Raw genomic sequence first — 57,671 nt, forward strand, 5'->3', positions numbered from 1 at the left:
ACCGTCGTTGGCAATGGTGATTTCCTTGGTGTACTGCTCTGGCGTCGAGTGGCCGGGGATGATGGCGTTGTTCAGGCCGTCCATGCCCATGCTGATGGCACCGCTGCGTTTGACATTGGCTTTGTCCACCAGCAATACCCGCAAGTCGCGGTTGGCTTCCTTGGCCTTGATCGCCGCCATGGGGCCTGCGGTGCCGCCACCAATCACGACGATGTCGTATTCCAATTCCAGTGTTTTTCGGCTCACGGACGGCTTCCTCGTTCACGGTCGATGCGCAGGCGATACTGAAAGGCATCACCCCGGTAATACAGGTGTTCAAAGTCCACGGGCAGCCCCTCGCTGGTATGGGTCAAGCGTTCGATGCGCATGATCGGCGAGCCGGGTTCGACGCTGAGTGCCTGGGCCAGGTCGCTGTCTGCCAGCACCGCGTCGATGGCCACGTCGGCGTGGCCCAGTTGCAGGCCGCAGTCGTTTTCCAGGATCAGAAAGATATCGCGAGTCACCAGATCGGCGTTTTCCAGGCGTTCGCCCAAGGCTTGCTTGATGTAGGTGATTTCCAGTGATACCGGCTCGCGATTGATCAGCCGTACGCGCTTGATCTGCGTGACGGTTGTGCCCTCCTCCACCCCCAGGCGCTCGGCCACCTGCTTGTCAGCAGGCACAAAGCGAAAACTGCGCAAACGGTTGATCACCTCGTAACCGCGCTCGGTCATGGATTCGGCCAAGCCTTGCAAGGTGCTGACATTTTGATAGGCCTTGGGCTTGGCAACGAACGTGCCCTTGCCGTGGATCTTGTAGATCAAGCCTTCCTTCTGCAGGTCGCCCAAGGCCTGGCGCACAGTGATCCGGCTGACCTTGAAGCGTGTGCCCAACTCGCTTTCCGACGGCATCTGCGTATTGGGTGAGTATTCCCCGTCAAGGATGCGCCCCCGCAGCAGGTCGCGCAGTTGTGCATGTAGCGGGATGCTGGACAGCGGGAATAAGGTGGAGATGGAACCGCTCATCAGGCTCACTTGTCATAACGAGTTATGACATGATCATAGTGAGTATAAGAATTAAAATTAAAATACCGTTTGAGCATAAGCTTAAAGCCAGAAGGCCTGGTTTCTGCCGCTGCCGAGGCACGAGGCTGCGACAAGGGCCGCAGGACCTTCGGCAATTTCAAGGCCCAGGCGACTGCTGCGCAGCCGATCGCAGGCTGTGCCAGCGGCTACAGGTGCTGGTCCACGTCAGGCAGACAGGCTACAAGTCAAACCGGTCTATCGCCCGCCGCCGCTCATTATCATCGCGCACGTCATAACTGGCCGTGGTCTGGATGTTGGTGTGGTGCGCCAGTTTCTGGGCGATGGACAGGTCGTGCTCTTCAATCACCCGCGTAATAAACGAACGCCGGAAATCATGGGGCATGATCTTTACTCCCACTTGCTGCCCGCGCTGGCGAGCGATGTAGTAAATCGCATGCTTGGTGATACGTTCCCGAGTGACGTGGCTGCCCCGGCGAATACGGTTGAACAGAAAACTGTCGTCCTCTTCTCCCTCTTTGAGCTGCTCGCGACGAAATGCCAACCAGGCCTGCAGCTTGGCCAAGGCCCAGGCTGGTGCGTACTTGATCAGTTCCTTGTTGCCCTTGCCGATCACCCGCAGGCTGCGCTCCTCGAAATTGACCTGAGCCAGGTCGAGGTTGACCGATTCCGACTTGCGCATGCCCGACCCGTACAAGATTGCGATGACCGCCGCATCGCGCAGGCCCTGTGGGCGTGGGTCGGCGGCGCAGACATCGAGCAACTCGCGAATCAGCGAGCGCCGCAGGTTGCGGCCCGGGCTCAAGCGCGTGCCGGACGTGGCCTTGACCGAGCGCATTTTCAACAGGTGGTCCTGGCTGATCAGGCTCATGCGCCAGGCTTCGTTCATCACCCCGCGCACCGCGTTGACGTACAGCGACGAGGTATTGGGCGCATAACCGTCTTCTCGCAGCACGGCCACCAAGGCCATTACCTGCTCGGGCTGCAGCAAGTGCCAGGGGATGTCTTCCAGGTTGACCTCTTCAAAGCCCAGGCGGTCGGCGGCGTCTTGCAGCACGTAGCGCATGGTCAATTGGCTTGATGAGGCCAGGCGCGCGAGATAGAGCGTCAGGGGGTTGCGGGAAATCTCAGTCAAAATATATTAGCCTTTGGATTAAATACCTTTGCTAAGAACATGTTTAGTATAAGTATTTATTGGTTTGGCGAGCGCCCAGTCTAACGCAGCCCCGCGTCTCCTACCAAACCATGGGCTTTTTGCTCGCCCAGGCAGGGTTTGGGCCTGCTGTGGGCCCAGTGGGAACTATTGTCCTCATGGTCAGGAGAGTGACTCGGCGGCAATCTGTTTAATCGACTCGATAAATGACTTACGTATGAAGGTTAGATAACGAAGAGGTTATCGTTTGTCGGCCTCCTAACTGTTTTATCTGAACACTCGCTGTCTACCCATCAAATAAACGGTTTTTTCATCCGGCTTTCATATTCGTTCTACAATTTTGCGCTTAATCTTGGGCCCACAGCTTGAACACACACCGCGTTTTCAGACTAACCTGTTGATTATGCTTTACCTTTGACCACTCTAGTGTTTACTCCAAGGCTCCGACGCCGGGCTCGATTGCCAGCCACCGGGGTTGTCAATGAATGGCAAGACAGCAGTTCTTTTTTATTCAGGCGCCTGCACTTTCAATCATTGACTGTTGTCGTCTTTATGCTCCAAGTTGCTCTAACCTGAGGTCATGAATCTTTGAAACCCTACCCTATTCATTGTGTGTCGATCGTTATCCCGGTCTACAACGAAGAACAGAGCCTGCCTGAACTGCTGCGTCGCACTACGGCGGCGTGCAAGCAGTTGGCGTATGAATACGAAATCATCCTGGTGGATGACGGCAGTCGCGACAGCTCGGCGCAGCTACTGGAAGAGGCTGCAGCCGAACCCGGTAGCCAAGTGGTGGCGGTAATCCTCAACCGTAACTACGGCCAGCACGCTGCAATCATGGCCGGCTTTGAACAATGCCGGGGCGACGTGGTGATTACCCTCGACGCTGACCTGCAAAACCCACCGGAAGAAATCCCACGCCTGGTCGAGCAGGCCGCCCTGGGTTACGACGTGGTCGCCACCGTACGTAACAACCGTCAGGACTCGGCTTTTCGCCGTTGGCCTTCGCGCCTGATCAACCTGGCCGTGCAGCGCTCCACCGGCGTGGCCATGAGCGACTATGGCTGCATGCTGCGTGCCTACAGGCGCACCATCGTCGACGCGATGCTGGCTTGCCGCGAACGCAGTACCTTTATTCCGATCCTGGCCAACAGCTTTGCCCGTCACACGACGGAAATCCCAGTGCATCACGCCGAGCGTGAACACGGTGAGTCGAAATACAGCGCGATGCGCCTGATCAGCCTGATGTTCGACCTGCTGACCTGCATGACCACCACACCCCTGCGCCTGTTGAGCATTGTCGGTTTCAGCCTTGCGGCGCTGGGCATGCTCTTCGCCTTTGCGCTGGTGATCATGCGCCTGGCCTTCGGCGCAGACTGGGCGGGCGATGGGATGTTCGTGTTGTTCGCCGTGCTGTTCGTCTTCACTGGCGGTCAGTTCATCGGCATGGGCCTTTTGGGTGAATACCTGGGCCGCATGTACAGCGACGTACGCGCACGGCCACGCTTTTTTATTGAAAAGGTGCTACGCAACCAGCCAGTCCCGCCTGTACCACCGGCTGTGGTGGTTGACGGCCTGGTTTCTTCTCGCGCTTCCACTTCCCCTTCCGATCAGGTTTCGTCATGAATCCAAAAGCTGTTGTCTTCGCCTACCACGATATTGGCTGTGCAGGCATTGAAGCCCTGCTCAATGCGGGTTACGACATTGCTGGCGTATTCACCCATGCCGATGACCCCAAGGAAAACAACTTCTATGCATCCGTCGCGCAACTGTGCGCCCGCAACGGTATCCCAGTGCATGCGCCGGAAGACGCCAACCACCCGCTGTGGGTCGAGCGCATCGCCAAGCTCAAGCCTGAGTACATTTTCTCCTTCTACTACCGTAACCTGCTGAGCGAAGCCCTGTTGGCGACCGCCAGCAAAGGCGCGTTCAACCTGCACGGGTCCTTGCTGCCCAAATACCGTGGCCGCGCACCGGCCAACTGGGTACTGGTCAAGGGCGAGACCGAAACCGGCGTGACCCTGCACCGCATGGTCAAGCGTGCCGATGCCGGCGCGATCCTGGCCCAGCAAAAAGTCAGTATCGAGCGCACCGACACCGGCTTGACCCTGCACGCCAAACTGCGCGAAGCCGCCAGTCGTCTGCTGGGCGACGCGCTGCCGCAATTGGCCCAGGGCACATTGACGGAAGTCATCCAGGACGAAAGCCAAGCCACCTGTTTCGGTCGCCGCACGGCCGCCGACGGCAAACTGGAGTGGAAAAAGCCAGCTGAAGAACTGTTCAACCTGATTCGCGCCGTGACCCAGCCTTACCCGGGAGCGTTCTGCGCCGTGGGCGAGCACAAGCTGATTGTCTGGAGCGCCGAAATCGTCAAGGGCAATGAAGGCCTGGCGCCTGGCCGCGTGATCAGCGCTGACCCGCTGCGCATCGCTTGCGGTGAAGACTCCCTGGTGATCACTTTCGGTCAACGCAACGATAACGGCTTGTACCTGGCCGGGCCGGCCTTGGCTGGCGAGTTGGGGTTGGTGGACGGCTCCGTCCTGCGTGGCGCCGAGTCGGGCCGCAAGCCACGCCGTACCCGCGTATTGATCCTGGGTGTGAACGGCTTCATCGGCAATCACCTGTCCGAGCGCCTGCTGCGTGACGAGCGTTATGAAGTTTACGGCCTGGATATTGGCTCCGACGCCATCGAGCGCCTGCGCAGCCACCCCAACTTCCACTACGTGGAAGGTGACATCAGCATTCACTCCGAGTGGATCGAGTACCACATCAAGAAGTGCGACGTGGTCCTGCCGCTGGTGGCCATCGCCACGCCGATCGAATACACCCGCAACCCACTGCGTGTGTTCGAGCTGGACTTCGAAGAAAACCTGAAGCTGGTTCGCTACTGCGTCAAGTACAACAAACGCGTGATCTTTCCCTCGACCTCCGAAGTCTATGGCATGTGCCAGGACCAGAACTTCGACGAAGACACCTCCAACCTTGTGGTCGGCCCGATCAACAAACAACGCTGGATCTACTCGGTCTCCAAGCAATTGCTGGACCGGGTGATCTGGGCCTACGGCGACAAGGGCCTGAATTTCACCCTGTTCCGTCCGTTCAACTGGATGGGCCCACGCCTGGACCGCCTGGATTCAGCGCGTATCGGCAGCTCCCGCGCCATTACCCAGTTGATCCTCAACCTGGTGGAAGGCACGCCCATCCGCCTGTTCGACGGTGGCGAGCAGAAACGCTGCTTCACCGACATCGCCGACGGCATCGAAGCCCTGGCGCGAATCATCGACAACGTGAATGACGCCTGCAACGGCCAAATCATCAACATCGGCAACCCGGACAACGAAGCCAGTATCCGCCAGTTGGGCGAAGAGCTGCTGCGCCAGTTCGAGGCCCACCCACTGCGTGACAACTTCCCTCCGTTCGCGGGTTTTCGCGAGGTGGAAAGCAAAACGTTCTACGGCACCGGCTACCAGGACGTGGAGCACCGCAAGCCGAGTATTGCCAACGCCAAGCGTCTGTTGAACTGGGAACCCACCGTGCAAATGCGCGAAACCATCGCTAACACCCTGGATTTCTTCTTGCGCGAAGCCATGCTCGAAATCGCGGAGCACTCTCCAGAAGAATCATGCTGATGCAGGCGGGTTTGCGCATTGACGTCGACACCTACCGTGGCACCCGTGACGGGGTGCCACGCTTGTTGGAGCTGCTCGATGAAGCGGGGGTCAAGGCGACGTTTTTCTTCAGCGTCGGGCCGGACAATATGGGCCGTCACCTGTGGCGCCTGATGCGCCCGCAATTTCTGTGGAAGATGCTGCGCTCCAATGCTGTTGGCCTGTATGGCTGGGATATTTTGCTGGCCGGCACTGCCTGGCCGGGCAAACCCATTGGGCGTGACCTGGGGCACCTGATGCGCCAGGCCAAGGCCGCCGGCCATGAAGTGGGCCTGCACGCCTGGGATCACCATGGCTGGCAGGCCAATACCGGGCGCTGGAGCGATGCCCGGTTGATCGAGCAGATTCGCCGGGGTATCGACACCTTGAGCGACATTCTCGGCGCGCCCGTGGACTGCTCCGCCGCCGCTGGTTGGCGCGCCGATGAGCGCGTGGTGCAAGCCAAGCAAGGTTTCAACTTGCGTTACAACAGTGATTGCCGTGGTAGCAGCCTGTTCCGGCCAATCCTGGCCGATGGCAGCGCGGGCACTCCACAAATTCCGGTGGACCTGCCAACCTTCGACGAAGTCGTCGGGCCAGTGGTGGCCGCCAAGGACTTCAATGCCTTCATTCTTGAGCGGTTCACCGAATCGAAATTGAACGTCTATACGATCCACGCAGAAGTAGAAGGGATACTGATGGCCAATGAGTTTCGTCAATTGCTGGCCCTGGCTGGGCAGCGCGGTATCGGCTTTCAGCCGTTGGGTAACCTGTTGCCCGCCGACCTCGACACCCTGCCCCGCCAACATCTGGTGCGCGGTGTGTTGAGTGGCCGTGAAGGCTGGTTGGGAGTACAGCAGGCATGATCCGCCGTTGGGCCTTGCCCTTGCTTCTGTTGGCCTTTGCTGTGTTCTATCTGCTGCCGCTGGCCACTCACGGCCTGTGGATTCCGGACGAAGCCCGCTATGCACAAATCAGCCAGGAAATGCTGCTGACCGGCAAGTGGGCGTCACCACACTTCATGGGTTTCCGTTATTTCGAAAAACCTGTGGCCGGCTACTGGGTGATCGCACTGAGCCAGGCGATTTTTGGCCAGAACCTGTTTGGCGTACGGTTTGCGTCGGCCTTGAGCACCGGCTTGAGCATTGTGCTGGTGTACTTCGTGGCCCGAAAATTGTGGAACGAGCCACGCAAGAGCCTGATCAGCGCCGTGCTGTACATGAGCTTTGTCAGCGTGGCGGCCCTTGGTGGCTACGCCAACCTGGATCCGCAATTCACCTTCTGGGTCAACCTGATGGGCGCGGCCTTATGGTTCTGTGTCGACAGCACCACGCGCCGTGGCCGGTTGTGGTCTTGGGCCTTGTTGGGTGTCGCTTGCAGCATGGGGTTCATGACCAAGGGGTTCCTCGCCTGGTTGCTGCCGGTGCTGATCATCCTGCCCTATATGATCTGGCAAAAACGCTTTCGCGAACTGCTGACCTATGGCCTCGGGGCCGCGGTGCTGGCGATTGCCGTGAGCCTGCCCTGGGCCTTGGCGGTGCATGCCCAGGAGCCGGACTACTGGAACTTCTTTTTCTGGCATGAGCATATCCAGCGCTTTGCCGGCGCCAAGGCCCAGCACACAGAACCCTTCTGGTATTACCTGCCATTGCTGGTCGCGTTCTCACTGCCGTGGATAGCCCTGCTGCCTTCTACCTTGAAACAGGCATGGCTGGAAAAACGTGCACAGGAAACCGCGTTCCTGCTGCTGTGGCTGCTGATGCCCCTGGCATTTTTCAGCCTGGCCAAGGGCAAGCTGCCGTCCTACATCATGCCGTGCTTGTTGCCCCTGGCATTGCTGATGGGCAATACCCTGGCCGACAAGCTGGCCCAGGCCCGTGGTCGGGTGTTGCGCATCAACGGTTGGCTGAACCTGGTCCTTGGCGTGCTGGCACTGTTGGCCCTGACCTGGTTCCAACTGAAGAAGCCGGTGTACGAGCACGGTGAGGAACTGTCGAGCCTGCTGCTGATGTTCCTGTTCCTGTTTGGCTGGATTGTTGTCAACCTGCTGCAAGCTACGCGCCCGTTGCAGTTGTGGGCCGCGCCGGCCCTGGGCAGTTGGTTGCTGGTGGCGTTGGCCCCGGCCGCACTGCCCCACTCGGTGGTTTATAACAAGACTCCGGATCAGTTCATCATTGATCACATCCAGGAACTGAAGCCGGCCAAGCAATTGCTGAGCAATGACCTGGGCGCCGCATCGGCCCTGTCCTGGCGCCTGGCACACCCGCAAATCACGCTGTACAACTCCATCGGCGAAGTAAAATACGGGCTTGCCTATCCGGATGCTGCCTTGCGCAAAGTGAACCTCAATAAAGTTCAGCAATGGATGGCCGATGCCCGCAAGAAAGGACCGGTGGGTGTTGTCATGCGGGTCAAGGGCGACAATGAGGAGCACGAACTGGACTTGCTGCCCAAGGACGGCAAGCGCTACAAGCAAGGCAATATCGTGATCCTGATTTTCCCCCAGCGTGCGCCATGATCTCTTTGCTGATGTTATTGATGGCTTGTCTCTTGACCTGCCTGGGCCAAGTGTTCCAGAAGTTCACCGTTGAACGCTGGCGCGACCAGCCCGACGGTTGGGCGTCCAAGCTGCGCTCGCCGTGGCTGTGGTCGGCATTGGCCTGCCTGGGCCTGGGCTTGCTGGTCTGGTTGCTGGTGTTGCAACGCCTGGAAGTCAGCGTTGCCTACCCCATGCTCAGCCTGAACTTTGTGTTGGTGACCCTGGTGGCGCGCTTCGTCTTTCATGAACCGATTGACGCTCGGCACTGGCTGGGCGTAGCCCTGGTGGTTGCCGGTGTCGTGCTGCTGGGGCGCCAGGTATGAGCCGGGCTCGCGGTTTTGTCTTGGCCCTGGGCAGCGTAGTGCTGGTCAGCAGCGCCCAGTTGGGTATGCGCTGGGGCATGACCCGCTTGCCCCTGCCCAACGAATGGCTGAATGCCCTCGATGGCGGCACCATCGAGCTTGGCGCGCTGGGCGTAGTGATCCTGGCGATCATCGCCTATACCCTGTCGATGCTGTGCTGGCTGGGAGCCCTGCGGGACCTGCCCCTGGGCCGTGCCTATTCGCTGCTAAGCATCAGCTATGGGCTGGTGTACCTGTTGGCGGCCAGCCTGCCGGTGTTCAACGAACATTTTTCAGTTTCCAGAACAGCGGGTGTGGCGTTGGTCATCCTCGGTGTCCTGACTATCAACTCGCGTCGTGCCAGCACCACAAGTCCCAGGAATGCCCCATGAAAATCAGTGTATTTGGTAGTGGTTATGTCGGCTTGGTACAAGCCTCCGTGCTGGCCGAAGTTGGCCACGATGTCATCTGCATGGACATTGACGAGAAGAAGATTCAACTGCTGCAGCAAGGCCATGTGAGCATTTTCGAGCCAGGGCTGGCGACGATGGTCAAGGAGCACCTTGAGAGTGGACGCCTGCGTTTCACCCATGAGCAAAAACTGGCGGTCGAGCACGGCGAAGTGCTGTTCATTGCCGTGGGCACGCCTTCGGACGAAGACGGCTCGGCAGACCTGAAGTACGTGCTCTCAGTAGGCGATGCCGTGGCCCGCTATCGAGTGGAACCGGTGATCCTGGTGGAAAAATCCACCGTCCCCGTGGGCACCGGCGACACACTGCGCGCCCATATCGAGAACGCCCTGCACCTGGCCGGGCGCAACCTGGAATTCGATATCGTCTCCAACCCGGAGTTTCTCAAGGAAGGCTCGGCGGTTGCTGACTGCCGGCGCCCGGACCGCATCATCATCGGCTGCGAGCGCGAAGAAGTCCGCAAGGTGATGCGCGACTTGTACGCCCCGTTCAACCGCAACCATGACCGCATCATCTTCATGGACCTGCGCAGCGCTGAACTGACCAAATACGCCGCCAACTGCATGCTGGCCACCAAAATCAGCTTTATCAACCAGATTGCCGAGCTGGCCGAGCACCTGGGCGCGGACATTGACGCCGTACGCCTGGGGATCGGCGCCGATTCGCGCATCGGTTATCACTTTATCTATCCTGGTTGCGGCTACGGCGGCTCGTGCTTTCCCAAGGACATGCGCGCGCTGATCCACAGTGCCAGGCAAGCCAACTGCTCCAGCGACCTTCTGGAAGCGGTGGAAGCCATCAACCAGCGCCAGAAAAGCAAACTGTTCGAACGGATTTCTGCTTTCTTCAAGGGCGAATTGCGGGGCAAGACCTTCGCCTTGTGGGGCCTGGCGTTCAAGCCCAATACCGATGACATGCGCGATGCCCCAAGCCGGGTCCTGATGGAGGCGCTTTGGGCGGCGGGCGCCAATGTACGCGCCTTTGATCCAGAAGCCATGCAGGAAACCCAACGCCTATACGGCGATGACCCGCACCTGATGCTGATGGGCACGCCGGAATCAACCCTGGGTGGCTCCGATGCCCTGATCGTCTGTACCGAGTGGCAGCAATTCAAGGCCCCGGATTTTGACCTGATCCACCAGCGCCTCAAGACACCGGTGATCTTCGATGGGCGCAACCTGTACGACAGCGAGCATCTGGCACGCAAAGGCTTCCAGTATTTTCCGATGGGGCGTGGCGACTCCTGCAACCTGCCCCTGTCCCAACAGCAATGGGCGTCGGCGAAGCAAGCATGATTCCATACGGGTCGGTATCGCTGGGTGGCTTGAACACAGAAGACTCCTACGCACCTATCCGTAACGCCCGGTATGCACCCCCCTTCCTGCATTCGGCCCCCACTTGTAAACTCATCTTTCACATCATCTAGTTAATTAACACCTGCCGTTTGGCTGATGAAGTACCGGCAAGTAGAGGATTGCTCCGTGTCCGATGATCAGTTACCTGACCCCGCCCACCTTCGTTATATCCCGGTCTCCATTCCGGACCTGTACCGGCTGATGGAGCTGCGTGATGCCTTGGTGGCGCTCAAGGGGCCCTTGGCCAACGACCCCGGATGGCGAGCAAGCGCACATAGGTTGCTGTTCAATGCCGACACCGATGATCGGGTGCTGGGAAAGATCAACCAACCGCTCTCCGGAATCGCTTGACTACAAAATTATTGCATTTAACCTGCATTAATATGCATTTGCGGTGACCCTGTCAGGTCGGCACACTGCGCCGGTTCCTCCCCCAAATGCAGGAACTTTCGAAGGGCTTTCCGGGAAACCAGGCGAGCCCTTCTTTTTGGCCCTTCTTTTACCCTTTGGATCGTCTTTCAATGCTTGCTCGCTGGTTGCCCGCTGCCATCAATACCCGTCCCACCGAATGGAGTCGTGCTGCCCTTGGCATGGCCTTGGGCACCGCGTTCAGTGTCTGGGCCTGTGCCCAGGTATTTGGCATGGACGTTGCCCTGCACCTGATCGGCCCCCTTGGAGCCTCGGCAGTTCTGCTGTTTGCCGTGTCATCGGGCGCACTTGCCCAACCCTGGTCGATCATAGGCAGCTATCTGTGTGCCGGTGTGGTTGCATTGCTGGTGGCCCGCGTACTGGGCCGCACGCTGGAAAGTGCCTGCCTTGCGGCCGCAATAACGGTGATCCTGATCTGCTGGTTGCGCTGCCTGCATCCACCTGCTGGGGGGTTGGCCATGAGCCTGGTACTGGCCGACCCTGCCTCCATTGCCCTCGGCTGGCATGAGTTGGCTGCCGTCATGCTGGGTGCTGCAGCGTTGCTGGCCTTTGCCCTCGCTTACAACAACGCGACGCGTACCCGCTACCCCAAGGGTGTGGTCGTGGCGCCAGCCCCGGCATTCATGCCTACAGCCATCGAGAACCCGGCAATTACGGTTGAGGATTTGCAATTGGCCCTGGCCGAGCGAGAGCAATTCCTGGACGTCACAACCCAAGAGCTGGAAGAGTTGATTCAAGCCAGCGAGCGGCATGCGCGCCGGCGTGTCATCGGAGCCGTTTTCAAACGCTGAGGGGTGTACCGCAGTTCTGCAAAAATGCAAAAACGACCTGCATGATTCCGACTTGTACTAGGCAAATTTGCACTGGTACGATCGCGAGATGGTTCGTCCGCGAACATCTTGATAAAGAACAATAAAAGCAGGGAGTTAAAGATGACTGCTCAGGTTCCATCCGAGGTCGCCCAGCGCCCTGGGATTCAGCAGGACGACGTCCTGGCCGAAGTCCGTAACCACATTGGTCACCTGACCCTCAATCGTCCCGCTGGCCTGAACGCCATCACCCTGGACATGGTCCGCACTCTCGCGAGGCATTTGCAGGCTTGGGCCGATGATCCGAAGGTGTATGCCATTGTGTTGCGTGGTGCCGGTGAAAAAGCCTTTTGCGCCGGCGGCGATATTCGCTCGCTGTATGACAGCTACCAAAACGGCGACTGCCTGCACGAAGACTTCTTTGTCGAGGAGTACGCCCTCGACTTGGCCATTCATCATTACCGCAAACCCATACTGGCGTTGATGGACGGCTTTGTCCTCGGTGGCGGCATGGGCCTGGTACAAGGCGCGGACCTACGAGTGGTCACCGAACGTAGTCGCCTGGCGATGCCTGAGGTAGCCATCGGGTACTTTCCTGATGTGGGCGGCAGCTATTTCCTGTCGCGCATTCCTGGCGAACTGGGGATTTACCTGGGGGTGACCGGGGTGCAGATTCGCGCCGCCGACGCGTTGTACTGCGGGTTGGCGGACTGGTACCTGGACAGTGCCAGGCTCGCTGAGTTGGAGCGCCAACTCGACCAACTGGCATGGCAGGGCTCGCCTCTCAAGGACCTGGAGGACGCGCTGGCCACGCTTTGCGTACAGCAACTGCCCGAGCCACCCCTGGCCGCCTTGCGTCCGGCCATCGAGCATTTTTTTGCCCAGCCTGACGTCCCGAGCATTGTTGAACAACTGCAAGCAGTCACCGTCGGCGACAGCCATGAATGGGCAATAAGTACCGCCAAACTGATGCAGACCCGCTCGCCCCTGGCCATGGCTGTCACCCTGGAAATGCTGCGACGCGGGCGTCATCTCGCCCTGGAAGACTGTTTTGCCCTTGAACTACATCTGGACCGCCAGTGGTTCGACCGCGGCGACTTGATCGAAGGCGTACGCGCCCTGCTGATTGACAAGGACAAGGCCCCTCGCTGGAACCCTCCTTCCCTGCAGGCGCTGGACGCCGCGCACGTCAAAAGCTTCTTCGCTGACTTCAGCCAGAACAGGAACTAAGCCATGCAAGATATTGAATTAACTGAAGAACAAGTCATGATCCGCGACATGGCCCGCGACTTTGCCCGTGGCGAAATCGCCCCCCATGCCCAGGCCTGGGAAAAAGCCGGCTGGATCGATGATGCCCTGGTAGCGAAGATGGGTGAGTTGGGCCTGCTGGGTATGGTAGTCCCGGAAGAATGGGGCGGCACTTACGTCGATTACGTGGCATATGCCCTGGCCGTGGAAGAAATTTCCGCCGGTGATGGCGCCACTGGCGCCCTGATGAGTATCCATAATTCAGTAGGTTGCGGGCCAATCCTCAACTACGGCACACCCGAACAGAAACAAACCTGGCTGGCCGACCTGGCCAGCGGCCAGTCCATCGGCTGCTTCTGTCTGACCGAACCCCAGGCCGGCTCCGAAGCGCATAACCTGCGCACCCGCGCCGAACTCAAGGACGGCCAATGGGTGATCAATGGCGCCAAGCAGTTTGTCAGCAATGGCAAGCGGGCCAAACTGGCCATTGTGTTTGCCGTCACCGACCCGGAGCTGGGCAAGAAAGGCCTTTCGGCGTTTCTCGTACCCACCGATACCCCAGGCTTCGTGGTGGACCGCACGGAACACAAGATGGGCATCCGCGCCTCGGACACCTGTGCCGTCACCCTCAATCAATGCACAGTGCCTGAAGCCAACCTGCTGGGCGAACGTGGCAAAGGCCTGGCCATCGCCCTGTCCAACCTCGAAGGCGGCCGCATTGGTATTGCCGCTCAAGCCCTGGGCATCGCCCGCGCCGCGTTTGAAGCGGCACTGGCCTACGCGCGCGACCGCGTCCAGTTCGACAAGGCCATCATTGAGCATCAGAGCGTGGCCAATTTATTGGCCAACATGCAAACCCGCCTGAACGCTGCGCGCCTGCTGATCCTGCATGCCGCACGGCTGCGAAGTGCCGGAAAACCCTGCCTCTCGGAAGCCTCCCAGGCCAAGCTGTTTGCCTCGGAGATGGCCGAAAAAGTCTGCTCTTCAGCGATGCAGATTCATGGTGGGTATGGCTACCTGGAAGACTACCCAGTAGAGCGTTATTACCGGGATGCACGAATTACCCAAATCTATGAAGGCACCAGTGAAATCCAGCGGCTGGTGATCGCTAGAGAGTTGAAGAACTATCAGTTATAAGTGATTAAATTTGAAGGATAAATAACCAATAAATTTTTCGCGATCCTCACCGTGTTTCGAGCTTTCGTATAATTTCGAAACATAGCCAGCGAACCGGGTTATTAAAAGCGGGGAGAATGCGAGCCGTTACCTCGAACGTGTAGCCGCTGCCGAGGCGCGAGGCTGCGATGCGGGCCGCAGGACCGCCCACGGGGTCGCATCCCCATCGCACCTCATGCCGCCGAGCAATGTATAGATACCTGCCCCTGATGAGATAATCGATGAAAAACACTTTGCGCCTGACCCTGCTGTCGGCCCTGTTCATGACCACCTTGGCCCAGGCTGCCGAGTTGATCCCGATCGATGTACACCGCGACGCCAATTGTGGCTGCTGCAAGAAATGGATCGCGCACCTGGAAAGTAACGGTTTCAAGGTCAATGACCATGTTGAAGCCAATATGAGCGAGGTCAAGCAACGGCTGGGCGTCGCGCCACACCTGGCCTCCTGTCATACCGCGGTGATCGACGGCAAGTTCGTCGAAGGGCATGTCCCTGCCGAGCAGGTGCTGGCCCTTCGCAAGCGTGACGATCTGCTGGGCGTCGCTGCACCGGGCATGCCCATGGGCTCGCCGGGCATGGAAATGGACGGCATGAGCGACGCCTATCAAGTCATTGGCTTGACCCGTGAAGGCCAAGACGTGGTAGTTGCCGACTACCCGGCCCATTGATTGATGCTGGTGGGTTACCTGGGTCTGTTCCTGGCCGCTTTCGGCGCCGCGACGCTCCTGCCCTTGCAATCCGAAGCCGTGCTGGTAGGGCTGCTGCTCAGCGGCCACTACAACCTGTGGTTGCTAATTGTTATCGCAACCTTCGGTAACGTGCTCGGCTCGGTGGTGAACTGGCTGCTGGGGCGCTCGATCGAGCACTTCAAGGACCGCCGCTGGTTTCCGGTCAGCACCGCCCAATTGGCGAAAGCCAGTACTCATTACCAACGGTGGGGCCATTGGACGCTGTTGCTCAGTTGGGTGCCCATCATCGGCGACCCCTTGACCCTGGTGGCCGGCGTGATGCGTGAGCCGTTGTGGCGGTTTTTGCTGGTGGTGACGATTGCCAAGGGCATGCGCTACAGCGTATTGGCAGGTTTTACGGTGGGTACGGGCATGCTGGGATAATGCGTTAATCTGCGCTTAATCCCCTCGACACAGCATCCGCAGACTGTTCCTGGAGCTTTCTCATGCATCTATCCCGCTCGTTATGCATCGCCAGTGCGCTGGCCGCTGTCGCACTGCCCGCCTTTGCCGTGACCAAAGCCCCCACCTACGGCCCCGAACTGCAAGGTTTCAAATACCCCTACCCGGTCCAGCACTTCAGCTTCCAATCCCAAGGCAAAGCCCTGCAAATGGGTTACATGGACGTAGCGGCCAAGGGCAAACCCAACGGCCGCAGCATCGTACTGATGCATGGCAAGAATTTCTGTGGCGCCACCTGGGAAGCCTCGATCAAGTCGTTGAGTGATGCCGGCTACCGCGTCATCACCCCTGATCAGATAGGCTTTTGCACATCCAGCAAACCTGATCACTACCAGTACAGCTTCCAGCAATTGGCGATCAACACCCACCAACTGCTGGAAACACTCGGTATTCAAAAGGCCACGGTTCTCGGCCATTCCACCGGCGGCATGCTCGCCACACGCTACGCCCTGCTCTACCCGCAACAGACTGAACAGTTGGTGATGGTCAATCCCATCGGGCTGGAAGACTGGAAAGCCCTCGGCGTACCTTATCGCACCGTGGACCAGTGGTATGAGCGCGAGTTGAAGATGTCTGCCGAGGGTGCGCGCAAGTACCAACAGAGCACCTACTACGGTGGCCGGTGGAAACCCGAGTACGATCGCTGGATCGATATGTTGGTGGGCATGAACAAAGGGCCTGGGCAGAAACAAGTGGCATGGAACTCGGCGTTGATTTACGACATGATCTTCACCCAACCGGTGTACTACGAGTTCAAGGACCTGCAAGTACCGACGCTATTGATGATTGGTACGGCGGACACCACAGCTATCGGCAGCGATATCGCGTCGCCAGCAGTGAAGGCGAAGGTCGGCCACTACGAGGTGCTGGGTAAGCAAGTGTCCAGGCAGATCCCCCATTCCACGCTTGTGGAGTTCCCTGGCCTGGGCCATGCACCACAGATGGAAGAACCGGCACAGTTTCACAAGGCATTGCTGCAAGGGCTCAGCGCCCTTTAGGCCCACATTTGAGGTTTGCTTGAATGTCATTACGGATCGCAGTCATCGATGATTGGCAAAAAGTAGCCCGCGACGTAGTGGATTGGTCGGCGCTTGAAACCGTCGGCCAGGTCAGTTTCCTGCATGACTACCCGACCGAAACCGGCACCATGGTCGAGCGTTTACAGGCCTTCGAGGTGATTTGCCTGATGCGCGAACGCACCACCTTCAGCAAGGCGCTGCTCCAGGGCTTGCCCAACCTCAAACTGTTGGTCACAGGCGGCATGCGCAATGCCGCCATCGATATTCCCGCAGCCAAGGCCCTGGGCATCCAGGTCTGTGGCACCGACAGCTATAAACAGGCGGCGCCGGAACTGACTTGGGCGTTGATCATGGCCTCTACCCGCAACCTGCTGGCCGAAGCCAACGCATTGCGCGCCGGGCAGTGGCAACAAGGCCTGGGCGGCGATCTGCAGGGCAAGACCCTGGGCATTCTCGGCCTGGGCAGCATTGGCCAGCGTGTTGCCCGGTTTGGCCAGGTGTTCGGCATGCACATAATCGCCTGGAGCGAGAACCTTACTCCGGAACGCGCTGCCGAATCGGGCGTAACCTGGGTCAGCAAGCGCGAACTGTTCGAGCAGGCCGATGTTCTGTCGATTCATCTGGTACTCAGCGACCGCAGCCGCGGGCTGGTAGATGCCGAGGCTCTGAGCTGGATGAAGCCTGCGGCGCGGCTGGTCAATACCGCGCGCGGCCCCCTCGTTGATGAAGCCGCGTTGATCGATGCCCTGGCCAGTGGCCGATTGGCGGGTGCGGCGCTGGATGTCTTTGACCAGGAACCCTTGCCGCTCGATCATCCCTTTCGCCTGCTGCCCAATGTGCTGGCGACCCCGCATGTGGGTTACGTCAGCGAGCAGAACTACCGGCAGTTCTATAGCCAGATGATCGAAAATATTCAGGCCTGGGCTACCGGCTCGCCCATGCGCCTGTTGGGTTAAGGCCAACTAAAATGCACCTTAAGCAACAAATCACTTCAAATTAATAATTTATCTTATTGTTATTTAACAACTTTAACTCTTAACAACTTACTTTAACCACGATGTTGCTCCTGTTCGACATCAATGCACCATTATCAAGCACCTTGGATTCAATCCTTCGGCATTGCACAAAAATCGCTCAATACCCGCTTTGCATTAGCCCCTCGAATGCGGTATCAGCGAAAACCCTGCGTCACAGGAATATTTTTTGTCCTGCAAAAAAAAACCGCACGCCTTACAGGCTATGGGGTCTGGCCTAGGCTGATGACCGACGGGTCACGTTCAAAACAAAAACCCCGCAAAAAATCGAAACTTTCGAACTCTGCCGTAGGTCAGGTTTAAGGTAAGGCGAGCGCAGCCGGTTCATATTGAATGCCCGTCTATCCACTCAATTCATGACTCCAGCACATCTGGCATGAGGCTTGCCAGTCCTGTGTAGCGCTTGTGCGCCTGGCCGCAGGATGCGGTCAACCTTCGTTAATGGTACTAAGCCATTAGCTGACCAACAAAAAAATGGGAGAGAACTATGATCAGTGCCGCTGCAGATACTCAGGAAGAGCATTTCAGTCAGCCGGTTGGCGAGCCAACTTCATTGACGGACCTTCCCAAAACGGTGCGGCCGGTCAGGTCTAACCCTAACCGCAAAAAAGTGCTGTTTGTGACGTCGGAATTGGCTGACCTGGTGAAAACCGGTGGCCTGGGCGACGTCTCCGCCGCCCTGCCCCGGGCCATGGCCCAATTGCACGATGTGCGGGTGTTGATCCCCGGTTACCCCCAGGTGCTGGACAGTGACAACCCCATTCATATCATCGGTGAACTGGGCGGGCATGCTGCCTTGCCGCCGTGCAAGATCGGGCGCATGGACCTCAAGGATGGCCTGGTCATCTACGTGCTGATTTGCCCTGAACTCTACGAGCGCGAAGGCACCCCCTACGGCGCCAACAACGGTCGTGACTGGCCGGACAATCATATCCGCTTCGCCCGCCTGGGCCTGGCCGCCGCCGATATTGCCGCCAACCTGGCGCAAATCCACTGGTGCCCGGACCTGGTGCATGCCCACGACTGGCCAGCAGGCCTGGCACCGGCCTATATGCACTGGCGTGGCTCACGCACTCCCACGCTGTTCACCATTCATAACCTGGCTTACCAGGGAGTGGCCAGCCTGGCCTCGTGCCCGGAACTGGGTATCCCCGAACATGCCCTGCAACAGGAAGGCATGGAGTTCTATGGCAAATTGTCGTTCTTGAAGGCCGGCATGGCCTACTCCAGCCACATCACCACGGTCAGCGCCACCTACGCCCGGGAAATCACCACCCCGGAATTCGGCTGCGGCCTGGACGGTTTCCTCTCCAGCAAAACCCAGCAAGGTTTGCTCAGCGGCATTCCCAACGGCATTGACGAAAGCTGGGAGTCGTCCACCGACCCGCACCTGACTCACCCGTTCAACATCGGTGATTGGGAAGGCAAGGCGCTCAACGCGGCCCATGTGCGTAACCTGTTCGGCTTGCACGACTCCACCGGCCCACTGTTCGCCGTGGTTTCGCGCCTGGTCTACCAGAAAGGCCTGGACCTGACCGAAGCGGTGACCAATTTTATCGTTGAGTCCGGCGGTCAAATCGCAATTATCGGCCGTGGTGAACCGGAGGAAGAACAGGCCATGCGTGCCCTGGCCTTGCGCTTTCCGGGCCATGTAGGCGTGCGCATCGGCTTCAATGAAACCGACGCTCGTCGCATGTTTGCCGGCAGCGACTTCCTGTTGATGCCATCACGCTATGAGCCCTGCGGCCTGAGCCAGATGTACGCCCAGCGCTTCGGTTCCTTGCCGGTGGCCCGCAACACCGGTGGCCTGGCAGATACTATCGAGGACGGCGTCACCGGCTTTCTGTTCGATGAGTCCACCATTGAGAGCTACGAGGCGGCCTTGCGCCGCGCATTCAAAGTCTTTGCCTTCCCCGGTTTGCTCAACGCCATGCGCTGCCGAGCCATGGCAGCACCGTTCAACTGGTGCCAGGCGGTAGAGCCCTACGCCGAGCTTTATGAACAACTGGTGGCGAAAGCGCTGGGAAAGTCGGTGAAATAACCAAGAGGTCTTCATAGATGCCGTCAAGGAATCTGGAAACCTGGTCCCACGGCGCAATCATGCTGGACGCGCAACACACCCGTTTTGCCTTGTGGGCGCCAGATGCGCTTTATGTAAACCTTGAGTTTGAAGAAGGCAAGTCAATAGCCATGCCGGCTCAACCAGATGGCTGGTTCGTGGCGCAATTGCACTGCCTGGCGGGAACTCGCTACCGCTACAACATCGACGGTGAACTGCAAGTGCCCGACCCGGCTTCCCGGGCCCAGGCCACGGATGTTCATGGGTTCAGCGTGGTGCTCGACCCCTTGCTTTACCACTGGCGTCACGACGCCTGGCACGGGCGGCCATGGCACGAGGCGGTGATTTATGAGCTGCATGTCGGCGCCCTGGGAGGCTACGCGGCAGTCGAGCAGCAACTGCCGCGCCTGGCCGAGCTGGGCATCACTGCGATCGAATTGATGCCTATCGGGCAATTTCCCGGTGAGCGTAACTGGGGTTACGACGGAGTCCTGCCCTACGCTGCGCATTCGTCCTACGGCTCTCCCGAGCAGTTGAAACAACTGATCGACAGCGCCCATGAATACGGCCTGGCGGTGATACTTGATGTGGTCTACAACCACTTCGGCCCCGACGGCAACTACCTCGGCCACTATGCCAGGCACTTCTTTCGCGAAGACACCCACACGCCTTGGGGCGCCGGCATCGACTTCCGTCGCAGCGAAGTACGCGACTTCTTTATCGACAACGCGCTGATGTGGCTGCTGGATTACCGTTTTGATGGCTTGCGCCTGGATGCCGTCCACGCCATCAACGATCCCGGGTTCCTCCAGGAACTGGCCCGTCGGGTGCGTCAACAGGTGGGTCCGGAACGCCACATCTGGCTGGTACTGGAAAACGAATTCAACCAGGCCAGCTTGCTTGAGCAAGGGTTCGATGCCCAGTGGAACGATGACGGGCACAACGCCCTGCACGTACTGCTGACCGGCGAAACCGACGCCTACTACGCCGACTTTGCCAACGACCCGACCGGCAAACTGGCTCGCTGCCTGAGCGAAGGCTTCATCTACCAGGGCCATGCCAACCGCCACGGCAGCCAGCGCGGCGAGCCCAGCGGGCATTTGTCGCCAAGCACCTTTGTGCTGTTCCTGCAAAATCATGACCAGATCGGCAACCGTGCCCTCGGGGAACGCCTGCACCAGCTCTGCTCGCCTGAAGCGTTAAGGGCTGCCACGACGTTGCTGTTGATGTCGCCGATGATCCCATTGATGTTCATGGGCGACGAAGTCAACGCCGAGGAACCCTTCCTGTTCTTTACCGACCACCACGGTGAGCTCGCCGAGGCGGTGCGCGAGGGTCGGCGCAACGAGTTTGCCGAGTTTGCCGCCTTTACCGACCCCGAACAGCGCGAGCACATCCCCGACCCCAATGCCCTGACAACGTTTCGCCGTTCGGTGCCACGGCTGGCCGAGTGCAGCACTGCGCAACTCTATCGGCATCTGCTGAGCCTGCGGCACCAGCATATCGTGCCGCACCTGCCCGGCAGCGAAGCCCTGGGAGCACGGGTGCTGGGGGAAGGCGCGGTATCTGCCCGTTGGCGCCTGGGCAACGGCAACCTGCTGCAAATCGACCTTAACCTGAGCCCGGTCACCCTTGAGTGCCTGGCGGCGGAGCACACCGTGTTCGCCACCCACGCCGTTACAGACCAGCAGTTGGCACCTTTCAGCGCCCGCGTCAGCCTGGGCCCCTTTTCCTCTACTGGAGAGCACCCTTGAGCGAAGCCCAATTGGAAATTCTCGCCAGCCGAGCGGGCCTGGCCGTCGATTGGATCGACGCCAATGGCCGCCCCCAACGCGTCAAGGTCGATGCCCTGCGCGCGGTCCTCAAAGGCCTGGGCCATCCGGCCGACAGCGACGAAGCCATCGAGACCAGCCTGCAAGACCTCGAGCGGGTACAGCAAGACAAGCACCTGCCACCGCTGATGACCGTCGACCACGGCAAAGGGTTGGACCTCGCACGATTCTTCGCCCCCGGCACGCCGTGCCAGGTGCATCTGGAAGACGGCAGTACCCTGGACCTCCACCTGGACCACAATGCGACGCTGCCCGGATCGCTTGCGGTCGGTTACCAGCGCGTCCAGATTGCCGGCCAACACTTCACCCTGGCAGTTGCGCCCCTCCATTGCTACCGCGTCGACGAAGCGGTGGGCAGTCGCCCTGCCCGGGCCTGGGGCCTGAGCGCCCAGCTCTACGCCCTGCGCCGCCCGGGCGACGGCGGGTTTGGCGATACCCAGGCCCTGGAACAATTGGCTCGCGCGGCTGCCGAGCGCGGTGCGGATGCCCTGGCAATCAGCCCGATGCATGCGATGTTCAGCGCCGATACCCAGCGCTACAGCCCCTATTCACCCTCCAGCCGCCTGTTCCTCAACAGCCTCTACGCCTCCCCCGGTTGCATCCTCGGTGAACGCGTGGTGCGCAGCGCCATTGAGGCCTGCGGCCTGGCTAATGAGCGCCAGGCGTTGGAGCAACAGGGCCTGGTCGACTGGCCCACCGCAGCCAACGCCAAGCAACGCTTGCTGCGGGCACTGTACGAGGATTTTCGCCAGGGCAATCACCCACAACATGCCGACTTCCTGAGCTTCCGCCAGGCCGGCGGCGAAGCCCTGGAAAACCACTGCCGTTTTGAAGCGCTGCAGAGCGAACGCGCCGCCAATGGCGAAAGCCTTGACTGGCGGCACTGGCCCCTGGAATGGCGCGATCCGCGCAGTCCGGCATTGGCGCGGTTTGCCGAAGACAACGTGCAACAGATCGGTTTCTTCGCGTTCAGCCAATGGTTGATTGCGCGCTGCCTGGAACGGGCCCAACAAGCCGCCCGGGGCAGCGGTATGGGTATCGGCCTGATTGCCGACCTGGCGGTGGGCGCCGATGGCGGCGGCAGCCAGGCCTGGAGTCGCCAGGATGAATTGCTCGCTGACCTCACCGTGGGTGCCCCGCCGGACATCCTCAACCGCGCCGGCCAGGGCTGGGGCATTTCCGCATTTTCACCCGAAGGCCTGCAGCGCAATGGTTTCCGGGCATTTATCGAAATGCTACGGGCCAACTTCGCCCATGCTGGCGGATTGCGCATCGATCATGTCATGGGCTTACAGCGGTTATGGGTGATTCCCATAGGTGCTTCTCCCCAGGAAGGTGCCTACCTGTATTACCCGGTGGACGACCTATTACGGTTGTTGGCCCTGGAGTCGAGCCGCCACCAGGCTGTGGTGTTGGGCGAAGACCTGGGCACCGTTCCTGATGGCCTGCGGGAAAAGCTCATCGCTCGCTCGATCCTTGGCATGCGTGTGCTGTTGTTCGAACAGGAGCACGGCCACTTCAAGCCGATCCTCGATTGGCCGGATAACGCCCTGGCCACTACCAGTACCCATGATTTACCGACGCTCAATGGCTGGTGGCACAGCCGTGACATCGACTGGAACCTGCAGTTGGGGCTGATTGACGGGCCCACCGTGGAGCAATGGAGTGAGCATCGGTTGCGGGAGCGTCAGGCACTGCGCCAGGCCTTGAGCCAGGACTCACAGAATTTCCGAGAAGAAATACGTAACGACACCGATCACGTCCTCGATGCCAGCATCCGTTACCTGGGTCATACCCGTGCGCCACTGGTGTTGCTACCCCTGGAAGACGCCCTAGGCGTCGAAGAGCAAGCCAACCTTCCCGGTACCACCGACACCCATCCCAATTGGCGACGTCGCTTGCCGGGAGACGTCAGCGCCTTGCTCGACGACGAAAACGCCGCCCGACGCCTCGAACTGTTGGCCGTTGCGCGCATTCAAGCCCATGAGCGTGACCGATGAGTGCCCCGATCCTGAGGGCTACCCAGCGACTGCAATTTCATGAAGGCTTCACCCTGGACGATGCGGTACCCCTGGTGCCTTATTTTGCCCAGTTGGGTATCAGCCACCTGTATGCCTCACCGTTGCTCAGCGCCCGTGCCGGCTCGATGCACGGCTATGATGTGGTCGATCCCACCACGGTCAACCCGCAGCTGGGCGGTGAAGCCGCCCTGCGCAGGTTAGTGGCCGCCTTGCGTAAGCACGATATGGGATTGATCCTCGACATCGTCTCCAACCACATGGCCGTCGGCGGTGCCGATAATCCTTGGTGGCTGGACTTGTTGGAGTGGGGACGCTTGAGTCCCTACAGCGAGTTTTTCGACATTCAGTGGCATTCGCCGGACCCATTGCTCAAGGGCCAGTTGCTGATGCCGTTCTTGGACCGTGACTATGGCCAAGCGCTCCAGGCTGGCAATATCCCTCTGCGCTTCGACCCACGCCAGGGCAGTTTTTTCATCGAGCATTATGAACACCGCTTCCCTATCAACCCCGGCGACTACGGCGACATCCTGCGCCTGTATGAACCGCTCAAGGTCCTGGCCGACGATTTCAGCAGCCTCGCCTATCAGCCAAGTGCTTACCCCCTGGCCGCCGTGCTGAAGCAACAACTGGCCGAGCGGGCGTGGGATCCCGCTACCCTCGCCGCCATCGAACACTGCCTCAGCCTGTACGATTCCTGCCAACCAGAAGGTTTTGAACGCCTGCACCGCTTGCTGGAGCAACAAAGCTATCGCCTGGCCAGTTGGCGCACGGCGGCTGATGACATCAACTGGCGGCGCTTCTTCGACGTCAACGAGCTGGGCGGTCTGCGGGTGGAGCGTAGCGCGGTGTTCGAGGCCACCCACGGCAAGATTTTCCAATTGATCAGCGAGGGCCTGGTGGACGGCCTGCGTATTGACCATATCGACGGCCTCGCCGACCCTCGGGGCTACTGTCGCAAGCTACGACGCCGAGTAGATGCGCTGTCACTCGGGCGACACCTGCCAATTTTCGTGGAAAAGATCCTCGGTGAAGGCGAAACCCTGCGCGAAGACTGGCGCGTGGACGGCACCACCGGCTACGAATTCATGAATCAGGTTTCGTTATTGCAACACAATCCCGAAGGTTTCGAGCCCCTGGCCGAGCTGTGGGCCCTTCACACCGAGCGTCCGACGGCCTTTGTCGAAGAGGCCTGGCTGGCACGCCAGCAGATCCTCAACGGCTCCCTGGCCGGTGATTTTGAAAATGTCGCCCAGGCCCTGTTACAAGTGGCCCGTGACGATGTGATGAGCCGCGACCTGACCCTGGGTGCGATTCGCCGGGCCTTACAGGAACTGATAGTGCACTTCCCGGTGTACCGCACTTATATCAGCGCCCGGGGCCGTAGTGAGCGGGACGACGTATTCTTCCAGCAGGCCCTGGCGGGTGCCCGCAGCACCCTGGGCGAAGCTGACTGGCCGGTGCTCGATTATCTGGAACAATGGCTCGGCGGCCAACCCTGGCGCAGCCTGCCGCCGGGGCGCGGACGCAAGATCCTCAAGCACGCCTGCGTGCGCTTCCAGCAACTGACGTCCCCGGCGGCGGCCAAGGCTGTGGAAGACACCGCGTTCTATCGTTCGGCAGTCTTGCTCTCGCGCAACGATGTGGGCTTCAGCACAGAGCAATTCAGCGCACCGGTGAGCGATTTTCATGCTGCCAACCAGCAGCGCTTGCAGGCTTTTCCCGACAACTTGCTGAGTACCGCCACCCATGATCACAAGCGTGGCGAAGACACGCGCGCGCGCCTGGCGGTGCTCAGCGAGCGTGCCGACTGGTACATCCACCAAGTGGAACACTGGCGCACCCTGGCCCAGCACTTGCGCAGTGATGCCAGCACCCCTTCGGCGGGCGATGAACTGATCCTTTATCAAGTGCTGCTGGGCAGTTGGCCCCTGAACCTGCACAGCGATGACCCCCAGGCATTGGCCGACTATCACCAGAGGGTGTGGCAATGGCAACAAAAGGCCTTGCGCGAAGCCAAGCTGCACAGCAGTTGGAGTGCGCCCAACGATCTGTATGAGCACGGTGTGCAAGCGTTCCTTTCACGGCTGTTGCTCGATGATCAAGGCCGGCCCCTGCGCACAGCCCTTGGCACTGCGGCCCAGGTTATTGCTCCGGCCGGCGCACTCAATAGCCTGGCGCAAACCTTGCTACGCATGACCGTACCGGGGGTACCCGACCTATACCAGGGCGATGAGTTCTGGGACTTCAGCCTGGTGGACCCGGACAACCGCCGCCCGGTGGACTTTCATGTCCGGCAACAGGCGCTGCAATCACCCACCGACATCGCCGAACTGCTGCTGCACTGGCGTGACGGGCGCATCAAGCAGGCATTCATCGCCCAAGTGCTTGGTCTGCGCAAAGCCTACCCACAAGTGTTTCGCCTGGGCTGCTACGAACCGTTGGAAGTGGTGGGTGAGCACGCCGGGCAGGTGCTCGCCTTCTGCCGCGAATATCAGGGTATGCGCTTGTTGGCGGTAGTACCGCGTTGCTCCCATCACCTGCTTGATGACGGTGTGCAGCCCCTGGTCAACGCACAGGTCTGGGGCGACACCCGGATCAAACTACCGTTCGCCGCGCCAACCCAAAACTGGAAGGGACTTTTCCAAACGAGCGCAGTCACACCCAGCAAGGAGCTGAAGATCAGCACTGCCCTGGGAGATTTGCCGGTCAATGTCTTTATCAACCCTGATCATCAAGAAAGCTGAAATTTTCTATGAGGAGCCATGCGATGAGTACCGAAGACAAACGCGTTCGCGAATTCGCGTATCAGATCTGGGAGTCCGAAGGCAAACCCGAAGGCCAGGAAGCCCGCCATTGGGAAATGGCGCGCAAATTGGCCGAGGCCGAAGCGCTGACGCCAGGCAAACCGAAGGCGAAGGCGACCGCTAAACCGAAAACCGCGCCTAAACCCGCGTCAAAAGCCAAGCCGGCCGCCGAGAAAAAGCCCAGGGCACCACGCAAGCCATCCAGCTAACCATGGACGTCCTGGTGGAAAACCCCGTTATCGCAGGCAAGCCCGCGCCCACAAGAGGATGTGCACCCATCACCTGACGCTTAGTCAGCACGGCCGCGTTCGGTCTGAAAAACTATTGCAGGAGCAACGATTCAATGAGCAAACCCGACAAAGCCCAACCGACGCCCGACCACGAGCCGTCGCGGATTCGTGAAGGTTTGCCCTTCCCCCTCGGCGCAACCTGGGATGGTCTGGGGGTCAACTTTGCGCTCTTCTCGGCCAATGCCACCAAAGTTGAGCTGTGCCTGTTCGACGATACCGGCGAAGTCGAACTGGAACGCATTGAACTGCCCGAATACACCGACGAGACCTTCCATGGCTACCTGCCTGACGCCCACCCCGGGCTGATCTACGGCTATCGCGTGTACGGTGCGTATGACCCGGCCAACGGCCACCGTTTCAACCACCATAAATTGCTGATCGACCCCTACGCCAAGCAGTTAGTGGGCGAGCTCAAGTGGTCCGAAGCCCTGTTCGGCTATACCATCGGCCACCCCGATGCCGACCTCAGTTTCGACGAGCGCGACAGCGCGCCTTTCGTGCCCAAGTGCAAAGTGATCGATCCGGCCCACACCTGGGGTAATGACCAGCCGGTGCGGGTGCCCTGGGATCGCACGATCATTTACGAAACCCACCTGCGTGGCATCACCATGCGCCATCCATCGGTACCGCAAGCGGTGCGCGGCACTTGTGCCGGGCTGATGGTCGACGATGTGCTGGTACATATCCGCCAATTGGGGGTGTCGTCGGTGGAGTTACTGCCGGTCCACGCCTTCGTCAACGACCAGCACCTGCTGCAAAAAGGCATGACCAATTATTGGGGCTACAACAGCATCGCCTTCTTCGCCCCCGACCCACGCTACCTGGCCAGCGGCAAGATCGCCGAGTTCAAGGAGATGGTCGCGCACCTGCATGAAGCCAAGCTGGAAGTGATCCTCGACGTGGTCTACAACCACACCGCCGAAGGCAACGAACAAGGTCCGACCCTATCCATGCGCGGCATCGACAACGCTTCGTACTATCGACTGATGCCCGATGACAAGCGCTTCTACATCAACGACTCCGGCACCGGCAATACCTTGGACCTGAGCCATCCTTGCGTGCTGCAAATGGTCACCGACTCCCTGCGCTACTGGGCGACGGAAATGCACGTCGATGGTTTCCGCTTCGACCTGGCGACCATTCTCGGCCGTTACCACGACGGTTTCGACGAACGCCACAGCTTCCTTGTTGCCTGCCGTCAGGACCCTGTGCTGCGCCAGGTGAAAATGATTGCCGAGCCCTGGGACATCGGCCCGGGGGGCTATCAAGTAGGCAACTTCCCGCCCGGCTGGGTTGAGTGGAACGACCGCTTCCGCGATACCGTGCGCGCCTTCTGGAAAGGCGATGATGGCCAACTGGCGGATTTTGCCGGGCGCATGACCGCCTCGGGTGAGATGTTCAACCAGCGCGGACGGCGGCCCTATAGCTCGGTGAACTTCATCACTGCCCACGACGGTTTCACGCTCCACGACCTGGTGTCCTACAACGACAAGCACAATGAAGCCAATGACGAGAGCAACCAGGACGGCAGCAATAACAATCTGTCGTGGAACCACGGTGTCGAAGGCCCTACCGACGACCCGCAGATCAACGCTTTGCGCCTGCGACAGATGCGCAACTTCTTCGCCACACTGCTACTGGCCCAGGGCACGCCGATGCTGGTGGCCGGTGATGAGTTCGCTCGTACCCAGCATGGCAATAACAATGCCTATTGCCAGGACAGTGACATCGGCTGGGTCAATTGGGACCTGGACGACGACGGCAAGGCCCTGCTCAAGTTCGTCAAGCGTCTGATCAAGCTGCGCCTGACCTACCCGATCCTGCGTCGCGGGCGTTTCCTGGTGGGTGACTACAACGAAGACATCGGCGTGAAAGACGTTACCTGGCTGGCCCCCGACGCCAGTGAAATGACCACCGAGCAATGGCAGGATAGCAATGGACGCTGCCTGGGAATGTTGATGGATGGCCGTGCCCAGGAAACCGGCATCCGCCGTCCCGGGGCTGATGCCACCTTGTTGCTGGTGGTCAACGCCCATCACGACACGGTCAATTTCTGCCTGCCCTCCGTCCCCGAAGGTGGCTTCTGGACCTGCATGGTCGACACCAACCAACCGGCCGTGCGGGGCCAGGAGCGTTTCGATTTCGAGCACGAATATGCGGTGACCGGGCGCTCATTGCTGTTGTTTGAGTTGCAGTATGAGGATGAGGTGTGAGATGGCACTGCACGGATTTCTTCAAGGCTATCGCAGCTACCCGGATGTCCTCGCCCTGGGCCAGGCATTGAGAGAGTTGGTAGACGCAGGCCTGGATCAATTGCCGCTGCCCGGCAAGGGCCAAACCCTGGAGCGATTCAGCCGCCTGGCGCAGGTGGCAGGCCATGACCTGAGGTTATGCAAGTTATTTGAGGGGCATGCCGATGCCTTGGCAATTATCGCTGAACTCGATAGCCCGCGGCCCCCTGTGGGCAGCACCTGGGGCATGTGGGCCGCAGAGCCGCCAACGGCCCGGGTTCGGCTGCGGCGTGACGGTAAGCGTCTGCTGCTCAATGGCCGTAAGGCCTGGTGTTCCGGCGCGGCAGTAGTGAGCCATGGCTTGTTGACCGCCTGGGATGAAGAGGATCGCCAGCAATTGGTGGCGGTGGACATGCAGCATCCTGGCATCACCGTCACCGCCGAAGGATGGTGTGCCGTGGGCATGGCGGCCACCGCCAGTGTTGAAGTGCAGTTCGACGAAGCGCTCGGGGTTGCCATCGGCGGGCCTGGGGACTACCTGGCTCGCCCGGGCTTCTGGCAGGGTGGGATTGGCATCGCCGCGTGCTGGTACGGTGCCGCACAGCGCCTGGCTGAAACCCTGCGTGAACATTGCGCACGCCACGCGCAACCCCATGCCCTCGCCCACTTGGGCAGCGTTGACAGTGCCTTGCACAGCGCTGCCTGCGTATTGCGCGACTGTGCCGCACACATCGACCGGCAGCCCAAGGTTGATACCCAGCTGTTGGCCCAGCAGGCGCGGGCCTGTACCGAAGACACCGCAAATCAAGTGATGGCTCATGTCGGGCGCGCTCTGGGGGCGGGTCCCTACTGCAAGGACCCGCACTTCGCCCAACTCATGGCCGACTTGCCGGTGTACCTGCGACAAAGCCATGCCGAGCGCGACTTGGCCACCCTTGGCCAACTCATTGCAGACCAACCATCAGGAAGGTGGCAACTATGAAAACCAACCCTATTGTCGGCCAGGGTACACCGCTGCACGTGTGGCAGAGCTCATCACGCCTGGCCGAATTGCCCTGGGTCAATATTGCCGAGCTAGTGCCCGAAGGCAGTCGCGCCGTGATCATCGCGCCACACCCAGATGATGAAGTACTTGGCTGTGGCGGCCTGTTGCAAGGCCTGGCGGCACTCGGGCGGCCGTTGCAGCTGATTTCCGTGACTGATGGTAGCGCCAGTCACCCCGGCTCGCGCCGCTGGCCGGTACAACGACTGAGCGTGGTCCGTCCCCAGGAATCGGCTCAGGCCCTGCATCGCCTGGGCCTGCCGTTGCACAGCCTGAAATGGTTGCGCGCCGGCTTCACCGACAGCCAGGTGGCGGTCCGGGAAGAGGCATTACGCGAGTTTATCCAGCGCCACCTCAAACCCACTGATGTGGTCTTCACCACCTGGCGCGAAGACGGTCACAGCGATCATGAAGCTGTCGGCCGTGCCAGTGCCGTCGCCGCCAGCAACATCGGTGCAACATTGCTTGAGTTGCCGGTATGGACCTGGCATTGGGCAACCCCAGAGGACAGCCAGATACCTTGGCAGCGCGCCCGCAAAATCCCCCTGGGCCCCGAGGCCGTGGCGCGTAAACGGCATGCCATCCACGCCTTTGCCAGCCAACTGGAGGGCGACCCGCAGATCGGCCTGCCACCGGTGTTGGCGCCCTTTGTGCTGGAACGTTTGCTGCAACCGTTCGAGGTGGTATTCGTATGAGTGTTATGACCCCATACTTCGACCGACTGTTTGCCGAAAACGACGATCCCTGGGCGTTTCGCCAGCGCTGGTACGAACGCCGCAAACGCTCGCTGACCCTGGCGGTACTACCCCAGCCACACTACCGCTCGATTTTTGAACCCGGTTGCGCCAACGGCGAACTGAGCGCCGGGTTGGCGCTGCGCTGTGACCATCTGGTGTGCTGTGATACCTCGGCGGCTGCGGTGGTTCTGGCCCAGGCGCGGCTCAAGGATTTTGCCCATGCCGAGGTCAGGCATAGTCGGTTGCCGCAGCAATGGCCAACGCAATCGTTCGAGTTGATTGTGCTCAGTGAACTTTGCTACTACCTGGATCATGACGACCTGTGCGTACTGATTGATTGCGCCCTCGCCTCCTTACCCCCTGATGGGCAAGTCCTCGCGTGCCACTGGCGCCCCGACATAGAAGGCTGCCCGCAGACGGGCCAACAGGTGCACGAACGTTTACATGAGCGGCTAAAAATGCCGCGTCTGGTCCATCACCACGAAAGTGATTTGCTGCTCGACCTGTGGTGCCATGACGACACCTCGATTGCTTCTCGGGAGGGCCTGCGATGATTGGCATTCTGATACCGGTGCACAACGAAGAAGCGCTGCTGGAGGAATGCCTGAAGGCGGCCATGGTCGCGGCCAGTCATCCGGGATTGTTGGGTGAGGAAGTGCAGACGCTGCTGGTGCTCGACAGTTGCAGCGATGGCAGTGCCGCCATCGCCCGGGCGTTTGCTGTGCACATCCTGGAAGTTCAGGCGCGCAATGTCGGCCATGTGCGCGGTGTCGGTGCCCGGTATTTACTCAATAGCGGTGCGCGCTGGATTTCCTGCACGGACGCCGATAGCCGTGTTGCCCCGGACTGGTTGGTTGCACAACTGGCCCTTGGGGTGGACGCCGTGTGCGGTACTGTGACGCTGGATACCTGGAACGAAGGTTTCGACCCCGCCGCGCAAATCCGCTATCACCAGGCCTACGAGGCGCGGGATGGTCATCGACACATTCATGGGGCCAACCTGGGGATCAGCGCTGCTGCCTATGTGCGCGCCGGCGGATTCGAACCCCTGGCCTGTCACGAGGATGTGCAACTGGTGCTTCAGTTGGAACGCTGCGGTGCTTCCATCGCCTGGAGCCATCGTCCTCAGGTGATCACCAGTGCACGCCTGGATTGTCGAGCCAAGGGCGGTTTTGGTGACTACCTGAGGAGTTTGGTGCAGGTCTCGTAAAAATAGCGCTCTTGGAGGCGGTAAATGAGACGAATCGTTGACTATGATCAATACTCTGGGTGCGGCAATCCATGGTTGGAGCGTCGGCACTGCGTGAGCGCCCCTTCATGATTCACCCGAACAAGGTGCTCGTGCGACCCATCACAGTCGTCCCGTAAGCGGGTTACGACCAGGTATTACACAGACAAGGACGTATTATTGATGAAGCCCGCCCCCTCGATTGCAGGCCGCCGTGGCCCCGCGCAAATCTGGAACAGCGCCCCGCAACTGGCTCAAGTTCCTGCTATCAATCCCGCCACCCTGGTACCCGCTGGTGCACGCGTGGTGGTAATCGCTCCGCACCCTGGCGATGAAGTATTGGCCTGTGGCGGCTTGCTGCAGTTGCTGAGTACTCTGGATTATCCCTTGCAACTGATCTCCGTGACCGACGGCAGCGCCAGCCATCCCGGCTCCAACGTCTGGCCCGCCAAGCGCCTGAGCGTGGTTCGCCCCCAGGAAAGCGTCGAGGCCCTGCGACGCCTGGGCGTGCCCTTGCACAGCCTGAAGTGGATACGCGGCGGTTTTACCGATAACGCCCTCGCGGCACAGGAGCAACAACTGAGCCAGTTCATTGCCCGCTACCTGCAACCCGGGGACGTGGTATTCACCACCTGGCGCTCCGACGGTAACGACGATCACGCCGCCGTCGGCCGCGCCGCCGCCAAGGCCTGCCTGCTGGTGGGCGCCCGGTTGTACGAATTGCCGGTCTGGGCCTGGCACTGGCCCGCTCGTGAAGCCATCAGCCTCCCTTGGCAACGGGCACGCAAGATTCGCCTCGACACCTGGAGCGTCGCTCGCAAGCTCCATGCGGCCCACGCCTATGCCAGCCAGTTGGTGGGTGATCCGCAAATCGGCTTGGCGCCAATGCTCGCGCAGGTACTGCTGGAGCGCATGCGCGAGCCCTACGAAATCGTGCTTTTGTAGGCGCCTATACACGCCTGTAGCCGCGGACCTTCAGCAATTTCAAGGCCCAGACGACTGCTGCGCAGCCGATCGCAGGCTGCGCCAGCGGCTACAGGAAATCGGTGGTCGGTGATCGACGGTCCCGTGTAGCCGCTGCCGAGGCACGAGGCTGCGACAAGGGCCGAAGGACCTTCAACGGTTTCAAGGTCCTTCAACCTTGTGGTCGCAGAATCAGCACCCCCAGCGGCGGCAGGTTCAGCGACAGTGACACCGGCTGCCCATGCCGTGGTTCATCCTCGGTAACCACCCCGCCACCATTGCCATAGTTGGAGCCGGCATAGGTATCGGCATCGCTGTTGATCAGCTCGGCCCAATGCCCGGCCAGCGGCACGCCGACCTTGTAGGCCTCGCGTGGAACTGGCGTGAAATTGGCCACTACCAGTACCGGCCTGCCCTCCTTGCTCCAGCGCAACCAGGCGTAGACGCTGTTGACTGCATCATCACCAATCAACCACTGAAAGCCCTGAGGGGCATCGTCCTGATCATGCAGCGCCGGCTCTTCGCGGTACAGGCGGTTGAGGTCGCCCACCAACTTTTGCACGCCACGGTGTTCCGGGTATTGCAGCAAGTACCAGTCCAATTGCTGATCGTGGTTCCACTCGCGCCACTGGCCAAATTCGCAGCCCATGAACAGTAGTTTCTTGCCAGGATGCATCCACATAAAGCTCAGGTAAGCCCGCAGGTTGGCAAACTTCTGCCAGCGGTCGCCGGGCATCTTGTCGATCAGCGAGTGCTTGCCGTGAACCACTTCATCGTGGGAAATCGGCAGGATAAAACGCTCTGACCACGCGTAGACCAGGCCAAAGCTCAGCTCGTTATGGTGGTGGGCGCGGTATACCGGGTCTTGCTGGATGTAGTGCAGCGAGTCGTGCATCCAGCCCATGTTCCACTTGTAGTTGAACCCCAGGCCGCCCTGTTGGGTACTTTGGCTGACCCCCGGCCACGCCGTGGACTCCTCGGCAATCACCAGCGCCCCGGGAGCCTCCAGGGCTACCACATCGTTGAGATGACGCAGGAAATCAATGGCCTCCAGATTCTCCCGGCCACCGTGACGGTTCGGCACCCATTCACCGGCCTGGCGTGAATAGTCGCGGTACAGCATCGATGCCACGGCATCCACCCGCAGGCCGTCGATGTGGAAATGCTTGAGCCAGTGCAGTGCTGAGGCCAGCATAAAGCCGTGGACTTCGGTACGTCCCAGGTTGTAGATCAGGGTGTCCCAGTCTTGGTGAAAGCCTTCAAGCGGGTTGGCGTATTCATACAGTGCCGTGCCGTCAAATTGCGCCAGCCCGTGGGTATCGGTTGGAAAGTGTGCGGGTACCCAGTCCAGGATCACACCGATATCGGCCTGGTGACAGGCGTTGACGAAGAAGGCGAAATCGTCCGGCGAACCGAAGCGCGCGCTTGGCGCAAATTGTGAAAGCGCCTGATACCCCCAGGAGCCGCCGAACGGGTGCTCCATGATCGGCATCAGTTCGATATGGGTAAATCCCAACTGTTGCACATAAGGAATCAGCCGCTGCGCCAGTTCACGCCAGCCGTATTGGCGGGCGACTTCGCCGACCTCATCCAGCTCGCATTGCCAGGAGCCGGTATGCAATTCGTAGATAGACAAAGGCGCACAGGCCTTTTGCCGGTCACCACGGGCTTGCATCCAGGCATGATCCTGCCAGTCGACGTGCAACGGTGAGGCGACCTTTGACGAAGTGCCTGGTGGCATTTGAGTGGCCAGGGCCATCGGGTCGGCCTTGAGGGGCAAGATGCCATCGGTGCCGAGAATTTCGTACTTGTAGGACGCGCCAGGCTGCAGGCGCGCAATGAAAATCTCCCAGACACCAGAGGGGTGGCGCAGGCGCATCGGGTGCCGGCGACCATCCCAGATATTGAAGTCCCCCACCACAGAGACCCGCTTGGCATTCGGTGCCCACACTGCGAATCGCACCCCCTGGACACCGTCTACGCTCATCACCTGGGCGCCGAAGCAAGTGCCCAGGTCACGGTGATTGCCTTCGGCAAACAGATACAAGTCCATCTCCCCGAGCAACTGGCCGAAGCTGTAGGGATCTTCGGTGACTTGCTCGCCTCCGCCCCACTGGATTTTCAGTAGGTAGTGCTGCCTAACAGCGAAATGACCGACAAACAGCCCAGGGACCGAGGTCGCATTCAGCTCGCCAATCTGCTCGCCGCTGTCGCGGGCCAGCACCTGAACACTCAAGGCCTCCGGTAGAAAGGCACGAATGAACTGACCGCCCTGCCCATCATCGTGGGGCCCAAGTATCGAGAACGGATCGGGATGCTCTGCTCGCACCAAAGCTTCGACATCCTGGACCCGCGGCATCCCATTTAACTTCGGCTGTCGCGGTTCTTTGCTTGTAAAACTCATGGCGTCTTCCCACCGCGTGCAGTTTTGGATATAGATTCAAGCCCGCTGAGCAACCCGTGCAAACCATGCAAGGGCACCGGCAGCCAGGTCGGACGATTTTCCGCTTCGTAGGCCACTTCGTACGCAGCTTTCTCCAGGCTGAACAAGGTCAGCGCTGCTGCGTGGCCTTTGCTATCCCGCCAATCATGGGCCAGTGTAGACGTGGCCTGGTGATAGCCATGGGTAAATGCCTGTCGTGCTTCTTTAAGGTAGCGTTCGGCGACCCTTTGCCGTGCTGCATTGGCCTCGGGCGAATGATCCACTCCTTGCACATTCAGGGCCATGGCAGCGGCATAATCGAACGAGCGCAACACGCCGCTGACATCCTTGTAAGGGCTGTGTTTACTGCGTCGTTCATGAAGTGGCCGTGCGGGTTCACCCTCAAAGTCGATCAGGTAGGCGTCGCCTTTGACTACCAGCACCTGGCCCAGGTGCAAATCACCATGAACACGAATCCGCAGGCCGCCCACCGTAGCCTTCGCCAGCGCCTGCACATGGCTGGCAATGGCTTTTTTCTGCTCCAGTAAAGCACTGACCAGCGTCTGATCGCCAGGGTTCAAGCGGGTTCGGTGTTGTTTGAGCAATTGCAGGGCCTGCTCGATTTGCGTGCCTACCTGCTTGGCCCAGCCTTGACTGTCCTTGAGGGATGTGACCTCGGGTTTGAAATCCTTATTATCGGTTGGCGCGGCCAGGACCTGGTGCATCTCACCCAGTCGCTGGCCGAGCAAACCAGCGAAATCCGCCAATTCGCCAAGGGCGTTATAGTGCTGTTCCTGCTCGGAAATCGCCTCGGCCAACTCATCGCGAATCGCCCGTTCCAGGTTGTTCTGGGTCCAGCCCCAGGCATCGCCCTGGTTGCTCAGGTAACCCTGGGCAATCATCAGCAAATTGTCCTGGCCTTTGGCATCGCGACGAATCACCGAGCCCAGCAGCGGCGAGATATGTTCGTAACCGGCGTCTGTCAGGTACGCGCCCATTTCCAGTTCGGGGTGTACCCCGGCGCTGATTTTGCGGATCAGCTTGAGTACCAGGCTGGCGCCCACTACCACCGAACTGTTTGATTGCTCGGCGGCCAGGTAGCGCACTTCCGATTCGTCAGTGAGCTCCAGCCCGGCCAGGCGTGGCGACGGTTCGAAGCGAATGTCGCCGTCGGTGGAATTAAGCACTGTATTGGCTTGCAGGGCCTGGATCACGGCACGGATGTAGGTGTCGAGGCTGAAGGCATCGGTCACCAGGCCAACCTGGCGTACGCGCCGGACACGGGCCAGGGCCAGTTGTTGCGGTAACGCACTGGCGAACTGGTCTTCGGCCAGAAAGCCGAACGGCAGTTGATAACGACTGACCTGCGTGCCAGTGGTGACTTCGATTTCGCTGAGCAGCACCGGATGTTCCGGATCGCCAAAGCGCACACCGTAGACAATGTGCACACCGTCGATGGCCGAGTCCTTGTTGGCAAACCAGCGCCGTTTGGGCAGCCAGGCAGGCAGCGATGTCTGCTCCAGCGTGGTGCGACACGGTGCTTCGAGCAATTCTTCGAGGCGTTTTTTCAATACCAGGGTGGTGAAGTCCGGGATGCTCTGTGCTGGCTCCACATGCCAGCTCGGCATCTGGTCTTGCGCCGCCATTACAAACCAGTAGAAACCGTAAGGCGCCAGGGTCAGTAGGAAATTCAACTGGCCAATGGGTGGGAACGCATTGCCGCCAAGCATTTCCACCGGAACCATGCCGGCGAACGCCGACAGGTCCAGCTCCGCCGCCTGTGCGCTGCGGGACACGTTGGCCACGCAGAGGATGATTTCCGGTTTGCCGTCTTCACCGGTGTATTCGCGGGTGTAGGCCAGTATCCGGCGGTTGGTCGGCGCGAGCATTTTCAGGCTGCCGCGCCCAAAAGCCTTGGACTGTTTACGGATCGCCAGCATGCGCCGGGTCCAGTTCAGCAACGAGTGTGGGTCTTGGGCCTGGGTTTCGACGTTGACCGACTGGTAGCCGTAGAGTGGGTCCATGATCGGCGGCAGCACCAGGCTGGCCGGGTCGGCGCGGGAGAAACCGCCGTTACGGTCGATGGACCACTGCATGGGCGTGCGCACGCCGTCGCGGTCGCCGAGGTAGATGTTGTCACCCATGCCGATCTCATCGCCGTAGTACAAGGTCGGTGTGCCGGGCATCGACAAGAGCAGGCTGTTGAGCAGCTCGACGCGACGACGATCGCGCTCCATCAATGGCGCCAGCCGACGCCGAATACCCAGGTTGATACGCGCACGACGGTCGGCAGCGTAGTAATTCCACAGGTAATCGCGCTCTTTGTCGGTGACCATCTCCAGGGTCAGCTCATCGTGGTTGCGCAGGAAGATCGCCCATTGGCAATTGGCTGGAATCTCGGGGGTCTGGCGCAGGATATCGGTGATCGGGAAGCGGTCTTCCTGGGCCAGGGCCATGTACATGCGCGGCATCAGCGGGAAGTGAAAGGCCATGTGGCATTCGTCGCCGTCGTCGCCCTTTTTGTCACCGAAATACAATTGCGTGTCCTCCGGCCATTGGTTGGCTTCGGCCAGCAGCATGCGGTCCGGGTAGTTGGCGTCGATCTCGGCGCGGATCTGTTTGAGGACGTCGTGGGTTTCCGGCAGGTTTTCGTTATTGGTACCGTCGCGCTCGATCAGGTAGGGAATGGCATCCAGCCGCAGGCCGTCGATGCCCATGTCCAGCCAGTAGCGCATCACCGACAGCACGGCTTTCATGACCTGCGGGTTGTCAAAGTTCAGGTCTGGCTGGTGAGAGTAAAAACGGTGCCAGAAGTACTGGCCGGCCACTGGGTCCCAGGTCCAGTTGGACTTCTCGGTGTCGAGAAAGATGATGCGGGTGCCGTCGTATTTTTGGTCGTCATCGGACCAGACGTAGAAGTCCCGGGCAGCGGAGCCTGGCTTGGCCTTGCGGGCGCGCTGGAACCAGGGGTGCTGGTCGGAGGTATGGTTGATCACCAGTTCGGTAATGACCCGTAGCCCGCGCTTATGGGCTTCGGCGATAAAGCGTTTGGCGTCGGCCATGGTCCCGTAGTCACTGTGCACGCCGCGGTATTCGGCGATGTCATAGCCATCATCGCGGCGTGGCGAAGGATAAAACGGTAACACCCAGATGGTGTTCACACCGAGGTCGGCGATGTAGTCGAGTTTGGCGATCAGCCCGGGAAAGTCGCCGATACCATCGTTATTGGAGTCGAAGTAGGATTTGACGTGAACCTGATAAATCACCGCGTCCTTGTACCAGAGCGGGTCTTTGATAAAAGTGGCAACCTTGGGTTTCTTCGCCATTGGGAACTCCTGAGAAATTCTAGTCACTGATCGTTGCCGCGCAGAGCGTGGGAACGATCGTCAGCTTGTGGTGATCCGCCAAATCCCGAACGGCTGGTGCCACGGCTCAATCCGCATCCACTGGGTCTTGCCGTACCAGGTCCAGCGGTGGCCGTTCATCAGGTCTTCACCTTGGGTCTGGGCGTCGTCGGGCAAGCCCATCTCCCACAGCGGCAATTCAAAGTGGGCTTCCTGGGCATTGGACGGGTCCAGGCTGACCGCAACCAGGATGAAGTTGCTGGCGTCTTCGCTGCGCTTGCCGAAGTACAGGATGTTGTCGTTCCAGGCGTTGTAGAGTTTCAAGCCCAAATGGCTGTGCAGCGCCGGGTTCTGTCGACGAATCCGGTTGAGTTGGGCGATCTCGGCGATGATGTTGCCGGGGGCGGTGAAGTCCCGCGGGCGGATTTCGTATTTCTCCGAGTCCAGGTATTCCTCCTTGCCCGGTATCGCGGCGGCCTCACACAGCTCGAAGCCCGAGTACATGCCCCACAAGCCCGAGCCCATGGTGGCCAGCGCGGCACGGATCAGAAAGCCCGGGCGGCCAGACTCATGGAGAAAACTGGGGTTGATGTCCGGCGTGTTGACAAAAAAATGGGGGCGAAAGCATTCACGCCACGGCGACTCGTTAAGTTGTGCCAGGTATTCGCTCAACTGCGCCTTGGTGTTGCGCCAAGTGAAGTAAGTGTAGCTCTGGGAGTAACCCACCTTGCCCAGGCGCGCCATCATGGCCGGGGTGGTAAAGGCCTCGGCGAGGAAGATCACCTCGGGATAGCTGGCCCGCACATCACTGATCAACCATTGCCAGAAGGGCAGCGGCTTGGTGTGGGGGTTGTCGACCCTGAAGGTCTTGACGCCCTCTTTCACCCAGCACACGACAATGTCCCGCAGCTCGATCCACAGGCTGGGGATGGCGTCGGCGGCGTAGAAATCGACGTTGACGATGTCCTGGTATTTCTTCGGCGGGTTCTCGGCGTATTTGATGGTGCCGTCAGGGCGCCAGTTGAACCACCCAGGATGCTGCTCAAGCCACGGATGATCCTGGGAACACTGAATGGCGAAGTCCAGGGCGATTTCCAGGCCGTGATCGGCGGCTGCCGCAACCAGGTGCCGAAAGTCTTCCCGGGTACCCAGTTGCGAGTGGATAGCGTCGTGGCCACCCTCCTCGCTGCCAATGGCATAAGGGCTTCCCGGATCCTCGGGGCCAGCAACCAGGGAATTGTTCTTGCCCTTGCGATGCTGGCGGCCGATGGGGTGGATTGGCGGAAAGTACAGCACGTCAAAGCCCATGTCGTGGATCATCGACAAGCGTGAATGCACGTCGTTGAAGGTGCCGTGGCGGGCTGGATCGTCGGTGATCGAGCGGGGAAACAGTTCGTACCAACTGGCGAATTGCGCACGCTCGCGCTCCACCTCGATGGGGTACGCCGGGCTGGCGCTCAAGTACGGACGATGATCGACCTGGGTCATCAGGTGTGCACTGTCTTCGTGCAGAAACAGCGCCACTTGTTCGGTTTCCAGCAAACCCGAGAGTTCTTGGTGCAACAGCATCAAACGGTCGCGTAATTCGTTGTCACTGCGCTCGGCCGCTTGCAGCACCTGGCTGCGACCTTCCTGCAACTCCAGGCTGACCGGGACGCCGGCTTCATGCTTTTTACCCAGTTCATGGCAAAAACTGGCGAAGTGATCGATCCAGGCCTCGATGCAGTACTCATGTGGGCCCTGTTCGCTGACGTTAAAGGCCCCTTCCCAGCCATTGTTGCCAACATCGGCCATGACTACGCTGTGCCAACTCTCTTCCCGCAGTGCATGCCAGCGCACCCGAACGGCCAGTTCATCGTGGCCGTCGGCAAACACCTTGCTGGTGACTTTAACGCGCTGACCCACCACGGCCTTGGCGGCAAACTCGCCGCCGTCGATGACCGGAGTGGTGCTTTCAATGGCAATCCTGGGCAGCAGCAGTGCCTGGGACAGCGGTAGTGTGGAAATTGAATCGTCATGCGTCCGTGCTGCCTGGTTCGGTAATTCAGCCGTCATCGAGCATCTCCCCCTACGCCCTTTGGACGCTCTAGTGCTTGATCCGTGAAGGCCCATCCTGAAGCGAGCCCTTTAGGTCCGAGCCCAATGCCGGATGAAAAGTTCAGGCGGATACTCAGCCGTCGGGCGGGGGAATCAAGTCCCGGCGACGGTTGTCCACCGATAGAGCAAAGCACAAAGGAGGCCATACTGATGAATATCCCGATTGCACCTGAAGCGCCTGATCCCAACATTGATAAGCCAACACTGCCACCGACCGGACCTGAACCCATTCCGGAGAAGGAGCCGCCCGAAAATGAGCCGCCAGCGGTTGAAGAACCTCCAACCACAATGCCGCCAGTGATTGCCCTGCCCGCGACATCTTCTGCATAGCCGGTGTCTAGCCCCAGAGAAGCTACGGCGGCCGCGCCTAGTCTTTCTCCAGCAAGCGCACAATTCTCGGCATCACACTGAACACCGCCAACGCTAGCAACATGCTCAAAACCGCCGTCGACTCCCGGCCCATCCCCGCCGCCACGCCAATGGCGGCGGTCATCCATAACCCGGCAGCAGTGGTCAGTCCCTTGACGTGCTGGCCTGCTTCGTCTTCCTTGCCTTTGAGGATGGTCCCGGCGCCGAGGAAGCCGATGCCGGCGATCACGCCTTGTACCACTCGGCTCATGGCATCTGCCTGGGAGCCGGACATCTGCGGCACCAGCACGAACAACGCCGCGCCCATGGCCACCAACATGTGGGTGCGCACCCCCGCTGCCTTGCCTTTCGCTTCGCGCTCAAAGCCGAGAATGCCACCAAGGACCGCAGCGATCAGTAAGCGCACGGTGATTTGCGTCAGTTGCCTGGCATCACCGATGTCGGCGAATTCCGCTTGCAGGGTTTGCCAGACTTCATGCCACCAAGCGTCCATGGATGTGTCCTTTTTTCTCGGTCGATAATCGATGGACAGCGGCGACCGCCAGTCAGTTGCCAAGAACCATTCACTCATCGCCAAACCCTAACGTTCAGCACTGATAGAAAAGGAGAGCACCATGCCCGTACGTATCGAAAACCAGACCTGTTACTTCAAGGTCGACGAGAACGGCGAAGAGCGAAGTCTCGCCGCCAGCGATGTCACGGTGATTACTGACAGCGAGAAATCCATGTCGGCCGTCGAACTGGACGGCCAACGCATTTACATCACCGAAGTAGAAGCGGACGCATTGACCGTCGCAGGCGCCAAGGACGGTCGCAAGCATTTGAAGGCGACGGACAGTGATTCGGTGATTTGATGGGTCTGTACTGGAGCGCCGTACAACGGCCCGATACTGCTATAAACGCCAAGGTCTGCGGGGGGTGGTGCAATCTCGCGCGGGCGGATCAGACTCGCTTCTGATCCGCTTTTTGTCGTATTACCTGAGCCTGTCATGCAAACAGATTGATGGTTATAGTTCATCCACCTGACGGAGGCCGATCAACCCCCAATATTTATCTGACGCATTAGGCCCTGATGAAACGCTACGAAAAATTCGCCGACGACATCGCAGAACTGATCCGCTCCGGTGTCTTGGGCCCTGGTCAGCGCGTGCCGTCGGTGCGCTATGCCAGCCAGACTTACGGCGTGAGTCCGTCGACGGTGTTCCAGGCGTACTACCTGCTGGAACGCCGTGGCCTGATCCGTGCGCGGCCACGCTCCGGCTATTTCGTCAACATTCATGCACCAAGTCCTTTTTCCGAACCGGCGGTGAGCGAGCAGGTACAGGAGTCTACCGAGGTGGATGTCAGCGAGCTGGTGTTCTCGGTACTGGACTCCATCAAGGACCCGCAAACCGTGGCGTTCGGCTCGGCCTTTCCCTGCCCGACATTGTTCCCCCTGCAGCGTCTGGCCCGCTCCCTGGCCAGTGCCAGTCGGGAAATGGACCCGCGCATGGTGGTCACCGACATGTCGCCGGGCAACCCGCAACTGCGCCGGCAAATCGCCCTGCGCTATATGGTGGGCGGCCTGATGCTGCCCATGGAGGAGCTGCTGATCACCAACGGCGCCCTGGAAGCACTGAACCTGTGTTTGCAAGCGGTAACCGAGCCTGGCGATTTGGTGGCCATCGAGGCCCCGGCGTTTTACGCCAGCCTCCAGGTGCTGGAGCGCCTGAAGCTTAAAGCTGTGGAAATCCCCGTGCATCCACGAGACGGCATCGATCTGAAGGTCCTGGCCCAAAGTCTTGAGCGTTACCCGATCAAGGCCTGTTGGTGCATGACCAGTTTCCAGAACCCCATGGGCGCCACTATGCCTGAGGCCAAGAAGCAGGAGCTGGTGCAATTGCTGCGCAGCCATCAAGTCCCGCTGATCGAAGACGACGTCTACGCCGAACTGTATTATGGCCAGCAAGCGCCCAAGCCGGCCAAGGCCTTCGACACCGAAGGCCTGGTGATGCACTGCGGCTCGTTCGCTAAAAGCCTGGCCCCTGGCTACCGTATTGGCTGGGTCGCCGCCGGGCGTTATGCGCAAAAAATCGAGCGCTTGAAGTTGATGACTTCTCTGTGTGCCTCAATGCCCGCCCAGGCGGCGATAGCCGACTATCTGCAACATGGCGGCTATGACCGTCACCTGCGCAAGTTGCGTTACGCCCTGGAAGAGCAGCAAAGCGCCATGCTCGCAGCTATTGGCCGCTACTTCCCGTCACAAACCCGGGTCAGCCAGCCGGCAGGTGGTTACTTTCTGTGGCTGGAGCTACCGGAGCAGTTGGACTCGTTGACGCTGTTCCAGATGGCATTAGCTCAAGGCATCAGCATTGCACCGGGGCCGATTTTTTCGCCAACCCAGCGATTCAGGAACTGTATCCGGCTCAATTACGGTAGCCCGTGGAATGAAACCGCCGAAAACGCCATGCAGACGCTGGGCACAATTATACGCTCGTTAAAGAGCCAGCCTTACCCGGGAACTGGAGTTACCTGAAGGACCACTCAGGGCGCACATGCAGTCTTTGAAACGACAGGCTCGCATGGGATGGATTAATTTTTTCTGAGCCAAGGCCCAATCGAGCATGCGAATAACCCCCTCTAGCGTTAACACGCCACATCAACCAGCCCGCGATGAGGGAGCACTGCGGCCATTGCCCAAACCTGCCGGTTATGTGCAAAACTTTCCGGGCCAGGAAGGCCGGTGGCGAGAGACGCCAGTCGGGCCAATGACAAGGCCTGTGGGAGATCATCGATCCGCTGAAGGAATCATCAGGGCCAATTCGACACTCAGCTCTTTCCTTAATGGGCCACCTTCCAGGGAAACCCTGGAACATCTGAAAAAGCAGGTGGGCGACTGGACCCCGGACAACCCCGACTTCGACAGCCGCGCAGACGCCGCCTTCAGCCTTGCAAAAGTGACCAACTATGTCGATCACTTGAATGACCGAAGAGTGGGCAACAGCGATCAGAATGGCGTGACTGACGGATTTACCTATGACGCAGAGTTGCGCCATGGAGTTGCCCAGTTCCGCTCCGAGGCAAGCCTTATCGAAGAGTTCGGTGAGAAAGGATATGCCGTGTTCGAGAACCTGGGTAACTAGAAGGTCTCCCGACGAAACAGGGTCGAGAGATAAGGCTCGATCCACTCAGACCGCCCTGATTGCACTCAACGTCCTCCGCCCAAATCGATAAATGTCCCGGTCGAGTAGGACGCCTTGTCTGACAACAACCAGACAATCGCCTCCGCCACTTCATCCGGGCGCCCACCACGGGCCATGGGAATGCCTGACTCCAGCTTGCTCACCCGGTCCGGGTCGCCACTCAAGGCATGGAAGTCGGTGAAGATATAGCCAGGGCGCACCGCGTTGACCCGAATGCCCTCGCCCGCCACTTCCTTCGACAAGCCGATAGTGAAGGTATCCAATGCGCCTTTGGACGCGGCGTAGTCGACGTATTCCCCCGGCGAGCCGAGACGAGCGGCCACCGATGAGACGTTGACGATGCTTCCGCCCTGCCCGCCATGCCTGGGCGACATACGCAGCACGGCCTGCTTGGCACAGAGAATCGGACCCAGGACGTTGGTCTTGATGATTTTCAAAATGCGCGCTTCGGACATTTCATCGACCCGCGATTTGTGTCCAACGGTGCCGGCATTGTTCACCAGCGCGGTGACCCGGCCCAACTCGGCATCGACGCGGCTGAACAGGCCGATCACTTCGTCTTCGATGCTGACATCGGCCCGTACCGCGATGGCCTGGGCACCGAGGGCACGTACTTGCGCCAGGACCTGGTGAGCGGCGTCTTCGTCAGATTGGAAGTTGATACAGATGCGGTAGCCCTCACGGGCAGCCAACAACGCGGTGGCGGCACCGATCCCACGACTGCCACCGGTAATGATGACAACTTTGTCCATGCGTGCAGTCTCCTGGTTCATCCTGAAAGCGGTTGGATCCAAGAATACCCGCGCCGGGCAATTTTTGCATGGTCTCAGGTCATTGGACGGCAATCATCCTCTGCTCCGCCCGCGAGGTATTTGTAGCTACTGTCGAGGCACGAGGCTGCGATGCGTGTCCGCAGGACCGCCCTCGGGGCTCAACCCCATCGCAGCCTCGTGCCTCGGCAGCGGCTACAAGTCGGTGCCCTGCATCTGTCCATCCCAGCCACCGCCCAACGCGGCGATCAGTTGCACACTGGCCACCAACCGACTTTGCAGCAAGGTCAGCACCGTGCGTTCGTTGCTCAGGGCAGTCGCCTGGACGGTGACCACATCCAGATAGGCGATTAATCCGGCCTTGTATTGGTTCTGGGTCAAGCGCAAGGATTCCCGTGCCGCCTCAAGGGCTTCATTGCTGACACCCGCCTCGTCTTCCAGGACCTTGAGCTGGACCATGTAGTTTTCCACTTCACGGAAGCCATCAAGCACGGTCTGGCGGTACTTGGCCACGGTTTCGTCATAGGACGCTTCTGCACGGTCGACTTCTGCCGAGCGCTGACCGCCGTCAAACAGGGTCATGGCCAACTTCGGCCCCACCGACCAGAAACGGTTTGGCAGGCTGATCCAATCGGCATAGGTGCTGCTGGAGTAACCGCCTGCCAGGCTCAGGGTCAGGTCCGGGTAGTAGGCAGTCTTTGCCACGCCAATATTGGCGTTGGCAGCGATCACGGCCCGTTCGGCCGAGGCGATGTCCGGTCGCCGTTCCAGCAGTTGCGACGGTAGGCTCACCGGAACCTGTGGCAATGCCGGAATCTCCTTGCTCACCGCCAGGTCAAAGTTTGCCGGTGGCACGCCCACCAACACCGCAATGGCATTTTCCAGCTGGGCCCTCTGCCAGACCAGGTCAATCATGCTGGCCTGGGTGCTTTTAAGTTGAGTTTGCGCCTGGGCCACCGCGTCCTTGCCAGACACGCCGGCGTGGTACTGGTTTTCGGTCATTTGCAAGGAGCGCTGGTAGGTCTCGACAGTGGCTTGCAGCAAACGGGTCTGCTCATCCATGACCCGCAGTTGCAAGTAGTCTTGCACCAGTTCCGATTGTTGGCTCAAACGCATCGCTGCCAGGTCTGCGGCGCTGGCTTCGGCGCTGGCCTCATTGGCTTCCAGGCCACGGCGCAACTTGCCCCAGATGTCCGCTTCCCAACTGACGCCCAACTGGGTGTTGAGGGTGTCGCGGATACCGCTGCTGGAGCTGCTCAGGCTGGCATTACTGCTACCCGTGCCCTGGCTGGCCCGGGTTTTCCCGGCACTCAGGTCAACAGTGGGAAAGAATGCTCCGCGGGAGCTGCGGACCAGCGCCTGGGCCTGACGAAAGCGCGCCTCGGCCTGGGCCACGGTCTGGTTGGCATTGTTGAGCTTGTCCACCAGCTCGTTCAACTGCTTGTCGCCGTACAGTTCCCACCAGGCGCCACGGGCCAGGGAGTCGCTGGGCGCTGCCTGGCGCCAGCCTTCGGCCTCCTTGTACTGGGCTGGTTCGGTCAGTACCGGGCGTTTATAGTCCGGACCAACGGCGCAGGCACTGAGCATCATTGCCATTAGCACCACTCCCGCTGTAGGAGCGAGCTTGCTCGCGAAGGTCGTTAATGAAAACGCTGGAAACCTGACACCCCGATGCGCGTTCAGGTTTTTCGCGAGCAAGCTCGCTCCTACAGGGAGAAACGTTGAATTGGTCATAGCGCGGTGTCCAGGGCAGCATCGGTACGCACCCCGCGCCAGCCGTTGAAACGGTGACGCAAGCGGTCGAGATAAAGGTAAACCACCGGGGTGGTATAAAGGGTCAGGATCTGGCTGAACACCAGGCCGCCAATAATCGTCAGGCCCAGGGGCTGACGCATTTCCGCGCCTTCGGCGCTGCTGAGCAACAACGGTACCGCGCCAAGGATTGCCGCCAGGGTGGTCATCAGGATCGGCCGCAACCGCAACAGGCAGGCACTGCGAATCGATTCCAACGGATCCATGCCGTCCTTGCGCTCCAGTTGCAGCGCCAGGTCGATCATCAGAATGGCGTTTTTCTTCACCACCCCAATCAACAGGAACAACCCCAGCAGGGAAATCAGGCTGAACTCGCCCCCCAGCAGGTAAATCGACAACAAGGCGCCGACTCCCGCCGATGGCAAGGTGGAAAGGATAGTCAGCGGGTGGATGTAGCTCTCATAGAGAATCCCCAGTACCAGATACACCGCTGCCAGCGCGCCGAGAATCATGAACGGCTGGCTTTTCTGGGTGGCGGCGAAGGCATCTGCGGTACCGGCCATCTTCGCGATGACGTCTTCCGGCAGCCCGACCTTGGCAATCGCCCGTTCGACGGCCGCGGTGCCCTGCTCCACCGTTACCCCTGGGGCCATGTCGAAGGCAATGTTTTCCGAGGCGAATTGGCCTTCATGGCTGACCCGGTCGTTCGCCAGGCTGTTTTCATAGTGGGCAATGGTCGACAGCGGAACCCGCGCACCGGTGGACGTGATCACCTGCACCTGATTCAGGGTGATTGGGTCCTGGGCATACTTCGGATTGACCTCCATCACCACCTGGTACTGGTTGAGGCTGTCATAGATGGTGGAAATCTGCCGCTGGCTGTAGGCATTGTTCAATACCGCAGTGACCATGTTCATGTCGATCCCCAGGCGTTTGGCCTGGTCACGGTCGACCACCAGTGTCACTTGCTGCGCACCACGGCCCTCCCTGGCATCGATGGCGGTCAGTTCCGGCAGTTCACGCAAGGCGGCTACCACTTTCGGGTACCACAGGCGCAACGCCGCAAGGTCGCCACTTTGCAAAATGTAGGAGTATTGCGATGTGGTCTGGTCACGACCGCCGCCAAATTGCAGGTCCTGGTCGGCCATCAGCATCAGGCGCCCACCCGGCACAAGCGGCATGGTCTTGCGCATGCGCTCGATCACCGCCTGGGCGGAAATCTTGCGTTCGCCGATGGGTTTGAGCCGCACCAGCATCACCGCGTTGTTGGTGCCACTGTTGCCACCGATAAACCCGGCCACGCTTTCTACCGCCGGGTCTTTCAAGACGGCCTTGCGAAAGATCTCCATTTTCGGCTGCATGACGCTGAATGACAGGCCGTCATCGCCACGGACAAAACCAATCAGTTGGCCGGTGTCTTGTTGCGGCATAAAGGTTTTCGGCACCACGACGTACAGCGCGATATTGACGCCCACCGTTATCAACAGGCTGAGCAAGGTCAGGCGTCGATGACGCAGCACCCAATCCAGGCTGCGGGCATAGCCGGCAACCATGCGCTCGTTAACCTTCTGGCTCCAGCGCTGCAAGCCGGTTTCTTCACCCTTGAGGTGAGGTTTGAGCCAGCGGGCACAGAGCATCGGCGTCAAGGTCAGCGAGACCACCAGCGAGACGATGATCGCCGCCGCCAGGGTAATGGAGAACTCGCGGAACAAGCTTGTGACAATCCCGCCCATAAACAGGATGGACAGGAACACCGCCACCAGGGACACGTTCATCGACAGCAAGGTAAAGCCGACTTCCTTGGCCCCCAGGTAAGCGGCCTTCATCGGCGAAATACCGTCGTCGATATGCCGGGAAATATTTTCCAGCACCACGATGGCGTCGTCCACCACCAGGCCGGTGGCGAGGATCAGTGCCATCAGCGACAGGTTGTTCAGGGAAAAGCCAAACAGGTACATCACGGCAAAAGTGCCCACCAGGGACACCGGCACGGCCAGGGTTGGAATCAATGAGGCACGAAAATTACCGAGGAACAGGTAGACCACCAGAATCACCAGGGCCACGGCAATCAGCAAGGTCATCTCGGCTTCATGCAAGGTGGCGGTGATCACCGGTGAACGGTCCATGGCCAGGTTCAACTTGACGCTGGAGGGCAGCACCGCCTGCAACGCCGGCAGTTGTGCCTTGATCTGCTTCACGGTCTCTATGATGTTGGCGCCGGACTGACGGTTGATCACCAGCAGTACCGCCGAATCGTTATTGAAGAAGCCGCTGTTGTAGCGGTCTTCGACGCCATCGGTGATTTTTGCCACATCACTCAAGCGCAGGGCCGCGCCGTCCTGGTAACGAATCAACAGCGGTTCGTAGTCCTTGGCCTTTTCCAACTGGTCATTGGCCTGGATCTGCCAGTGCCGCTGGCTGTCTTCCAGCGACCCCTTCGGCCGGCGCACGTTGGCATTGGCGATGGTATTACGCACCTCGTCCAGGGCCACGCCATATTGATCGAGGGCCTTCGGTTCCAGCTCGATACGCACCGCCGGCAGCGAGCTGCCGCCGATCTGCACTTCACCGACTCCTGGCACCTGGGACAGGCTTTGGGAGAGGATGGTCGAGGCCAAGTCATACAGCTGGCCCTTGGGCAGTACCTCCGACGTCAACGACAGCACCATGATTGGCGCCTGGGAGGGGTTGATCTTCTTATAGGTGGGCATGCTGCGCATGCCGCTGGGCAGCAGGTTGCGCGAGGCATTGATTGCCGCTTGCACTTCCCGTGCGGCGCCGTTGATGTCGCGGTCGGAGTCGAAGGCCAGGATCACCCGGGTCGAGCCCTGGCTGGAGGAGCTGCTCATGGTGGTGATACCGGCAATCGAGCCGAAAGAGCGCTCCAAGGGCGTGGCAACCGTGGCGGCCATCACCTCGGGGCTGGCGCCGGGCAAGCTGGCTTGCACGACGATCACCGGAAAGTCGATTTGCGGCAACGGCGAGACCGGCAGCAAATTGAAGCTGACGCCGCCCAAAAGCATGATCGCCAGGCTCAGCAGAATGGTGGCCACCGGGCGTTTTATGAACGGTCCTGAAAGGTTCACGAGTGGTAGCTCCAAGCAGCAAGCGTCAAGCTAGAAGCCAAAACCAAAGCCCTGCACTGCTCCTCTCTTGCAGCTTGCAGCCTGAAGCTTGCCCCCGCCTTCATTCCTCGCCTCACACCGCCTCTCCCTTGCCGGACTTGGCCCAGCGCCGCCCCAACCGATCGAAAGCCAGGTAAATAACGGGCGTGGTGAACAGCGTCAATACCTGGCTCAACAGCAACCCGCCCACCATTACCAGGCCCAAAGGTTGGCGCAACTCGGCACCGGAACCGGTGGCAAGCATCAAGGGCACCGCACCGAACAATGCGGCCAGGGTGGTCATCAGGATTGGCCGGAAGCGCAACAACGCCGCCTGGTAGATCGCAGTCTGAGGGTCAAGACCCTGGTTGCGTTCGGCGTCGAGGGCGAAGTCGATCATCATGATCGCATTCTTCTTGACGATACCGATCAACAGGATGATGCCGATAATGGCGATCATCCCCAGGTCATTGCCACTGATCAGCAAGGCCAGCAAGGCTCCCACTGCTGCCGATGGCAAGGTCGACAGAATGGTGATCGGATGGATATAGCTCTCGTACAGCACACCCAGCACGATGTACATAGTCACCACCGCCGCCAGGATCAGCAGCAAGGTGCTGGACAGCGACGCCTCGAACGCCTGGGCCGCACCCTGGAACTGGGTTTGTACGCCAACCGGCATGCCAATGTCTTTCTGGGTCTGGTTGATCAGCTCGACGCCCTTGCCCAAGGCCACGCCGGGCGCCAGGTTGAACGACATCATTACCGCCGGGAACTGACCGATATGGGTAATTGCCAACTGTGCCTGGCGCTGCTCCACATGGGCCAGGCTCGACAAGCGCACCTGGCCACCATCGGTGGTCTTCACATGGATCTGGTTCAGCGCATCCGGCCCCAGGGTTTCCCCGGATTGGGCCTGCAAAACCACACGGTATTGGCTGGCCTGGGTATAGATCGTGGAAATCTGCCGCTGGCCGAAAGCATCGTACAGCGCGTCGGTGATGGTCGATACCGACACCCCCAGACGCGAGGCTGCATCACGGTCGATTACCAGATACACCTGCAAGCCTTTGTCCTGCAGGTCGCTGGCTACGTCAGTGAGTTCCGGCAGCAGGCTGAGGGCATGCACCAGCTTTCCGCTCCACAAGGCCAGCAACTTGGCGTCGGGTGAGGACATGCTGAACTGGTATTGGGTACGACTGACGCGATCTTCGATGGTCAGGTCTTGCACCGGCTGCATGTACAAGCGGATGCCCACCAGCTTGTCCAGCTTCGGTTGCAGGCGCGTGATGATCTGCGCCGCGCTCAAGTCCCGCTGGCTGTGGGGCTTGAGGTTGATCAGCAGGCGGCCGCTGTTGAGGGTCGCGTTATCGCCATCGACCCCGATATAGGACGACAGGCTTTGCACTGCTGGGTCCGTCAGGATGATCTTCGCCAATTCCTGCTGGCGCTGGCTCATGGCCGCAAAGGAAATTGACTGTGGCGCCTCGGAAATGCCCTGAATCACACCAGTGTCCTGCACCGGGAAAAACCCCTTGGGCACTACCAGGTACAACACCACCGTCAGGCCCAAGGTGGCGACGGCCACGAACAGGGTCAGCGGCTGGTGCTTGAGCACCCATTGCAACTTGCGCCCATAGGCTTCGATCAGCCAGTCGATCCAGGCGCCGCTGGCCTTGTAGAACCGCCCCTGTGACTCGGGCTTGGGTTCACGCTTGAGTAACCGGGCGCACATCATCGGCGTGAGGGTCAGCGAGACCACCAGGGAAATCAGGATTGCCACCGCCAGGGTAATGGCGAATTCGCGGAACAACCGCCCTACCACGTCAGCCATGAACAGTAGCGGGATCAATACCGCAATCAGCGACAGGGTCAGGGATATCAGGGTAAAGCCGATCTGCTTGGCGCCCTTGAGCGCCGCGGCCATCGGCGTCTCGCCCTCCTCGATATAACGGGAGATGTTCTCCAGCATTACGATGGCATCATCCACCACAAAGCCGGTGGCGATGGTCAGGGCCATCAGCGTCAGGTTATTGATAGAAAAACCGGCCAGGTACATCACGCCAAAAGTGCCCACCAGGGACAGCGGCACGGCGATGGACGGAATGAGGGTGGCGCTGAAACGGCGCAGGAACAGGAAGGTCACCATCACCACCAGGGCTATGGCGATCAGCAATTCGTGTTGCACGTCCGTCACCGAGGCCCGGATGGTTTGGGTGCGGTCGGTGAGCACCGTGACGTCCAGCCCCGCAGGCAGATTGTCGGTGATGCTCGGCAGCAAGGCCTTGATCTGGTCCACCACCTCAATCACGTTGGCCCCGGGCTGGCGCTGGATATTCAACAGGACGGCCTGGTTCTCATTGGCCCAGGCGGCGAGACGTTCGTTCTCGGCGCCATCGACGATCTGTGCCACGTCCTTGAGGCGCAGCGGTGCGCCATTGTTGTAGGCGAGGATCAGCTCGGCGTATTGCTCGGGCGAGACCAACTGGTCGTTGGCGTCGAGCATCGAGACCCGGGTCGGGCCATCGAAGTTGCCTTTGGGCTGGTTGACGTTGGACGCCGCGATCAAGGTGCGCACGTCCGACAGGTTCAAGCCATTGGCGGCCAGGGCCTCGGGGTTGACCTTGATTCGCACCGCCTGGCGTTGGCCGCCGGCAATACTGACCATGCCGACTCCGCTGATCTGGGCGATTTTCTGCGCCATGCGCGTGTCGACCAGGTCATTGAGCTTGGGCAACAGCATGGTCTTTGAGGTGATAGCCAGGGTCAGTACCGGGGTGTCCGCCGGGTTGACTTTGTTGTATACCGGCGGCGCCGGCAAATCCGTGGGCAACAGGTTAGTGGCAGCGTTGATCGCGGCCTGCACCTGTTGCTCGGCGACATCCATGTTGACATCGAGGTTGAAACGCAAAGTCAGCACCGAGGCGCCGCCGGAACTGGTGGACGCCATCTGGGTCAGGCCGGGCATTTGCCCGAACTGGCGCTCCAGGGGCGCGGTCACCGCGCTGGTCATCACGTCTGGACTGGCGCCGGGGTACAGGGTCATGACCCGGATGGTCGGGTAATCCACCTGGGGCAAGGCCGAGACCGGTAGCAAACGGTAGGCAATCAGGCCGGCCAGGACAATGGCCAGCATGCTCAGGGTGGTGGCTACCGGGCGAAGGATGAACAGCCGCGAGAGGTTCATGCGCCGCCCTTTTGCGCCTTGCCGGCGTCAGCCGAGCCTTGCGTAGCCTCGGCTGCAGGCTGACCCTGAAGGTGTTCGGTCGGCGGCGTTGGAACGTCCTTGCTGTCGTTGACCACTTCGATCTCGCTGCCGTCTTTCAAGCGGTCGGTACCTTCCAGCACCACCCGATCGCCAGCCGCGAGGCCCTCCTTGATCACCGTATTTTCGCCGTCGCTGTCACCGATTACCAATGGGCGGATCTTGACCTTCTTATCGCCGTCGAGGGCGTAGACGAAGGTGCCGTTGTTGCCGAACTGGATGGCGGCGGATGGTGCCAGGACCACGTTATGCAGGGTGTCGGCCAGCAAGTGCACATTGACGAACTGATTGGGGAACAACGCCTGGTCCTGGTTATCGAAGCGAGCCTTGAATTTCAGGGTGCCGGTGGTGATGTCGATCTGGTTGTCCAGGCTTTGCAGTACACCGGAGGCCTGAAGCTTGACATCTCCACGGTCCCACGCCTCTACCGCAAGTTTGTTGCCCGCACGATAACGCGTGAGCACAGTGTCAAGGGCAGTTTCCGGCAGGGTGAAAGCCACACTGATGGGTTGGGTCTGGGTGATCACGGCCAGGGCTGTGGTGTCGTTGGCAGCCACAAGGTTGCCGACGTCCAGTTGGCGCAAGCCGACACGGCCGGCAATCGGAGCGCGGATCCTGGTGAATTCGAGGTTGAGCTTGGCGTCATCCACCGCGCCCTGGTTGGTCTTGACCGTGCCCTGGTATTGCAGGACCAGCGCCGCGGCGGTGTCCAGGGTTTGCTTGGCGATACTGTCCTGCGCGTACAGGCCGCGATAACGATCGAGATCGACCTGGGCGTTTTTCAATTGGGCCTGATTCTGTAACAAAGTGCCTTGGGCCTGGAGCAAGGCATTCTGGTAACTGCGCGGATCGATTTCTACCAGCAGGTCACCGGCCTTGACCATCTGCCCCTCCTCGAAGGCAATCTTGACCAGTTCTCCCGCCACCCGGCTGCGCACATTGATGGTGTTCAACGCCGTCACTGTGCCCAGCGCCTTGTAGTACACCGGAAACTCTCCCAACACCGCCGGTGCGACACGCACGGGTACCGGGCTGGTCGAGCCGCCGAAGCCTGGGCGCATCATGCCCGACTTGCCAGTACGAGCGGCAGGCGTCTGCTCGGCGCCGTCTTTATGGCTGGCGGGCCAGAACTTCCAGCACAGCCCGGCAATGATCAGCAGGATAAGCAAGCCGAACAGCCAGCGGCGGGATTTGCGGGGGGAGGATTGCATGGATTGATCAACCATTGGGCGCGAGAGCTTCTTCTTTAGGAGGCTGAAAGATAAGCACTGGGACGCTGTAAGAAAAGCGCCTTTACCGGCTATTTACCTTTGGACTTACAACTTTTCACGTTTGCCGTTGAAACGGCAGTGTCCGGGCTAAACCGCTGAACGGTAAATAAAAACGGCCTGGACTAGGCCAGGCCGCAATCATGCATCAAACGTATTACTGCAAATTGTAGGAGCGAGCGTGCTCGCGAAGAACTCAAAGGCGCCGCGTTTATCCTGAATACACACGTTATCGTTGATGTTTTTCGCGAGCAGAGGCTAGACGTCCCCCTCGTTCCTACAATGGTCGACGTTTGCTTATGGCCTGGGTAATTACTTCAAAACAGCCAGGGCTGCTTCGTAGTTTGGCTCTTGGCCGATTTCACTGACCAGTTCGCTGTGCAACACCTTGTCGTTTTCGTCCAGTACCACTACTGCGCGGGCGGTCAGGCCCTTGAGCGGACCGTCAGCAATGGCTACACCGTAGTCAACGGCGAATGCTGCGCTGCGAAAATCCGACAGGTTCTTCACGTTTTCCAGGCCTTCGGCGCCACAGAAACGTGCCTGGGCGAATGGCAGGTCAGTGGAGATGCACAACACCACAGTGTTATTCAGGTCGTTGGCCTGGGCGTTGAACTTGCGAACCGAGGTGGCGCACGTCGGAGTGTCAACGCTTGGGAAGATGTTCAGAACTTTGCGCTTGCCGGCAAAGCTGGCCAGGGTAGCGTCCGACAGATCGCCGGCGGTCAGGGAAAAGTCTGCTGCCTGGGTATCGGTTTGCGGCAATTGGCCTTCAACCTTGACTGGGTTACCACGGAGGGTGACTTGAGCCATGAACGGATTCCTTATGCTGGGTTTGATTAACCGAATTCGAGAAGCCGAAGTTAACCACAAACACGCAATGGGCACCTATCCCCAAACATAAATCGTAAAGAGAAAAAAGCCCATTCCCACGCTCTGCTCCCATGCAGGGCAGATGCCCGCGTCCTGTCTTCTGATTGTTCCCCGCAACAATTCCCGCAACACATGAGCCGGAACCCTGGCCTTCCTGGCGCTCACTGATGGGCAGCCTCTGCACACATGACAAACTTCTGAAAAACGCCTGGAACAATAAGCATGAAAATAAATGATGCATTCCCGTCCGCCCGCACCGCCCACCCAGGCCTTTCGTTTGAGCAATCGCTGCCGGTAACACTAGGAGATCATCCTTCCCTTAACCCAGGCACACAGATACGGTCGCGGCGCAACGTGTCAAATACTGTCGTCCCCCTTGAGGCCCGCAGGACCGCCCAAACCCTGGTGGAAAAGGGCGACAAGGAAATGGCGATACAGTACGCCGCGGCCATGGCGGATCAGGCTTCACGCGGTGCTGTCGAGGGCGACCTCCCAATCTGCACGTCGGTTTCCACTATTGCACCCTATTCAACCTTCGGCAGGCGGTGGTCCCGTTTCAACCAGGCCTTGAAGGAAGAGCCCTTCATCACGTTCGCCCGAAACAACCACATCAATACCGAAAAATTCCGCTGGAGCCCCAGTTCAGGGACCCTGGGGTGCATGATCAACGGCAAGCTGACCACCTTTGGAAAATACACACCGGGCTGGGAGCAAGCATCGGCGGCAGTGGGTACAGCAGCAAAATCCCTCACCCCCACTCCTCAAGTTGCCTTCGACTATAGAGGCGTACATGACGCGCCGCTGGCATTGGTCGGCAATTTTTACGGCGTACTTCCCCTGCCCCGGCAAGCTGACAGGCTTTCTTTGATCATCGACCTGTTGACCCACGAATCATTCGATTCTTTGCACACCCGTGATAGCCGCAATACGCAACCCCAATGGGTCATGCAACGACGCGATGAAACCGTCCATAGCCTTGCCGGCGAAATCGCCGAGCATAAAGGACAGCCGTTGCCAAGCCAGGCACAGACACCGTCCATGCGCCTTGATGAGGCCGATCAGCGCATGGCAAGACAGCTCGCCAAACACTTGATAAACCTGGGGCAGGATCCCAGGTTGGCCGAACTGTCCCGATCAAGAATCAACATTCTTCCAGTTGAATTTTCGACATTCCACTACACGCAAGAGTCCTTTAAAAAGGCTATATCCTCTGATGCTTTCCTGGAATTTCTGGACGATCAAAAACTTAATCCGTCGACCGTCTATATCAACCCGCAAACGGGAGAATTATCGGGCGCAACCTGGACAGAAAATGGGTTTGTGGAAAAGAGCTTCAGCGCTAATGACGTGACTTCGCAGTGGTCTCATCTGGCAACTGATGTTTGGCCGGCAGCCAAGGACTTCGCCGGCGGGGCGCTCCATCCTGTGTCATGTAACTACACCAGATTTGCCCATTTAACTCATGTATTGAGTTTTTATGGGGAGCGCTCAACAGGTGGGAATCTGCTCGAGAGTCTCAAGCAAGGTGCATCTCTGCTGCGTAATGGTTTCACGGCATTGACGACGCCCTCAGAGCCTTTGGATGAGCGAGCACACGCACTCCAGGAAAAACAAAAGGCCATAAAGCAACGCTTCGCCGAACAAGCAGCGCCGAGTCAAACCATTCCTGAAACGCCATCGGCCAAACCCGTTGCCGTTGTTGATCCGGTTGCCGAGATTGCACGACGCCAATTTACCGCTGAACCAAGCCTGCACTCAGTGATCACAGAGCGCTTGAGCGCTGCAATCAAGGAGGGATCAATCGGTTCTGTGGATTTCGACATCAACCATATAAGCCTTGCCGAGCCGGACGCAGACAACCCTGGGCAATACAAGCACACGCCATTGCTGGAGGTTGCCCTCACCCGTATTGTCGGCGACGAGTCCCGGCAGTTTACCGCTGACAGCAAACTGTTCGACAGCCGCCCCCGCACTATGACACCCAGCCCGCCACTCCCCCTCAATGTGAATATGGCCGCTATCAGGCTGGCGATGCTCGAACTCCCGGTGGTGCTCAATGAGCTCTATGACGCTGCCGTGCACAAATACTGGGAGCAGCCTGCCTTTGGTATACCGGTTTCAGGCGATAAAGGCCAAATGCATCATGCCAGTGACATCTATACCGGCAGCCGCAAAGCATTGCTCAGCGACCTTCTGCGAGAAAACCTGCAACAGGCCGGATTAAAGCAACCTGGGCTCGATGATCTGCAACGTGAAGCGGTGGATACTGTAGTGAGGTATCCCGAAGAATCCACACGTGCGACCGAACCGGATAAATCCAAACCCATCGTATACACCCTGACAACCGGGACGAACACAGAGGCCACACCCAACCTGCTGGTGTATCGCTATGTGGTAGAAACCAATCGAGAGATTATCCTGCTGTTGGAACCCAGTGGAAAAATCACCCCTTATGACTCTTGGGACGAGTTTGACAAAGGCGGACACCTGCATGACAAGACGCAACTTACAGGCAATATGTTTGACGCCCAGGCCGGGAGTATCATCGACCAGCACTTGGGCAGGACGTTGTCTTTAAGTCCATCA

General features: G+C 59.7%; 44 protein-coding genes (2 of these 44 cut by a window edge). 31 read left to right on the top strand and 13 right to left on the bottom strand.

What is annotated here, in order from left to right; genetic code table 11:
- The 3 genes from GIR22_RS03170 to GIR22_RS03180 all read right to left on the bottom strand — a co-directional run.
- Positions 1-246 carry the 5' end (the start) of a fumarate reductase/succinate dehydrogenase flavoprotein subunit gene (locus GIR22_RS03170; RefSeq protein ID WP_178122068.1) on the bottom strand. Its footprint begins 1,485 nt before the window's first position, so only the first 246 of its 1,731 coding nucleotides appear in the window; the start codon lies at positions 244-246; the stop codon falls past the left edge of the window.
- Positions 243-992 carry a UTRA domain-containing protein gene (locus GIR22_RS03175; RefSeq protein ID WP_178122074.1) on the bottom strand — a complete coding sequence of 250 codons (750 nt, stop codon included), beginning with the start codon at positions 990-992 and terminating at the stop codon, positions 243-245. Before GIR22_RS03175 ends, GIR22_RS03170 begins: the two co-directional genes overlap by 4 nt.
- 250 nt (positions 993-1,242) lie before the next feature.
- Positions 1,243-2,157, bottom strand: a complete 915-nt coding sequence (locus tag GIR22_RS03180) for a site-specific integrase (RefSeq protein ID WP_154741898.1) — start codon at positions 2,155-2,157, stop codon at positions 1,243-1,245.
- 606 nt (positions 2,158-2,763) lie between these two features.
- Between GIR22_RS03180 and arnC the strand changes: the two genes are divergently transcribed.
- The 26 genes from arnC (at position 2,764) to GIR22_RS03310 (ending at position 32,621) form a co-directional block, all read left to right on the top strand.
- Positions 2,764-3,801: an undecaprenyl-phosphate 4-deoxy-4-formamido-L-arabinose transferase gene (arnC, locus tag GIR22_RS03185; protein WP_154741899.1), complete on the top strand. Its 1,038-nt coding sequence runs from the start codon at positions 2,764-2,766 to the stop codon at positions 3,799-3,801.
- Complete coding sequence (arnA, locus tag GIR22_RS03190; RefSeq protein WP_154741900.1) at positions 3,798-5,804, top strand: bifunctional UDP-4-amino-4-deoxy-L-arabinose formyltransferase/UDP-glucuronic acid oxidase ArnA; 2,007 nt, start codon at positions 3,798-3,800, stop codon at positions 5,802-5,804. Before arnC ends, arnA begins: the two co-directional genes overlap by 4 nt.
- On the top strand, positions 5,804-6,688 hold the full coding sequence (gene arnD / locus GIR22_RS03195) for a 4-deoxy-4-formamido-L-arabinose-phosphoundecaprenol deformylase (protein WP_154742045.1): 885 nt from the start codon (positions 5,804-5,806) through the stop codon (positions 6,686-6,688). Before arnA ends, arnD begins: the two co-directional genes overlap by 1 nt.
- Positions 6,685-8,340: a lipid IV(A) 4-amino-4-deoxy-L-arabinosyltransferase gene (gene arnT, locus GIR22_RS03200; protein ID WP_154741901.1), complete on the top strand. Its 1,656-nt coding sequence runs from the start codon at positions 6,685-6,687 to the stop codon at positions 8,338-8,340. Before arnD ends, arnT begins: the two co-directional genes overlap by 4 nt.
- Positions 8,337-8,684, top strand: a complete 348-nt coding sequence (gene arnE / locus GIR22_RS03205) for a 4-amino-4-deoxy-L-arabinose-phosphoundecaprenol flippase subunit ArnE (protein ID WP_154741902.1) — start codon at positions 8,337-8,339, stop codon at positions 8,682-8,684. Before arnT ends, arnE begins: the two co-directional genes overlap by 4 nt.
- Entirely contained in the window at positions 8,681-9,094 is a 414-nt protein-coding gene (gene arnF, locus GIR22_RS03210) for a 4-amino-4-deoxy-L-arabinose-phosphoundecaprenol flippase subunit ArnF (protein ID WP_154741903.1), read from the top strand. Before arnE ends, arnF begins: the two co-directional genes overlap by 4 nt.
- Positions 9,091-10,467 (top strand): UDP-glucose dehydrogenase family protein, encoded by a 1,377-nt coding sequence (locus tag GIR22_RS03215; protein WP_154741904.1) that lies wholly within the window; start codon positions 9,091-9,093, stop codon positions 10,465-10,467. Before arnF ends, GIR22_RS03215 begins: the two co-directional genes overlap by 4 nt.
- A 186-nt stretch (positions 10,468-10,653) precedes the next feature.
- A complete protein-coding gene (locus GIR22_RS26585; RefSeq protein ID WP_343039633.1) occupies positions 10,654-10,878 on the top strand; it encodes a type VI secretion system contractile sheath small subunit in 225 nt (74 codons plus the stop codon).
- A gap of 170 nt (positions 10,879-11,048) precedes the next feature.
- Positions 11,049-11,747 carry an HPP family protein gene (locus GIR22_RS03225; protein ID WP_154741906.1) on the top strand — a complete coding sequence of 233 codons (699 nt, stop codon included), beginning with the start codon at positions 11,049-11,051 and terminating at the stop codon, positions 11,745-11,747.
- A 141-nt stretch (positions 11,748-11,888) separates the two neighbouring features.
- On the top strand, positions 11,889-12,995 hold the full coding sequence (locus GIR22_RS03230) for an enoyl-CoA hydratase/isomerase family protein (protein WP_154741907.1): 1,107 nt from the start codon (positions 11,889-11,891) through the stop codon (positions 12,993-12,995).
- A 3-nt stretch (positions 12,996-12,998) separates the two neighbouring features.
- Complete coding sequence (locus tag GIR22_RS03235; protein WP_154741908.1) at positions 12,999-14,150, top strand: acyl-CoA dehydrogenase family protein; 1,152 nt, start codon at positions 12,999-13,001, stop codon at positions 14,148-14,150.
- Positions 14,151-14,410: 260 nt separating this feature from the next.
- The gene (locus GIR22_RS03240) at positions 14,411-14,857 is read left to right on the top strand and encodes a DUF411 domain-containing protein (protein WP_154741909.1); all 447 of its coding nucleotides are present in this window, start codon (positions 14,411-14,413) and stop codon (positions 14,855-14,857) included.
- 3 nt (positions 14,858-14,860) lie between these two features.
- Complete coding sequence (locus GIR22_RS03245) at positions 14,861-15,301, top strand: YqaA family protein (protein WP_154741910.1); 441 nt, start codon at positions 14,861-14,863, stop codon at positions 15,299-15,301.
- A 62-nt stretch (positions 15,302-15,363) separates the two neighbouring features.
- On the top strand, positions 15,364-16,377 hold the full coding sequence (locus GIR22_RS03250) for an alpha/beta fold hydrolase (RefSeq protein ID WP_154741911.1): 1,014 nt from the start codon (positions 15,364-15,366) through the stop codon (positions 16,375-16,377).
- A gap of 23 nt (positions 16,378-16,400) precedes the next feature.
- Positions 16,401-17,354 carry a D-2-hydroxyacid dehydrogenase family protein gene (locus GIR22_RS03255; protein ID WP_154741912.1) on the top strand — a complete coding sequence of 318 codons (954 nt, stop codon included), beginning with the start codon at positions 16,401-16,403 and terminating at the stop codon, positions 17,352-17,354.
- 565 nt (positions 17,355-17,919) lie between these two features.
- Positions 17,920-19,473, top strand: a complete 1,554-nt coding sequence (glgA, locus tag GIR22_RS03260) for a glycogen synthase GlgA (protein ID WP_154741913.1) — start codon at positions 17,920-17,922, stop codon at positions 19,471-19,473.
- Between the two features lie 17 nt (positions 19,474-19,490).
- Positions 19,491-21,245 carry a malto-oligosyltrehalose trehalohydrolase gene (treZ, locus tag GIR22_RS03265; RefSeq protein WP_154741914.1) on the top strand — a complete coding sequence of 585 codons (1,755 nt, stop codon included), beginning with the start codon at positions 19,491-19,493 and terminating at the stop codon, positions 21,243-21,245.
- Entirely contained in the window at positions 21,242-23,323 is a 2,082-nt protein-coding gene (gene malQ / locus GIR22_RS03270; protein ID WP_154741915.1) for a 4-alpha-glucanotransferase, read from the top strand. The genes treZ and malQ overlap by 4 nt, the downstream gene beginning before the upstream one ends.
- Positions 23,320-26,088, top strand: coding sequence for a malto-oligosyltrehalose synthase (locus tag GIR22_RS03275; protein ID WP_154741916.1), 2,769 nt, complete (start codon positions 23,320-23,322; stop codon positions 26,086-26,088). Before malQ ends, GIR22_RS03275 begins: the two co-directional genes overlap by 4 nt.
- Before the next feature lie 23 nt (positions 26,089-26,111).
- Positions 26,112-26,357, top strand: coding sequence for a DUF2934 domain-containing protein (locus GIR22_RS03280; protein WP_154741917.1), 246 nt, complete (start codon positions 26,112-26,114; stop codon positions 26,355-26,357).
- 134 nt (positions 26,358-26,491) lie between these two features.
- Entirely contained in the window at positions 26,492-28,651 is a 2,160-nt protein-coding gene (glgX, locus tag GIR22_RS03285; RefSeq protein WP_154741918.1) for a glycogen debranching protein GlgX, read from the top strand.
- Between the two features lies 1 nt (position 28,652).
- Positions 28,653-29,651 (top strand): acyl-CoA dehydrogenase family protein, encoded by a 999-nt coding sequence (locus GIR22_RS03290; protein WP_154741919.1) that lies wholly within the window; start codon positions 28,653-28,655, stop codon positions 29,649-29,651.
- On the top strand, positions 29,648-30,406 hold the full coding sequence (locus tag GIR22_RS03295; RefSeq protein WP_154741920.1) for a PIG-L deacetylase family protein: 759 nt from the start codon (positions 29,648-29,650) through the stop codon (positions 30,404-30,406). The genes GIR22_RS03290 and GIR22_RS03295 overlap by 4 nt, the downstream gene beginning before the upstream one ends.
- Complete coding sequence (locus GIR22_RS03300; protein ID WP_154741921.1) at positions 30,403-31,002, top strand: SAM-dependent methyltransferase; 600 nt, start codon at positions 30,403-30,405, stop codon at positions 31,000-31,002. The genes GIR22_RS03295 and GIR22_RS03300 overlap by 4 nt, the downstream gene beginning before the upstream one ends.
- Positions 30,999-31,658 (top strand): glycosyltransferase family 2 protein, encoded by a 660-nt coding sequence (locus GIR22_RS03305; RefSeq protein ID WP_154741922.1) that lies wholly within the window; start codon positions 30,999-31,001, stop codon positions 31,656-31,658. The genes GIR22_RS03300 and GIR22_RS03305 overlap by 4 nt, the downstream gene beginning before the upstream one ends.
- Before the next feature lie 201 nt (positions 31,659-31,859).
- Complete coding sequence (locus tag GIR22_RS03310; protein ID WP_154741923.1) at positions 31,860-32,621, top strand: PIG-L deacetylase family protein; 762 nt, start codon at positions 31,860-31,862, stop codon at positions 32,619-32,621.
- Between the two features lie 190 nt (positions 32,622-32,811).
- On the opposite strand, the gene glgB is transcribed toward GIR22_RS03310, so the two are convergent.
- Genes glgB through GIR22_RS03325 form a run of 3 tightly spaced genes read right to left on the bottom strand, consistent with a single transcriptional unit; the run spans position 32,812 to position 40,460 of the window.
- A complete protein-coding gene (glgB, locus tag GIR22_RS03315; RefSeq protein ID WP_154741924.1) occupies positions 32,812-35,043 on the bottom strand; it encodes a 1,4-alpha-glucan branching protein GlgB in 2,232 nt (743 codons plus the stop codon).
- Positions 35,040-38,387, bottom strand: a complete 3,348-nt coding sequence (treS, locus tag GIR22_RS03320; protein WP_154741925.1) for a maltose alpha-D-glucosyltransferase — start codon at positions 38,385-38,387, stop codon at positions 35,040-35,042. Before treS ends, glgB begins: the two co-directional genes overlap by 4 nt.
- Positions 38,388-38,447: 60 nt before the next feature.
- On the bottom strand, positions 38,448-40,460 hold the full coding sequence (locus GIR22_RS03325) for an alpha-1,4-glucan--maltose-1-phosphate maltosyltransferase (protein ID WP_154741926.1): 2,013 nt from the start codon (positions 40,458-40,460) through the stop codon (positions 38,448-38,450).
- 192 nt (positions 40,461-40,652) lie between these two features.
- Here GIR22_RS03325 and GIR22_RS03330 point away from each other — a divergent pair, with 192 nt between their 5' ends.
- Entirely contained in the window at positions 40,653-40,832 is a 180-nt protein-coding gene (locus GIR22_RS03330) for a hypothetical protein (protein WP_154741927.1), read from the top strand.
- A gap of 37 nt (positions 40,833-40,869) precedes the next feature.
- On the opposite strand, the gene GIR22_RS03335 is transcribed toward GIR22_RS03330, so the two are convergent.
- Positions 40,870-41,364: an MgtC/SapB family protein gene (locus GIR22_RS03335; protein WP_154741928.1), complete on the bottom strand. Its 495-nt coding sequence runs from the start codon at positions 41,362-41,364 to the stop codon at positions 40,870-40,872.
- A gap of 121 nt (positions 41,365-41,485) precedes the next feature.
- On the opposite strand from GIR22_RS03335, the gene GIR22_RS03340 reads away from it, so the two are divergent.
- The 3 genes from GIR22_RS03340 (at position 41,486) to GIR22_RS03350 (ending at position 43,993) form a co-directional block, all read left to right on the top strand.
- Positions 41,486-41,725: a DUF3203 family protein gene (locus tag GIR22_RS03340; protein ID WP_154741929.1), complete on the top strand. Its 240-nt coding sequence runs from the start codon at positions 41,486-41,488 to the stop codon at positions 41,723-41,725.
- Positions 41,726-41,943: 218 nt separating this feature from the next.
- A complete protein-coding gene (gene mapR, locus GIR22_RS03345) occupies positions 41,944-43,386 on the top strand; it encodes a GntR family transcriptional regulator MpaR (protein ID WP_154741930.1) in 1,443 nt (480 codons plus the stop codon).
- Positions 43,387-43,738: 352 nt separating this feature from the next.
- On the top strand, positions 43,739-43,993 hold the full coding sequence (locus tag GIR22_RS03350) for a hypothetical protein (protein ID WP_246207785.1): 255 nt from the start codon (positions 43,739-43,741) through the stop codon (positions 43,991-43,993).
- A 65-nt stretch (positions 43,994-44,058) separates the two neighbouring features.
- Here GIR22_RS03350 and GIR22_RS03355 read toward each other — a convergent pair whose 3' ends face one another.
- The 6 genes from GIR22_RS03355 to tpx form a co-directional block, all read right to left on the bottom strand.
- On the bottom strand, positions 44,059-44,805 hold the full coding sequence (locus GIR22_RS03355) for an SDR family oxidoreductase (RefSeq protein ID WP_154741931.1): 747 nt from the start codon (positions 44,803-44,805) through the stop codon (positions 44,059-44,061).
- A gap of 213 nt (positions 44,806-45,018) precedes the next feature.
- Positions 45,019-46,419 (bottom strand): efflux transporter outer membrane subunit, encoded by a 1,401-nt coding sequence (locus tag GIR22_RS03360; protein ID WP_154741932.1) that lies wholly within the window; start codon positions 46,417-46,419, stop codon positions 45,019-45,021.
- A gap of 134 nt (positions 46,420-46,553) precedes the next feature.
- Entirely contained in the window at positions 46,554-49,661 is a 3,108-nt protein-coding gene (locus GIR22_RS03365; RefSeq protein ID WP_178122069.1) for an efflux RND transporter permease subunit, read from the bottom strand.
- A gap of 112 nt (positions 49,662-49,773) precedes the next feature.
- Positions 49,774-52,866 (bottom strand): MdtB/MuxB family multidrug efflux RND transporter permease subunit, encoded by a 3,093-nt coding sequence (locus GIR22_RS03370; protein ID WP_154741934.1) that lies wholly within the window; start codon positions 52,864-52,866, stop codon positions 49,774-49,776.
- Positions 52,863-54,170 carry an MdtA/MuxA family multidrug efflux RND transporter periplasmic adaptor subunit gene (locus GIR22_RS03375; protein WP_154741935.1) on the bottom strand — a complete coding sequence of 436 codons (1,308 nt, stop codon included), beginning with the start codon at positions 54,168-54,170 and terminating at the stop codon, positions 52,863-52,865. The genes GIR22_RS03370 and GIR22_RS03375 overlap by 4 nt, the downstream gene beginning before the upstream one ends.
- A gap of 354 nt (positions 54,171-54,524) precedes the next feature.
- Entirely contained in the window at positions 54,525-55,025 is a 501-nt protein-coding gene (tpx, locus tag GIR22_RS03380) for a thiol peroxidase (RefSeq protein WP_154741936.1), read from the bottom strand.
- 282 nt (positions 55,026-55,307) lie between these two features.
- Here tpx and GIR22_RS03385 point away from each other — a divergent pair, with 282 nt between their 5' ends.
- On the top strand, positions 55,308-57,671 hold the 5' end (the start) of the coding sequence (locus GIR22_RS03385; protein ID WP_154741937.1) for a dermonecrotic toxin domain-containing protein. It continues 2,655 nt past the right edge of the window; 2,364 of the gene's 5,019 nt are visible here — the first part of the coding sequence; the start codon lies at positions 55,308-55,310; its stop codon lies beyond the right edge, outside the window.

This window comes from Pseudomonas karstica, assembly GCF_009707515.1.
Classification (GTDB): domain Bacteria; phylum Pseudomonadota; class Gammaproteobacteria; order Pseudomonadales; family Pseudomonadaceae; genus Aquipseudomonas; species Aquipseudomonas karstica.

Coding starts and splice junctions, on each gene's coding strand:
- arnA (WP_154741900.1), top strand. CDS start 3,798: ATGAATCCAAAAGCTGTTGTCTTCGCCTACCACGATATTGGCTGTGCA.
- arnD (WP_154742045.1), top strand. CDS start 5,804: ATGCAGGCGGGTTTGCGCATTGACGTCGACACCTACCGTGGCACCCGT.
- arnT (WP_154741901.1), top strand. CDS start 6,685: ATGATCCGCCGTTGGGCCTTGCCCTTGCTTCTGTTGGCCTTTGCTGTG.
- arnE (WP_154741902.1), top strand. CDS start 8,337: ATGATCTCTTTGCTGATGTTATTGATGGCTTGTCTCTTGACCTGCCTG.
- arnF (WP_154741903.1), top strand. CDS start 8,681: ATGAGCCGGGCTCGCGGTTTTGTCTTGGCCCTGGGCAGCGTAGTGCTG.
- GIR22_RS03215 (WP_154741904.1), top strand. CDS start 9,091: ATGAAAATCAGTGTATTTGGTAGTGGTTATGTCGGCTTGGTACAAGCC.
- GIR22_RS03225 (WP_154741906.1), top strand. CDS start 11,049: ATGCTTGCTCGCTGGTTGCCCGCTGCCATCAATACCCGTCCCACCGAA.
- GIR22_RS03230 (WP_154741907.1), top strand. CDS start 11,889: ATGACTGCTCAGGTTCCATCCGAGGTCGCCCAGCGCCCTGGGATTCAG.
- GIR22_RS03235 (WP_154741908.1), top strand. CDS start 12,999: ATGCAAGATATTGAATTAACTGAAGAACAAGTCATGATCCGCGACATG.
- GIR22_RS03240 (WP_154741909.1), top strand. CDS start 14,411: ATGAAAAACACTTTGCGCCTGACCCTGCTGTCGGCCCTGTTCATGACC.
- GIR22_RS03245 (WP_154741910.1), top strand. CDS start 14,861: ATGCTGGTGGGTTACCTGGGTCTGTTCCTGGCCGCTTTCGGCGCCGCG.
- GIR22_RS03250 (WP_154741911.1), top strand. CDS start 15,364: ATGCATCTATCCCGCTCGTTATGCATCGCCAGTGCGCTGGCCGCTGTC.
- GIR22_RS03255 (WP_154741912.1), top strand. CDS start 16,401: ATGTCATTACGGATCGCAGTCATCGATGATTGGCAAAAAGTAGCCCGC.
- glgA (WP_154741913.1), top strand. CDS start 17,920: ATGATCAGTGCCGCTGCAGATACTCAGGAAGAGCATTTCAGTCAGCCG.
- treZ (WP_154741914.1), top strand. CDS start 19,491: ATGCCGTCAAGGAATCTGGAAACCTGGTCCCACGGCGCAATCATGCTG.
- GIR22_RS03275 (WP_154741916.1), top strand. CDS start 23,320: ATGAGTGCCCCGATCCTGAGGGCTACCCAGCGACTGCAATTTCATGAA.
- GIR22_RS03280 (WP_154741917.1), top strand. CDS start 26,112: ATGAGTACCGAAGACAAACGCGTTCGCGAATTCGCGTATCAGATCTGG.
- glgX (WP_154741918.1), top strand. CDS start 26,492: ATGAGCAAACCCGACAAAGCCCAACCGACGCCCGACCACGAGCCGTCG.
- GIR22_RS03290 (WP_154741919.1), top strand. CDS start 28,653: ATGGCACTGCACGGATTTCTTCAAGGCTATCGCAGCTACCCGGATGTC.
- GIR22_RS03295 (WP_154741920.1), top strand. CDS start 29,648: ATGAAAACCAACCCTATTGTCGGCCAGGGTACACCGCTGCACGTGTGG.
- GIR22_RS03300 (WP_154741921.1), top strand. CDS start 30,403: ATGAGTGTTATGACCCCATACTTCGACCGACTGTTTGCCGAAAACGAC.
- GIR22_RS03305 (WP_154741922.1), top strand. CDS start 30,999: ATGATTGGCATTCTGATACCGGTGCACAACGAAGAAGCGCTGCTGGAG.
- GIR22_RS03310 (WP_154741923.1), top strand. CDS start 31,860: ATGAAGCCCGCCCCCTCGATTGCAGGCCGCCGTGGCCCCGCGCAAATC.
- glgB (WP_154741924.1), bottom strand. CDS start 35,043: ATGAGTTTTACAAGCAAAGAACCGCGACAGCCGAAGTTAAATGGGATG.
- treS (WP_154741925.1), bottom strand. CDS start 38,387: ATGGCGAAGAAACCCAAGGTTGCCACTTTTATCAAAGACCCGCTCTGG.
- GIR22_RS03325 (WP_154741926.1), bottom strand. CDS start 40,460: ATGACGGCTGAATTACCGAACCAGGCAGCACGGACGCATGACGATTCA.
- GIR22_RS03330 (WP_154741927.1), top strand. CDS start 40,653: ATGAATATCCCGATTGCACCTGAAGCGCCTGATCCCAACATTGATAAG.
- GIR22_RS03335 (WP_154741928.1), bottom strand. CDS start 41,364: ATGGACGCTTGGTGGCATGAAGTCTGGCAAACCCTGCAAGCGGAATTC.
- GIR22_RS03340 (WP_154741929.1), top strand. CDS start 41,486: ATGCCCGTACGTATCGAAAACCAGACCTGTTACTTCAAGGTCGACGAG.
- mapR (WP_154741930.1), top strand. CDS start 41,944: ATGAAACGCTACGAAAAATTCGCCGACGACATCGCAGAACTGATCCGC.
- GIR22_RS03355 (WP_154741931.1), bottom strand. CDS start 44,805: ATGGACAAAGTTGTCATCATTACCGGTGGCAGTCGTGGGATCGGTGCC.
- GIR22_RS03360 (WP_154741932.1), bottom strand. CDS start 46,419: ATGGCAATGATGCTCAGTGCCTGCGCCGTTGGTCCGGACTATAAACGC.
- GIR22_RS03370 (WP_154741934.1), bottom strand. CDS start 52,866: ATGAACCTCTCGCGGCTGTTCATCCTTCGCCCGGTAGCCACCACCCTG.
- GIR22_RS03375 (WP_154741935.1), bottom strand. CDS start 54,170: ATGGTTGATCAATCCATGCAATCCTCCCCCCGCAAATCCCGCCGCTGG.
- tpx (WP_154741936.1), bottom strand. CDS start 55,025: ATGGCTCAAGTCACCCTCCGTGGTAACCCAGTCAAGGTTGAAGGCCAA.